50 protein-coding genes and 4 tRNA genes (1 of these 54 running past the window's edge) are annotated in these 57,671 nt (G+C 42.0%); 34 read left to right on the forward strand and 20 right to left on the reverse strand.

Features of this window, described 5'->3' with window-relative positions:
- Positions 1-381: 381 nt before the first annotated feature.
- On the reverse strand, positions 382-2,022 hold the full coding sequence (locus PI95_RS14800) for a mechanosensitive ion channel (protein WP_039742554.1): 1,641 nt from the start codon (positions 2,020-2,022) through the stop codon (positions 382-384).
- A 346-nt stretch (positions 2,023-2,368) separates the two neighbouring features.
- Here PI95_RS14800 and PI95_RS14805 point away from each other — a divergent pair, with 346 nt between their 5' ends.
- Positions 2,369-2,824: an SRPBCC family protein gene (locus PI95_RS14805; RefSeq protein ID WP_039742556.1), complete on the forward strand. Its 456-nt coding sequence runs from the start codon at positions 2,369-2,371 to the stop codon at positions 2,822-2,824.
- Between the two features lie 150 nt (positions 2,825-2,974).
- Here the strand turns inward: PI95_RS14805 and PI95_RS14810 are convergent, their stop codons facing one another.
- Positions 2,975-3,796 (reverse strand): SirB1 family protein, encoded by an 822-nt coding sequence (locus PI95_RS14810; RefSeq protein WP_039742558.1) that lies wholly within the window; start codon positions 3,794-3,796, stop codon positions 2,975-2,977.
- Positions 3,797-4,367: 571 nt separating this feature from the next.
- Here PI95_RS14810 and atpD point away from each other — a divergent pair.
- From atpD to PI95_RS14830, 4 genes are all read left to right on the forward strand, one after another.
- Positions 4,368-5,816: a F0F1 ATP synthase subunit beta gene (gene atpD, locus PI95_RS14815; protein ID WP_039742560.1), complete on the forward strand. Its 1,449-nt coding sequence runs from the start codon at positions 4,368-4,370 to the stop codon at positions 5,814-5,816.
- Positions 5,817-5,916: 100 nt separating this feature from the next.
- Positions 5,917-6,330, forward strand: coding sequence for an ATP synthase F1 subunit epsilon (atpC, locus tag PI95_RS14820; RefSeq protein ID WP_039742562.1), 414 nt, complete (start codon positions 5,917-5,919; stop codon positions 6,328-6,330).
- A gap of 330 nt (positions 6,331-6,660) precedes the next feature.
- Complete coding sequence (locus tag PI95_RS14825) at positions 6,661-8,751, forward strand: SPFH domain-containing protein (RefSeq protein WP_039742564.1); 2,091 nt, start codon at positions 6,661-6,663, stop codon at positions 8,749-8,751.
- A gap of 184 nt (positions 8,752-8,935) precedes the next feature.
- Positions 8,936-10,675 (forward strand): protein kinase domain-containing protein, encoded by a 1,740-nt coding sequence (locus PI95_RS14830; RefSeq protein WP_039742567.1) that lies wholly within the window; start codon positions 8,936-8,938, stop codon positions 10,673-10,675.
- 10 nt (positions 10,676-10,685) lie between these two features.
- Here the strand turns inward: PI95_RS14830 and PI95_RS14835 are convergent, their stop codons facing one another.
- Positions 10,686-10,985 (reverse strand): 30S ribosomal protein PSRP-3, encoded by a 300-nt coding sequence (locus PI95_RS14835; RefSeq protein ID WP_029633245.1) that lies wholly within the window; start codon positions 10,983-10,985, stop codon positions 10,686-10,688.
- Between the two features lie 103 nt (positions 10,986-11,088).
- Between PI95_RS14835 and PI95_RS14840 the strand changes: the two genes are divergently transcribed.
- The 5 genes from PI95_RS14840 (at position 11,089) to PI95_RS14860 (ending at position 16,518) form a co-directional block, all read left to right on the forward strand.
- Entirely contained in the window at positions 11,089-11,322 is a 234-nt protein-coding gene (locus tag PI95_RS14840) for a hypothetical protein (RefSeq protein WP_039742570.1), read from the forward strand.
- On the forward strand, positions 11,315-12,094 hold the full coding sequence (locus tag PI95_RS14845) for a TIGR01548 family HAD-type hydrolase (protein ID WP_039742572.1): 780 nt from the start codon (positions 11,315-11,317) through the stop codon (positions 12,092-12,094). The genes PI95_RS14840 and PI95_RS14845 overlap by 8 nt, the downstream gene beginning before the upstream one ends.
- A gap of 119 nt (positions 12,095-12,213) precedes the next feature.
- Positions 12,214-13,671, forward strand: a complete 1,458-nt coding sequence (locus PI95_RS14850) for an alpha-amylase (protein WP_039742574.1) — start codon at positions 12,214-12,216, stop codon at positions 13,669-13,671.
- An 82-nt stretch (positions 13,672-13,753) separates the two neighbouring features.
- Positions 13,754-15,148: a cytochrome P450 gene (locus PI95_RS14855; protein ID WP_039742575.1), complete on the forward strand. Its 1,395-nt coding sequence runs from the start codon at positions 13,754-13,756 to the stop codon at positions 15,146-15,148.
- Positions 15,149-15,189: 41 nt separating this feature from the next.
- Positions 15,190-16,518, forward strand: a complete 1,329-nt coding sequence (locus tag PI95_RS14860) for a glycosyltransferase (protein WP_052324867.1) — start codon at positions 15,190-15,192, stop codon at positions 16,516-16,518.
- A 347-nt stretch (positions 16,519-16,865) separates the two neighbouring features.
- Here the strand turns inward: PI95_RS14860 and PI95_RS14865 are convergent, their stop codons facing one another.
- Genes PI95_RS14865 through ruvB form a run of 3 tightly spaced genes read right to left on the reverse strand, consistent with a single transcriptional unit; the run spans position 16,866 to position 18,976 of the window.
- Positions 16,866-17,672 carry a tetratricopeptide repeat protein gene (locus tag PI95_RS14865; RefSeq protein ID WP_039742577.1) on the reverse strand — a complete coding sequence of 269 codons (807 nt, stop codon included), beginning with the start codon at positions 17,670-17,672 and terminating at the stop codon, positions 16,866-16,868.
- A gap of 23 nt (positions 17,673-17,695) precedes the next feature.
- Positions 17,696-17,881: a hypothetical protein gene (locus PI95_RS14870; protein WP_163518905.1), complete on the reverse strand. Its 186-nt coding sequence runs from the start codon at positions 17,879-17,881 to the stop codon at positions 17,696-17,698.
- 3 nt (positions 17,882-17,884) lie between these two features.
- Complete coding sequence (gene ruvB, locus PI95_RS14875) at positions 17,885-18,976, reverse strand: Holliday junction branch migration DNA helicase RuvB (RefSeq protein ID WP_039742579.1); 1,092 nt, start codon at positions 18,974-18,976, stop codon at positions 17,885-17,887.
- Positions 18,977-19,130: 154 nt separating this feature from the next.
- Between ruvB and hisF the strand changes: the two genes are divergently transcribed.
- From hisF to PI95_RS14895, 4 genes are all read left to right on the forward strand, one after another.
- Positions 19,131-19,901 (forward strand): imidazole glycerol phosphate synthase subunit HisF, encoded by a 771-nt coding sequence (hisF, locus tag PI95_RS14880; RefSeq protein WP_039742581.1) that lies wholly within the window; start codon positions 19,131-19,133, stop codon positions 19,899-19,901.
- Positions 19,902-20,003: 102 nt separating this feature from the next.
- A complete protein-coding gene (locus tag PI95_RS14885) occupies positions 20,004-20,195 on the forward strand; it encodes a hypothetical protein (protein ID WP_039742583.1) in 192 nt (63 codons plus the stop codon).
- Between the two features lie 100 nt (positions 20,196-20,295).
- A tRNA-Ala gene (locus tag PI95_RS14890) sits at positions 20,296-20,368 on the forward strand.
- Between the two features lie 240 nt (positions 20,369-20,608).
- The gene (locus PI95_RS14895; RefSeq protein ID WP_039742585.1) at positions 20,609-21,172 is read left to right on the forward strand and encodes a Uma2 family endonuclease; all 564 of its coding nucleotides are present in this window, start codon (positions 20,609-20,611) and stop codon (positions 21,170-21,172) included.
- A 129-nt stretch (positions 21,173-21,301) separates the two neighbouring features.
- Here PI95_RS14895 and PI95_RS14900 read toward each other — a convergent pair whose 3' ends face one another.
- Positions 21,302-21,799: a pentapeptide repeat-containing protein gene (locus tag PI95_RS14900; RefSeq protein ID WP_039742587.1), complete on the reverse strand. Its 498-nt coding sequence runs from the start codon at positions 21,797-21,799 to the stop codon at positions 21,302-21,304.
- 222 nt (positions 21,800-22,021) lie between these two features.
- Entirely contained in the window at positions 22,022-24,241 is a 2,220-nt protein-coding gene (locus PI95_RS14905; RefSeq protein ID WP_039742589.1) for a DEAD/DEAH box helicase, read from the reverse strand.
- Positions 24,242-24,603: 362 nt separating this feature from the next.
- Here PI95_RS14905 and PI95_RS14910 point away from each other — a divergent pair, with 362 nt between their 5' ends.
- The gene (locus tag PI95_RS14910) at positions 24,604-26,232 is read left to right on the forward strand and encodes a tetratricopeptide repeat protein (RefSeq protein WP_039742591.1); all 1,629 of its coding nucleotides are present in this window, start codon (positions 24,604-24,606) and stop codon (positions 26,230-26,232) included.
- Positions 26,233-26,362: 130 nt separating this feature from the next.
- Here the strand turns inward: PI95_RS14910 and PI95_RS14915 are convergent, their stop codons facing one another.
- From PI95_RS14915 to PI95_RS14925, 3 genes are all read right to left on the reverse strand, one after another.
- Entirely contained in the window at positions 26,363-27,688 is a 1,326-nt protein-coding gene (locus tag PI95_RS14915; RefSeq protein ID WP_039742594.1) for an ATP-binding protein, read from the reverse strand.
- Positions 27,689-27,839: 151 nt separating this feature from the next.
- Complete coding sequence (locus tag PI95_RS14920) at positions 27,840-29,114, reverse strand: tellurite resistance TerB C-terminal domain-containing protein (protein ID WP_039742598.1); 1,275 nt, start codon at positions 29,112-29,114, stop codon at positions 27,840-27,842.
- A gap of 104 nt (positions 29,115-29,218) precedes the next feature.
- Positions 29,219-30,553 (reverse strand): ATP-binding protein, encoded by a 1,335-nt coding sequence (locus PI95_RS14925; protein ID WP_039742600.1) that lies wholly within the window; start codon positions 30,551-30,553, stop codon positions 29,219-29,221.
- Positions 30,554-30,656: 103 nt separating this feature from the next.
- Between PI95_RS14925 and PI95_RS14930 the strand changes: the two genes are divergently transcribed.
- From PI95_RS14930 to PI95_RS14945, 4 genes are all read left to right on the forward strand, one after another.
- Positions 30,657-30,986, forward strand: a complete 330-nt coding sequence (locus PI95_RS14930; protein WP_039742603.1) for a TMEM14 family protein — start codon at positions 30,657-30,659, stop codon at positions 30,984-30,986.
- Positions 30,987-31,951: 965 nt separating this feature from the next.
- Positions 31,952-33,187 carry a phosphotransferase family protein gene (locus PI95_RS14935; protein WP_039742606.1) on the forward strand — a complete coding sequence of 412 codons (1,236 nt, stop codon included), beginning with the start codon at positions 31,952-31,954 and terminating at the stop codon, positions 33,185-33,187.
- Between the two features lie 178 nt (positions 33,188-33,365).
- The gene (locus PI95_RS14940; RefSeq protein ID WP_039742608.1) at positions 33,366-34,433 is read left to right on the forward strand and encodes a T3SS effector HopA1 family protein; all 1,068 of its coding nucleotides are present in this window, start codon (positions 33,366-33,368) and stop codon (positions 34,431-34,433) included.
- A gap of 190 nt (positions 34,434-34,623) precedes the next feature.
- Positions 34,624-35,070: an acyl-CoA thioesterase gene (locus tag PI95_RS14945; RefSeq protein WP_039742610.1), complete on the forward strand. Its 447-nt coding sequence runs from the start codon at positions 34,624-34,626 to the stop codon at positions 35,068-35,070.
- 86 nt (positions 35,071-35,156) lie between these two features.
- Here the strand turns inward: PI95_RS14945 and PI95_RS14950 are convergent, their stop codons facing one another.
- The 3 genes from PI95_RS14950 to menA all read right to left on the reverse strand — a co-directional run bounded on the left by PI95_RS14950 (position 35,157) and on the right by menA (position 38,797).
- A complete protein-coding gene (locus tag PI95_RS14950; protein ID WP_039742613.1) occupies positions 35,157-36,602 on the reverse strand; it encodes a 2-succinylbenzoate--CoA ligase in 1,446 nt (481 codons plus the stop codon).
- On the reverse strand, positions 36,590-37,672 hold the full coding sequence (locus PI95_RS14955) for an o-succinylbenzoate synthase (RefSeq protein WP_039742615.1): 1,083 nt from the start codon (positions 37,670-37,672) through the stop codon (positions 36,590-36,592). Before PI95_RS14955 ends, PI95_RS14950 begins: the two co-directional genes overlap by 13 nt.
- 222 nt (positions 37,673-37,894) lie before the next feature.
- Entirely contained in the window at positions 37,895-38,797 is a 903-nt protein-coding gene (gene menA, locus PI95_RS14960) for a 2-carboxy-1,4-naphthoquinone phytyltransferase (RefSeq protein ID WP_039742617.1), read from the reverse strand.
- Positions 38,798-39,044: 247 nt separating this feature from the next.
- On the opposite strand from menA, the gene PI95_RS14965 reads away from it, so the two are divergent.
- The gene (locus tag PI95_RS14965; protein WP_039742619.1) at positions 39,045-40,460 is read left to right on the forward strand and encodes an isochorismate synthase; all 1,416 of its coding nucleotides are present in this window, start codon (positions 39,045-39,047) and stop codon (positions 40,458-40,460) included.
- A gap of 47 nt (positions 40,461-40,507) precedes the next feature.
- Here PI95_RS14965 and PI95_RS14970 read toward each other — a convergent pair whose 3' ends face one another.
- Positions 40,508-41,815 (reverse strand): glutamate-5-semialdehyde dehydrogenase, encoded by a 1,308-nt coding sequence (locus tag PI95_RS14970; RefSeq protein WP_039742621.1) that lies wholly within the window; start codon positions 41,813-41,815, stop codon positions 40,508-40,510.
- A gap of 319 nt (positions 41,816-42,134) precedes the next feature.
- Here PI95_RS14970 and PI95_RS14975 point away from each other — a divergent pair, with 319 nt between their 5' ends.
- From PI95_RS14975 to PI95_RS14990, 4 genes are all read left to right on the forward strand, one after another.
- Positions 42,135-42,599: a peptidoglycan-binding domain-containing protein gene (locus tag PI95_RS14975; protein ID WP_039742623.1), complete on the forward strand. Its 465-nt coding sequence runs from the start codon at positions 42,135-42,137 to the stop codon at positions 42,597-42,599.
- 258 nt (positions 42,600-42,857) lie between these two features.
- Positions 42,858-44,879: a M48 family metalloprotease gene (locus PI95_RS14980; protein ID WP_039742625.1), complete on the forward strand. Its 2,022-nt coding sequence runs from the start codon at positions 42,858-42,860 to the stop codon at positions 44,877-44,879.
- 187 nt (positions 44,880-45,066) lie between these two features.
- Positions 45,067-45,873 carry a hypothetical protein gene (locus tag PI95_RS14985; protein WP_052324868.1) on the forward strand — a complete coding sequence of 269 codons (807 nt, stop codon included), beginning with the start codon at positions 45,067-45,069 and terminating at the stop codon, positions 45,871-45,873.
- A 181-nt stretch (positions 45,874-46,054) separates the two neighbouring features.
- On the forward strand, positions 46,055-47,527 hold the full coding sequence (locus tag PI95_RS14990; RefSeq protein WP_039742627.1) for an aldehyde dehydrogenase family protein: 1,473 nt from the start codon (positions 46,055-46,057) through the stop codon (positions 47,525-47,527).
- Here PI95_RS14990 and mazG read toward each other — a convergent pair whose 3' ends face one another.
- Both mazG and PI95_RS15000 read right to left on the reverse strand, forming a co-directional pair.
- On the reverse strand, positions 47,528-48,337 hold the full coding sequence (gene mazG, locus PI95_RS14995) for a nucleoside triphosphate pyrophosphohydrolase (protein WP_039742629.1): 810 nt from the start codon (positions 48,335-48,337) through the stop codon (positions 47,528-47,530).
- The gene (locus PI95_RS15000) at positions 48,334-48,963 is read right to left on the reverse strand and encodes a metal-binding protein (protein ID WP_039742631.1); all 630 of its coding nucleotides are present in this window, start codon (positions 48,961-48,963) and stop codon (positions 48,334-48,336) included. Before PI95_RS15000 ends, mazG begins: the two co-directional genes overlap by 4 nt.
- Positions 48,964-49,078: 115 nt before the next feature.
- On the opposite strand from PI95_RS15000, the gene PI95_RS15005 reads away from it, so the two are divergent.
- The 4 genes from PI95_RS15005 (at position 49,079) to PI95_RS15015 (ending at position 50,423) form a co-directional block, all read left to right on the forward strand.
- Positions 49,079-49,151, forward strand: a tRNA-Val gene (locus PI95_RS15005).
- Between the two features lie 151 nt (positions 49,152-49,302).
- Positions 49,303-49,413: a DUF29 family protein gene (locus PI95_RS37160; protein ID WP_336507221.1), complete on the forward strand. Its 111-nt coding sequence runs from the start codon at positions 49,303-49,305 to the stop codon at positions 49,411-49,413.
- Complete coding sequence (locus PI95_RS15010; protein ID WP_336507222.1) at positions 49,403-49,771, forward strand: DUF29 domain-containing protein; 369 nt, start codon at positions 49,403-49,405, stop codon at positions 49,769-49,771. Before PI95_RS37160 ends, PI95_RS15010 begins: the two co-directional genes overlap by 11 nt.
- Before the next feature lie 31 nt (positions 49,772-49,802).
- Positions 49,803-50,423, forward strand: coding sequence for a DUF938 domain-containing protein (locus PI95_RS15015; RefSeq protein ID WP_039742634.1), 621 nt, complete (start codon positions 49,803-49,805; stop codon positions 50,421-50,423).
- A gap of 80 nt (positions 50,424-50,503) precedes the next feature.
- Here PI95_RS15015 and PI95_RS15020 read toward each other — a convergent pair.
- Positions 50,504-50,576 (reverse strand) — tRNA-Ala (locus PI95_RS15020).
- 114 nt (positions 50,577-50,690) lie between these two features.
- A tRNA-Ala gene (locus tag PI95_RS15025) sits at positions 50,691-50,763 on the reverse strand.
- A gap of 85 nt (positions 50,764-50,848) precedes the next feature.
- Here PI95_RS15025 and trhO point away from each other — a divergent pair.
- Positions 50,849-51,781, forward strand: coding sequence for an oxygen-dependent tRNA uridine(34) hydroxylase TrhO (trhO, locus tag PI95_RS15030; protein WP_039742636.1), 933 nt, complete (start codon positions 50,849-50,851; stop codon positions 51,779-51,781).
- Here the strand turns inward: trhO and PI95_RS15035 are convergent.
- Positions 51,717-52,394, reverse strand: a complete 678-nt coding sequence (locus PI95_RS15035) for a class I SAM-dependent methyltransferase (protein ID WP_039742637.1) — start codon at positions 52,392-52,394, stop codon at positions 51,717-51,719. The two genes, trhO and PI95_RS15035, sit on opposite strands and share 65 nt — an antisense overlap.
- Positions 52,395-52,540: 146 nt before the next feature.
- Here PI95_RS15035 and PI95_RS15040 point away from each other — a divergent pair, with 146 nt between their 5' ends.
- The 5 genes from PI95_RS15040 to PI95_RS15060 form a co-directional block, all read left to right on the forward strand.
- Entirely contained in the window at positions 52,541-54,235 is a 1,695-nt protein-coding gene (locus PI95_RS15040) for an alpha-amylase family glycosyl hydrolase (RefSeq protein WP_039742640.1), read from the forward strand.
- Between the two features lie 349 nt (positions 54,236-54,584).
- The gene (locus tag PI95_RS15045; RefSeq protein WP_039742643.1) at positions 54,585-54,875 is read left to right on the forward strand and encodes a hypothetical protein; all 291 of its coding nucleotides are present in this window, start codon (positions 54,585-54,587) and stop codon (positions 54,873-54,875) included.
- 322 nt (positions 54,876-55,197) lie between these two features.
- Entirely contained in the window at positions 55,198-56,136 is a 939-nt protein-coding gene (locus PI95_RS15050; RefSeq protein ID WP_039742644.1) for a phosphoribulokinase, read from the forward strand.
- Positions 56,137-56,277: 141 nt separating this feature from the next.
- Positions 56,278-57,009: a RadC family protein gene (gene radC, locus PI95_RS15055; protein ID WP_039742647.1), complete on the forward strand. Its 732-nt coding sequence runs from the start codon at positions 56,278-56,280 to the stop codon at positions 57,007-57,009.
- A gap of 525 nt (positions 57,010-57,534) precedes the next feature.
- Positions 57,535-57,671 carry the start of a hypothetical protein gene (locus tag PI95_RS15060; protein WP_039742651.1) on the forward strand. It continues 160 nt past the right edge of the window, so 137 of the gene's 297 nt are visible here — the first part of the coding sequence; the start codon lies at positions 57,535-57,537; the stop codon falls past the right edge of the window.

The raw sequence follows: 57,671 nt of genomic DNA on the forward strand, positions 1-57,671 counted from the left end.
GAACTTCGTGTTCTGAACTCGGAACTTCGTGTTCTGAACTCGGAACTTCGTGTTCCGAACTCGGAACTTCGTGTTCCGAACTCGGAACTTCGTGTTCCGAACTCGGAACTTCGTGCTTTGAACTCGGAATGTCAAGTTCTAAACTCAAACATCTAATACCAATTTGAAAAAAGAATGTGACACATCGATAAAAACCCCTCCCCAACCCTCCCCGCAGGCGGGGAGGGTGCCCGATAGGGCGGGTGGGGTATTTGCCTTTAAACATTTTTTGAATCGGTATAAGTTCAAAGCTCTAAAGTTCAACTTTTGAGACAGAAGTTCCGAGATTTAGGGTTAGAGGTTACGGGTTAGGGAATAACTCTCTTACCTAGTCCCTAGTATTTACCCTTTACTCTTAAAAGAGTTTAACCATTGTTGAACTTGATCGCGGGCAATTTCGCGACCACCCAGACCGAAAGCTAAGGCAGTAGCAACAGCGATCGCACCGAGTAAAAGCCCAAAGGCTAAGTTGACAATATCACTAGCAACACCAATCTGTTGCAGTGCCATCGCCGAAACCAAAGCGATAATCGCAATCCGCGCTACTTGAGCCAAAATCCGTGCTTGGGCATTTCCGGAACTTGCAATGATGCTAAAAGCCAGATTTGCTAAGAACAAACCGATGGCAAATACAATCAATCCCGCCAAAATGCGACCGAATATGACGACTATGCCACTTACCAGGAGTGTGAGCGCGGGAATATTCAAAATATTCACTGCCGCGACTGTGGCAAATAGCATGATGCCAACTAATACAACGATACCAGCAATTTCCGATGGAGTTCGGGCTGGGGGAAGTGCTTCTGTTTCTGCTGGATATGTGGTGCGTCTGACAGGAGTTGGCAGACCTAAGACAGAGAAGATATTGTTAAAGCCGATACTTGTGAGGATGTTGGTAACAAGTTCGCCCACAAATCGCCCGACGAAATAAGCAACAATCAAAATGGCGATCGCGGTGAAGATCGCAGGTAAGGCATTCAGAATTTGTTGCAACATAGCGATCGCCGGCAAGGAAATCGCGTCAATTCGCAAAGCATTCAGGGAAGCGATCGCAACCGGAATCAAAATCAACACATAGACAATCGTAGCGATAATCGACGATAAAGATTGCGCTCCGGCAGTAGACGAAAGTCCAAAGCGTCTCCCCAAATCATCGATTCCAGTTGCCCCTAGTAAGTTGCTGACAATCCGTCGCACTATATTAGCCACAAACCAGCCGACAACAGCAATCAACACCGCCGCTAAAATATTCGGCAGAATTGAGATAATCTGCGTTACCAGACTTTGTACTGGTTGTAAAGCCTGCTGTAACCCCAAAGTATCCAAAACTGGGATGAGAAACAGCAAAAAGATGAACCAATATAAAGCGTTGCCAATCGTCTCACTCAGAGACAATTGATTGAGATTTGGGACGGCATCTCGTGTTTCTGGGGGATTCAAACGCTCATCTAGCCGCAAAGCGCTGAGTCCGCGTATAGTTATCAGCTTAACGAGGCTAGCGACTAACCAAGCTATTAAGAGGATGACTCCCGCAGCTACTAACCTGGGTAAGAAGTCACCAATTTGTTCGAGAAAAGAATTAAGCGGTTGAGAAGCGACTCTCAACTCTAAAGTATCTAATACAGCAACTATCGTTAACAGCAGGATAGACCAAAAGACCAAGCCGGCGATAAATTTTTCCACTTGGACGGTATCGCTACCAGTCAAACCAGCGGCAATACGGTTATCTATCTTAGTCCGATTGAGGATACCGCGTACAACAGCCGCAGCTACTGCCGCAATCAGCCAGCCAACTACTAAAATTACTACTGCCCCCAGCAACCGAGGCAGAAATTGAACTACCTGCTGGATAGTTCCTTGTACGTAATTGACTGCATTTGATTGATCTGGTGATAGGGTTGGCGACTGTGCCAAAAAATCCTGCACCCTCATCAACAAATTAAGTTCCATCACCTGGGTTATTCCTTGCCAAGTTGTATTCATGGTTTTCCCAAATTAAGGTAAACTGTTATTTCCAAAACACGTCAGATTTTTCTGGCGTGTATTGTATAGCACAAATATACATGCCAGTTAAGTTACCAGTGTTTTGCCTATAAATCTACCAGTAAAATCATATATAGAGTTGATGTCAAGAGTATTTTTTTTACCTGCTTGGTTGACAACTCGTTTGAGAAATTACTAGTGCCAAAACAGTAAAATATCACTGATTTTGGCGTCGTTGTATATATTTTTATTTCTAAAGCTGAGTTGGCTTTAGTATTGATTTACTGTATTTGCAGCGCTAAATATGGCGTGATTATAAGTGCAGCAATAGCTTGAAAGATGTAAAATGTCTTCTGTTTTTGAACACTCAATTCAAATTAATGCTACAGCGACGGTGGTTGAGAGATGTATTACCGATTTAACTCTCATGCACCGTTGGCTTAACCCCGTGCTGCGTTGCGAACCTGTGGGGGAAACTTGGAGCAGCGATAATGGTAGTAAAAGCAAGTTTGTGATTCAAATACCGATAATAAAACCGACATTAAATAGCACAGTTGTGGAAAGACAACCGGGTTTGGTAGTGTGGGAGTTTGATGGTTTTTTCATTGGACGCGATCGCTGGGAATGTCAACCAGTCGAAAAAGGAACGCGCTTAGTTAACCGCTTTGAATTTGAGATTCCCAACCCGATAATTAGCTGGGGTTTCAAAACCTTCGCCGAACCCTGGACGAAAAAAGACATGCAAGAACAACTACAACGACTTAAACGAGTAGCGCAGGAAGTACAGCAAGGCTTTCGGTAAGAATGGGGAGTGGGGAGTGGGGAATGGGGAGTGGAGAGTGGGGACAGGGTAGGAGTATGTCACATTCCAATAATAAATAGCGCTGCATCATCACCGTTTATTAAACCCAAACTGATGGCATGTCATAATTTAAGTTTACCATTGTCGTCTCTAGCCTCTCGCCATCTCAGTCAGCAACCGACGAATCACCGGCGCATCTTCGGCATCAGGAACTCTTGTTAAATAACTTTGCAAGTCTTGAGTAGCTTGGGAGTAAAGACCGAGTTGATAGTAGAGCAAACCGCGATCGCGCAATTCTAAAATCATATCAGGCAACAAGAGCAAAATTCTCTCAACTGCTGCTAAAGCCTTTTCTATATCCTGCTGTTTCAGGTAAATATATTTTAGATTCGTGAGCATCCTCACCAAAAATTGCCGATGATTCACCGCTGCTAAAAATTCTGGTTGTAGCGTTACGCTTTGTTGATATATTTGCGAAAGCCGTTCTTGGCAATCTTCGGCGAACATCACTTCACCGTTATTAAACGCATCAACAAAAATCTCCATATCCGGAATATCTGGGCGGATTAAGAAATGTAACGGCATTCCCACCCCCACCATCGGGAAATCAACTCTTCGGGCAACTTCTAGGTAAACCAGCGCCAAACTAATCGGAATTCCCAACCGGCGATCGATCACATCATTAAAAAAGCTGTTGCGGGGGTCGTAATAGTCTTTTTTATTGCCTGCAAATCCTAAATCCTCGTAAAGATACTGGTTAATGCTTTGAATTACCCGCAAAGGATAACGTCCGATTGGCAAGCGTTTTTTAGCTTCCGCTGCCATTGTATCGAGGGCGTTGAGGTAGTGTTCAACATCCAGGTCGGGATATTCTTCTTGGGCAATGTATAACGCTGCCTTTGCCAAATCGATATTCTCGTCAGGTTGTTGAATCTCTTGGTAAAAATGTTGTCGCGCTGACGAGAAATTCATATATCTTATGCTGTGTCGATGTGTTGCTTACCCTTATCTTAAAGACAATTCATTGATTTGAACATCTACCCACACGGCTTTCATTAAAGGTTACTACCCAATGTAGTAAAGTTGACTTGTATATATTTCTAAATAATTTATTACATTTAAATTAATCAGGTTTTGCGAAATGTCATTGACATCGCGTGTATTAGATATTCAGAGTGAAATGGTATAGAACTGCTGCCCAAGTGCGCGATCGCGCTTTGGCGGCAGCTTTTTTATTTTCGGCGTAGGATAGGATAATTTCTCACAGCTATGTTGAGCGCATACGCGCAAGCGTGCTTTTATCAGCCACGAAGAGCGAGCGATCGCTAATCCTCGCTTGCCTAATCAAAACGCTTTTTTTACTATCTAGTCTGACCCAAAGCCTTTTGCATCAAAGCCTGCTGCCTACTTGACGACATCAGTCTTAAGAATCAATTTATGGCGAAGATAGGAGTCGTTCGGTGATAACCTGGAAGATGAAAGGTTAATCTTAAGTCGCCGACGACCCTATCACCAAATATAGCTTCATTTATTAGCACCCAGCATGGTCACCACCGCAGAAAAAACAAACATAGGCTACATTACCCAAATTATTGGTCCGGTTGTAGACGTTAAATTCCCCACCGGGAAAATGCCGCAAATCTACAACGCTTTGATCGTCAAAGGCACGAACGAAGCCGGACAAGAAATTTCGCTGACCTGCGAAGTGCAGCAGCTGCTGGGCGATAACCAGGTGAGAGCCGTTTCCATGAGTACCACCGATGGCTTAGTCCGTGGGATGGAAGCCGTTGATACTGGCGCTCCCATCAGCGTGCCAGTTGGTAAAGTCACCTTAGGACGGATTTTCAACGTTCTTGGCGAACCCGTAGACAACAGGGGACCAGTCAATAGTGAGGACAGATTACCAATCCACCGCGCTGCTCCCCTACTCACAGAACTGGAAACCAAGCCTTCCGTATTCGAGACTGGGATTAAAGTTGTTGACTTGCTAACACCCTATCGACGTGGCGGTAAGATTGGTCTGTTCGGTGGTGCAGGGGTCGGTAAGACCGTGATCATGATGGAATTGATCAACAACATCGCCACCCAACACGGTGGTGTGTCCGTATTCGCTGGTGTAGGTGAACGGACTCGTGAGGGTAATGACCTCTACAACGAAATGATTGAATCTGGGGTGATCAACAAAGACAACCTCAACGAGTCTAAGATTGCTCTAGTTTACGGTCAAATGAACGAGCCACCCGGAGCAAGAATGCGGGTTGGTTTGTCTGGCTTGACAATGGCTGAGTACTTCCGAGATGTGAATAAGCAGGACGTACTGCTGTTTGTTGACAACATCTTCCGGTTCGTACAAGCAGGTTCTGAAGTATCGGCGCTACTAGGTCGGATGCCGTCTGCTGTAGGATACCAGCCTACATTGGGAACCGACGTAGGCGCACTGCAAGAGCGGATTACCTCTACCAACGAGGGATCTATTACTTCGATTCAAGCCGTGTACGTACCTGCGGATGACTTGACTGACCCCGCACCAGCAACCACCTTTGCTCACTTGGATGGTACAACAGTGCTGTCTCGCGGTTTGGCAGCGAAAGGAATTTATCCGGCAGTAGATCCGTTAGGTTCCACTTCCACGATGTTGCAGCCCAACATTGTGGGTGACGAACACTACAACACCGCTCGTGCTGTACAAGCAACTCTGCAACGTTACAAAGAACTGCAAGACATCATCGCCATTCTTGGTTTGGATGAATTGTCAGAAGACGATCGCCTGATCGTATCTCGTGCCCGCAAAGTTGAGCGCTTTCTATCTCAGCCGTTCTTTGTAGCAGAAGTATTCACCGGTTCTCCTGGTAAATACGTGAAATTGGAAGACACCATCAAAGGCTTCCAGATGATTCTCGAAGGCAAATTAGACGAGTTGCCCGAACAAGCCTTCTACTTAGTAGGCGACATTAACGAAGCGATCGCCAAAGCTGAAAAGCTCAAAAGCTAATTAGTTAATAGTTAGTGGTTAGTGGTTAGTAGTTAGTGGTAATAGCAACTAACAACTAACAACTAACAACTAACAACTAACAACTAACAACTAACAATTTATGACCCTAACTGTTCGTGTAATTTCTCCAGATAAAACAGTGTGGGATGCCGCAGCTGAAGAAGTAGTGTTGCCCAGTACTACTGGTCAGCTAGGTATTCTCACAGGACATGCGCCACTCTTGACCGCTTTGGATACAGGTGTGATGCGCGTGCGTGCAAATAAAAATCAGAATTGGACAGCGATCGCCCTCATGGGTGGTTTTGCCGAAGTCGAAGAAAACGAAATCACAATTCTGGTTAACGGTGCGGAAAAAGGCGATTCAATTAACCTTGAAGAAGCCCGTGCTGCTTTTAATCAAGCAGAAACCCGCCTAAATCAAGTCCAAGCAGAAGATCGGCAAGCCCAAATCCAAGCAACACAAGCTTACAAACGCGCTCGCGCACGCTTTCAAGCTGCCGGCGGTATGGTATAAACACCTCCCTCTGCCCAAACTTAAGTTAGGGAATAATATTCTTCCCGATAAATCAAAACTCCTCCTAGCAACTTTCAAAGGAGGAGTTTTTATTATCATAAAGCGAGATTTTTTTATGAAAAAGTAGTAAGCGATTCATCGCTTAATTCAGGCACTTAAGTGCCTACTACGAGATTAAATTTACATTTTTATTATGATAGCATTTCACGAAAATTACGAAAATCTCGGTAGTAATAAATTTTTGTATACAAGTGCAACAAGTTTAAGAAATGTGGGGAACTCTTGGTGAAGTAATAGTTTAGATAATTGTTGCCCAGAGGGGCAAATTTTATGCAAAGCCGTAAAAATTCCTTTGAATGCCGTCAGTCAAATAAAATATTTCGTTTTGCAACATCGCTCTTTGCTTCTTTAGCGATCGCTACTACGATTCAAGCAGCAAGCGCCGCTCCTACAAAAATTTCTCCTACACAAGAAACTACCGACCCATCAGTCCAGGTAAGTCAAATCAAGCCTATTGACCTTCAAATCGATAGCAGCAAATATCAGGCAATGCAGCTTAATCCGTGGGGACTGATTCCCATCGTTCTTGTCGGCGGTTTAGTCGTATTTGTCCCCCTGTTCTTTGGCGGACTGGTGGTAATTGGCGAACGTGAAGTTGGGATTGTCGTGAAAAAATTTGACCTGAAGGGACGCAAACTCCCCGCAGGACGGCTGATAGCCCTCAACAATGAAGCCGGCTTGCAGGCTGATACCCTTGCGCCAGGGTGGCACTGGGGCTATTCGGCTTGGCAATACTCAGTTAAAAAAGAATCGGTAGTTGTTGTTCCCCAAGGTGAAATCGCCCTAATCGTCGCCGCAGATGGCGCATCCATCCCCCCAGAACGCATTTTAGGCAAAATCGTCGATTGCGATAATTTCCAAGATGCGCGGAAATTCCTGACTCAAGGTGGCGAAAAAGGACGGCAAATTGCTTTTATGACAGCGGGTACTTACCGCATCAACACGGCTTTATTTAAGGTTATTACTGCCAATAATGCCACCCAACACGGGATGAATCCGGAACAGTTGCACATCCATCAAGTAGCAGCAGAAAAGGTTGGTATTATTACTACTTTGGATGGTTCAGCGATCGCAGCAGGTGAAATCGCAGGATGCACCATTAAGGGACATGACAATTTCCAAAATGGTCAGAAGTTTATTGATGCTGGCGGACAGCGGGGTTTACAAGAACAGGTGTTATTATCGGGTTCGTGGAACCTTAACCCTTGGCTGGTGAATGTCGAACAAGTACCGATGACTGAAATTCCTATCGGTTATGTGGGTGTGGTGATTTCTTTCGTAGGCAAAGAACACGAAGATGTCAGCGGTACAGCTTTCACCCACGGGAATTTGGTAAACCAAGGACATAAAGGTGTTTGGGTAGAGCCGTTGTATCCTGGGAAACATCCGCTCAATACTAAGGTGATGAAAGTTGAGCTAGTCCCGACGACAAATATCGTCTTAAACTTTACTGATAGAATTAGCGGTCAGCACGGATACGATACAAATTTGAAGGCGCTGAAACTGCTGTCATTTGATGGTTTTAGCTTTGATTTAGAGATATTTCAAATTATCCACATTGGTGCTTCAGATGCACCGAAAGTGATTTCACGCTTAGGTTCGATGCAAAACGTTATCGATCAGGTTTTGCGTCCAATTGTGGGTAACTATTTCCGCAACTCCGCTCAAGAGTATACTATCTTGGATTTCTTGATTGCCCGAAGCGATCGCCAAGTTGAAGCTTCTGAATATGTAAAATCTGCATTGCGTGCTTATGATGTGCAAGCGGTGGATTCGTTGATTGGTTTGATTACTCCACCCGAAGAACTAATGCACACGCTGACAGACCGTAAAATTGCTGAGGAACAACGCAAAACTTACGAAGTTCAGCAAATGGCACAAACTCAGCGTCAGCAACTGGTAAGGGAAACAGCAATCGCTGATATTCAGCAAGAGTTGGTGAAATCGGAACAAGGTGTAACAATTGCCGAGTTGCAAGCTAACGCGCAAATTCAGCAAGCGACGGGTGAAGCGGAAGCTATCAAGCTGAAAGCGATTGGTGAAGCTGAAGGTATCCGCGCTACGGGTAACGCGAAAGCGGAAACTTACAGCGCTGGTGTGGAAGCTTTGGGAACTCAAGGATATACGGCAATGCAATTGATGCAAATTATCGGATCAAGCAATGTTCGTTTAATTCCAGATGTGTTAGTTGGTGGTAGCAATGGTAGTACTAACGGTTTGGTGGATGGGTTATTGTCGATGATTTTATGGAATCAACAAACTGCAAAGCCGGGTGATGTGAAGTCGCCTTTGGAGGTAAAATCACACAACGGTAATTCGCCGTTAGTTGTTGATTTTTCCGCAAATAAATCAAATCAATAGCCCAAAAGATGTAGAGACGTTCCACCGGAACGTCTCTACGATTAATTAGGGATTTTATAACGCAAAATTACCAGAAAACGAACCGCAGAGGACGCAGAGTACACAGAGAGTAAGAGTTGTAGAGGGTTTTTGCGTAATGCTGAAGTTTGAATTTATCATGTTTAAATTTCTTTGAAGGGTATGTGTGAGTTTTTTACAAGGACGTTACCGTTTACTGAAACTGATAAGTCAAGGGAAATTTACCAAGACTTTTCTGGCTGTGGATGAAAGTCAGTTTCCTGTAGTTCGTTGTGTGGTTCAAGAATTCTCGCTGCAAAAGGAAATTCTCATAGATTTTCAGCGAAAGGTGCAAGTGTTAGAAGAAATCGGTAAGCATCCACAAATTCCGGCTATTTTGGCATATTTCCAGGAGGAAGGGCAATTTTATTTGGTACAAGAGTTTATTGAGGGTAGCAATTTAGCTGAGGTGCTTGAGGATGAGGGTGTTTTTAGTGAAACTGAGATTTGGCAACTTTTAGAAAATTTGTTGCCTGTTCTCAAATATATTAGCGATCGCCATATCATTCACTGCAATATTAAACCCGAAAATATCATCCGCACAAAAGCGGGGGATTTGATATTAGTCAATTTTGCTACAGCTAAATTTGTGCCAGAAATGGACTATTTTACAGAGCATGGCAATATCGGCAGTCCAGAGTATGCGGCTTCGGAACAAACTAAGGGAAAATCCGTATTCGCAAGTGACCTTTATAGCTTAGGTGTAACTTGCATTTACTTGCTGACGCATATTCCGCCGTTTGATTTATTTGATGTTGCTAATAAAAGCTTTGCTTGGCGAGATTATCTTACCACTAAAGTAAGCGATCGCTTGGCGAAAATCCTTGACAAGTTGCTGGAAAACGCTGTTAACCGTCGCTTTCAATTGGCTGATGAAGTTTTGCAAGCAATGGGTATTAAATCCATAATCCCAAATCTAAAATCTAAAATCCAAAATCCTCCGTGGCAATGCTTGCATACTTTGACCAGAAATAATGTATTAAGTAATGTAAATTCAATTGCGATTAGCCCTGATGGTAATATTTTGGTTAGTGGCAATGATGATAAAAGCATTATATTTTGGGATTTAAACACATTTGGTGCGATCGCTAATCTTCAGGGACATTCCCAAGCGGTGAAATCAGTTGCTTTCAGTCCCGATGGAAAACTTTTGGCAACTGGTAGCGATGATAAAACTATCAAAATCTGGAATGTTGACAACTTCCAAGAGATTTTTACTTTAGTTGGACATTCCCGCGCTGTCAAATCAGTCGCTTTTAGCCCCGATGGAAAGCTGCTAGCTAGTGGTAGCTGGGATAAAACAGTCAAAATCTGGGATGTTTATTCTTTTGAAGAAATTTCCACTTTGACTGGACATAAATTACAGGTGAGTGCAGTTGCGTTTAGCCCGCAAGAAAAGCTTTTGGCAAGTGCTAGTTTTGACACAACTATTAGCTTGTGGAAGTTGTATGCAAATGAATCGCAAAATCAATTGAAAAACCGCCCTCATCAAACACTTATAGGTCATGCAAGGGCGGTTTTAACAGTCGCTTTCAGTCCGGATGGTCAAATTTTGGCGACGGGTAGCGATGATAACACTATTAAATTGTGGGAGGTGAACACTGGTAAGTTAATTCGCACACTTTCCAGTCATTCCTGGTCGGTGGTGACACTAGCTTTCAGTGCCGATGGAGAAACGTTGATTAGTGGAAGTTGGGACAAGACAATTAAACTTTCTGGGGTCAACACAACAGCAGAAATTGCTACTTTATCTGGTCATGTAGACTCAGTGTTTGCCCTTGCTGTCAGCCCTGTTGCACTGATTGCTAGTGGCAGCAGGGACAAGACAATCAAACTTTGGCAGCTTGTAGAATCACAATCAACTTAATTATGCGATACTAGGCGCTACCTGTGAAGGTAACTTCGGGAAATTTTAGTTGAGCCTCAGCCATTGGACGGTTTCTGCCTTCCTCTTGCCAGTAGTTGATTACTTCTGTTCCTTTGTTGAGCAACTCAACGCGATCGACGTCAGTAATCCAGTGTTTTGACTCAAGCTCTTTTTTTAACTCTTCCCAGGCATCATTTCTGGGCCAGAAAAAGTACTTAGTCAAGGGACTTGTGCCTTTGCCGACAACTTGATCGACCGCCAAGGCGACGTTTTCATCCAACCACAAAATTTTCAAAATAAACTTGGTCAATCATACCTCCGCTAATTTGTGTGCCTTAAGGAATTAACTCATGCGATCGCTTATTTTAACGCAATACTTGACAAATTGACCAAATAACAATCGGGAGTGGGGAATGGGGAATGGGGAATGGGGAATGGAGAATGGAGAATGGAGAATAGGCAATTACCGATTACCAATTACCCAACGGGAGAGCCAGGTGCTTCAAGTCGGGAGACCCGACGGCAGGTGCTACAAACTCCTCCACCCCCGCAACGCACTGCCTCCCCAACGCACTGGCGAACCAATTACCAATTACCTCTTCCCCAATTCCCAATTACCAATTCCCAATTACCAATTTTATGACTGAACAAACAAATCCGCTGGTTATTTTCGATATTGATGGTGTGATCCGCGATGTTGGCGGTTCTTATAGACGAGCGATCGCCGATACTGTAGAGCATTTTACGGCAAATGCGTATCGTCCTACATCATTAGATATCGACCAACTGAAGTCTGAAGGCGTTTGGAATAACGATTGGGAAGCATCCCAAGAGTTAATTTACCGCTATTTTGAAAAAGCTATACCCCGCGAACAATTGCAACTTGACTACAACACGATTGTTGCTTTTTTTCAATCGCGTTACCGAGGACCCGACCCGGACAATTGGACGGGTTATATCTGCGATGAGCCGTTATTGTTACAATCTAGCTATTTTGAGCAACTTACATTAGCTGGGATTGGCTGGGGATTTTTTAGCGGTGCAACTCGCGCTTCCGCTAATTATATTTTGCAAAAACGCCTGGGTTTAAAGTCGCCTATACTAGTGGCGATGGAAGATGCACCAAGTAAACCAGACCCTACCGGACTTTTCGCTACTATTCGCCTGTTGGGTCTTGACAAATTACAACCAGTGATATATACGGGGGATACGGTAGCAGATATGTACACGGTGGAGAAGGCGCGAATTATTGAGCCTAACCGCACTTGGATTGGTGTAGGTATTTTACCGCCGCATGTGCAGGAGACGGTAGCGCGTCGTGAAGCTTATGCGGAAACATTGCGAGAAGCCGGAGCGGCGATAGTTTTGAGCAATGTGCAAGAATTAACATCGGTGCAAATTGAGCAATTATTGCGGTAATGCAAACCTAAATAAATTCTGGAGATGTTTGGAAGCGTGACAAAAATGATTTAGGCTAACACGAAAGATTTCTTGATCGAAATCTGCATCTACCAAAGATTCTGAATTAAGGCGATCGCATGACCAACGGCGTAATAATGCAATATTTCCATTGGTACATCCCCGATGATGGTAGCCTATGGAATCAACTGAACAAAACGGCTCACGAGTTAAAGAGTGCAGGCTTCACAGTTTTATGGCTACCACCAGCTTACAAGGGTACTGGTGGCGGTAGAGATGTCGGCTACGGAGTCTACGATTTATTTGATTTGGGTGAGTTCAATCAAAAAGGCAGTGTCCGCACAAAATACGGAACACGCGATCAATATCTGACAGCGATTAAAACCGCTCAAAATGCCGGCATTCAAATTTACGCCGATGTAGTTTTCAACCACAAAGATGGTGGAGATGAAACAGAACGCATCTGGGCAGAGGAAATGGATTGGAATGACCGCAACCGTCCAGTCAGCGATTGGTATGAAATTGAAGCTTATACCAAGTTCAATTTTTCTGGTCGTGGAGATAAATACTCCAGCATGAAGTGGCATTGGTGGTGCTTTGATACATTATCCTACAATGCAGCCACCCAACGAGGTGATAAACTCTACCGTATCAAGAACAATAACTTTGAGACAGAAGTTAGTCACGAACACGGTAACTATGACTATTTGATGGCGAACGACTTGGATATGGGTAACGAGTTCGTGCGCGGTGAATTGATGTATTGGGGACGTTGGTTTGTTGACACTACAGGTGTAGATGGCTTCCGGATTGATGCGGTTAAACATATTCGTTCCAGCTTTTTCCGCGACTGGCTGAACCATCTGCGAGTGCATTTTGGCGGGCGAGAATTGTTTAGTGTGGGGGAGTACTGGTCACAGGATATCGAGGCGTTACACGGCTATATAGCTGCTAGCGATGGACGATTATCGTTGTTTGATGTGCCTCTGCATTTCAAGTTTCATCAAGCAAGTCGCCAAGGTAATAGTTTCGATATGCGATCGCTTTTTGACAGAACTTTAGTTAAGGAACAACCAAGCAAAGCTGTCACTTTTGTGGAAAACCACGATACTCAACCGTGTCAAGCGTTAGAGTCTCCCGTTGAACCTTGGTTCAAACCTTTGGCTTATGCACTAATTTTGCTACGTCGCGAAGGTTATCCTTGCGTTTTTTATGCAGATTATTACGGAGCGCAATATCATGATAAGGGACGTGATGCAACTCTTTATTCTCACCGTTTCTTGATTGACAAGTTCATAAAAGCGCGTAATGAATACGGTTTCGGCGACCAACACGATTACTTTGACCATGCGAATACTATCGGTTGGACGCGCTTGGGTAATAGCGAACATCCGGGGGCAATGGCTGTAGTGTTGACTAACGGTGAATCTGGCAGCAAGTGGATGAATATGTTTCGACCGAATGCAGCTTTCTACGATTCCACCGGACATATCCAGGATATTGTCTATACTAACAGTGACGGATGGGGAAATTTTTCTTGTCCGGGTGGTTCTGTGTCAGTTTGGTTGCAAAAGTAGTAAAGCTTTTTGTAGTAAGGACTTTAGTCCTTCATAATCTGAGGACTTCAGTCCTCACTACGAACTTATAAAAAAGTGAAAAATGCCTACATTTAAACTGCCCGATGGTCCTCAGACTCACCCTTGGATACAGACGTTTCAGTGGCTGACTCGTCCTTTAGAATATATGGAAGAGTGTACTAAACGCTATGGTGATATCTTCACCCTGAATTTTAGACAAAATTCTGCTCCTCAAGTATTCATTAGCAACCCCCAAGTGATTCAGCAGATTTTTACTACCGATCCAAAATTATTAGACTCTGGTGAGGCAGCAGGTATAAAATCCCCTTTATTGGGACAAAACTCACTGATAGCGTTAGACGGAAAGCCCCATCAAAGGCAAAGAAAGCTGTTGACACCGCCGTTGCACGGAGAACGGATGCTGGCTTATGGTCAGTTAATCCGCAATATCACCGAACAAGTAACTAGTCAATGGCAGGTTGGGGAAACTTTTGCAGTGCGACCGTCGATGCAAGCAATCTCTTTTCAAGTAATTTTAAAAGCTGTATTTGGTTTAGAAGACGGACCACGCTATGAGAAACTCAAAGAACTCCTGATTGAAATCCTCAATCCCAAAGTACCTATTTTTAGGACACTGCTGCTGATTTTCCCAGCACTGCGGCAAGATTTAGGAGCGTGGAGTCCTTGGGCAAAGTACCTGCGTCTACGCTCCTCAATTAACGAACTTATCTACGCTGAAATTCGCGATCGCAAAGCACAACTTGATTCATCTCGGACTGATATTTTATCTTTGATGATGGCTGCTCGTGATGAAGCAGGAGAGCCAATGACAGAGGTAGAATTACGTGATGAGTTGATGACTTTGTTGGTAGCAGGTCACGAAACTACTGCAAATAGTTTATCATGGGCGCTGTACTGGATTCATCATCTGCCGCAGGTGCGTGAGAAACTTTTGCAAGAACTGGATAACTTGGGTGAACAGCCCGATCCTAACGCTATTTTGCGCTTACCCTATTTAAATGCTGTCTGTTCGGAAACACTGCGGATTTACCCAGTCGCGATGTCAGCTTTAAATCGACTGGTAAAATCACCATTACAAATCGGGGGATACACATTTGAGCCTGGCACTCTACTGGTTCCCTCTATTTATTTAACTCATCATCGAGAAGATTTGTATCCTCAGCCAAAGCAGTTTAAGCCAGAGCGTTTTTTAGAACGTCAATTTACCCCCTATGAGTATTTACCCTTTGGTGGTGGTAATCGTCGCTGTATTGGGATGGCATTTGCGTTGTTTGAGATGAAACTGGTTTTAGCGACAATTCTGTCTGATTGGCAAATGGAACTGGCTGATAGCAAACCTGTGCAAGCAGTGCGTCATGGTCTTTTATTTGTACCAGCAGGGGGTGTGCAAATGGTAGTGAAAGGGAAGCGTCCTCAAAATCAGCGAGTCCGTGAGACTAGCTCTAGTTCAGTTTAAGGCGTTTTAGAATGGGATAAAGTGTTAACTATTTATACTATATGTCTCGTATTGGTATTCTGTGTCCTGGCGCAATCGGTCATCTAAATCCGATGTGCAATTTGGGAATTGAACTGCTACGCCGTGGACACAAAGTCATATTGTTTGGTGTGCCAGAAGTAGAAGAAAAAATTTCTCAGTCTAACTTGGAATTTTCTGAAATTGGGGGTAGTGATTTTCCCCTTGGCAGCATAGAAACTATGTATGCTCAATTGGGACAATTAACTGGATTGTCAGGCTTAAAATTTGCCATCCAGTTTTTTAAGAAAGAAGCTATTATGTTGTTTCGTGATGCTCCTAACGCTATTCGTAACGCTCAAATTGACTTTCTTATTGTCGATCAAGTTACAAGCGCTGGGGGAACCATCGCCGACTATCTAAACTTACCTTTTATTACAGTCTGCAATGCATTACCCATTAATAAAGAACCTGGTGTTCCTCCTTATTTCACTCACTGGAGATATAAAAACGTTTGGTGGGCTAAACTGCGAAATCAGTTGGGAAATGTTATAACCAATTATCTGAGCCGATCCATTTGGGATGTATTGGTTCAGCAGAGAAAAGCATGGCATTTGCCACCTCATTACAAGCGGGATGATTCCTATTCAAAACTTGCCCAGATATCTCAATTGCCTCAAGAACTGGATTTTCCCCGTCAAAAAATCGTACCGTGGTTTCATTATGCAGGACCTCTTAGGAATCCCTCAGATATAGAACCTGTATCCTTAAATAAACAGCATTTCTCTTTTGAATTACTAAACGGTAAGCCCTTAATATATGCAAATCTAGGAACATTACAAAACCAAAATTTGAAAATTTTTCGTTGCATTGCAGAAGCCTGCTTGGATATTGATGCTCAGTTAGTAATATCTCTAGGAAATCCTAAAGCAGATGTATCGAAGGCTGATTTCCCTGGAAATCCAATTGTGGTTGCTTTCCCTCCTCATCAACAACTCATTAACCGTTCTCACTTGGTCATTACTCACGCAGGCAGCACAGCGGTGAGTTGTTTAAGTAGTGGGGTTCCAATGGTTGCCATTCCAATTACCACCGATCAACCAGGCATGGCAGCAAGGGTTGCACAAGCTGGTGCGGGTGAAGTCGTGCCCCTCGCCAAACTGAATGTGCCTAAGTTAAAGACGGCTATTAAGAGGGTGTTGGAAGATCGTACTTATCGAGATAATGCAGCGAAACTATGCTCCGCTATTCAGGATTCAGGAGGAGTGTGCTATGCTGCCGATGTCATCGAACAAGTAATACACACCAGATCTCCTGCTTTGAATAAACGTCTACGGGGTTGTGGTGTAAATACCCAAAGATGTGCAAGTTGAATACGGAATTGGGCGCGATCGCTCCCAACCCCCATGAGCAACATCCACAACCTGAACTTTGGTTTACTAGCAAAGCTTCACCTTAAAATCAGCTTATAGCTGTAATCGTTGTTGATGATAGCTGAAAGTCGGCTAATTCTAGGAAAATCAGCATAAGGAGCCTTGACAAGATGCATAAAGTAGTATCTATTCAGGAAATGCCAATTGTGTTTTAGATGATTTATCAAATTCATCGACTGTTTTTAAGTAATTTAATATTGATTGCCAAGGAAGTAATCGAATTATCATTACCTAAGCTGTAATGGGTGTGAGCGATCGCAATTTATGCAGTCTGACTCTGTAGTTTTCTACTGCAATTTCAAAAATTTATCTAAAGCTGATATCATACTGGGGGGCCATCTGCGGATATTTTTCACCCAATCAATATCTTTGTAGCGTCTATCAAGTCCTTCAGCTGCTACCCAGTTACTTTCCGCTTCACCTTGTTGTCCCTTTACCCAGTAAGCTGCGGTCAGCGCTGCACGCATATCGGCAAATTTCGGATATTTGCGGAGGATATTCCGCATTTGGCGAATTGCTTCGTCTATTTGACCGGTTTCGTAAAGTGCCAGAGCGTAATTTGCACGAGCGAAGGCAAAATTTGGAGCGATTTCAGTTGACTTTTGATAATCAGCGATCGCTTCTTCCCATTCTCCCTTACCGGCTTTCGCATTTCCGCGATTATTATACGCCATCGCATCTTTAGGGTCAAGCTCTAACAAATGATTGTAATCAGCTAAAGCATCATCCCATCTTCCCAATCCTTCCAACGCTGTACCGCGATTCAAATAAGGATCGGTGGCATTTGGCGCAAGTTCTATCGCTTTGTTATAATCGGCGATCGCTTCAAGCAACTTATTCTGACTTACTCTCGAATTTCCCCGGTTACTCCATATTGCCGGATTTTGAGGAAATTGCTCGATAATCTCTGTCCAGTACTTTTCAGCAGTAACAAAATCACCTTTATCTGTAGCAGCAAAAGCCTTCTTCGCTAACTCATCCCCTTTTTGTAACTGTTCTTCCGTAAATTGGGGGAGTTGCGATTGTGCCATAACTGGTTCACCCTGTCCAAACACAAGCAACAAACTTAACAAAATAGCAATTAATTTAATCATCTGCGGTTAAAATCCACAATTTATCATGACGATGGGGGAGATGGGAGTGGGGAGTGGGGGAGAGGGGGGGATGGGGAGAAAGAAGAATTATTCTCCTTGTCTCCTTGTCTCCTTGTCTCCTTGTCTCCCTGTCCCCTTGTCTCCTTGTCCTCCTTGTCCCCTTGTCCCCTTGTCCCCCTTGTCCCCTTGTCTCCCTGTCTCCCTTTCAAGTCCTACAAAAGAGACATCTGCTCATTCGGCGGTGTAAAGCCCAAATGCTTGTATGCTGCTTTTGTGGCTGTTCTCCCACGGGGAGTACGGCTTAAATAACCAATTTGCATTAAATAAGGTTCGTACACTTCTTCTATTGTTTGCGTATCTTCACCCGTTGCTGCGGCAATCGTTTCTAAACCTACAGGACCGCCATTAAATTGTTCAATTATTACACTCAACATTTTGCGATCTGTCCAATCCAAACCGCAGGGGTCTACTTGGAATAGTTGCAATGCTTCGGCTGCTACGGTTTCGTTTATCTCACCAGATTTTTTAACTTCCGCATAATCACGCACTCGTCTGAGTAGCCTATTTCCGATTCTCGGTGTTCCTCGCGAACGACGGGCAATTTCTGTTGCACCATCTTTAGTCATCGGGGTTTGGAGTAATTGAGCGGTGCGTTGTATAATCTGGGTCATTTCTTCGACTTCGTAAAATCGCAGTTTTTGAACTAAGCCGAAGCGATCGCGCAATGGTGAAGTTAAAGCACCGACACGGGTTGTTGCTCCCACTAATGTAAATTTGGAAAGTGGTATACTCCGAATTCGCGCACTCGAACCCTTACCAACGGTAATATCTAAGCGATAATCTTCCATCGCTGGATAGAGAATTTCCTCAGTCATGCGCGAAAGGCGATGAATTTCGTCAATAAAGAGAACATCGCCGGGTTTAAGATTCACTAATAGCCCAACAATATCTCTGGGACGTTCTAGCGCAGGCGCACTCGTGATTTTGTAATTTACCCCCATCTCTGATGCTAAAATCATTGCCATTGTGGTTTTACCCAATCCTGGCGGACCGTATAAAAGTAAGTGATCTAACACTTCACTTCTGGATTGCGCTGCTTTGATGGCAATCTCCAACACATCTTTTAAGTCTTTTTGCCCAATGTAATCAGCAAATCGGTGTGGACGAATGCTTTCTTCTTGCTTACCTTCATCAACAGCAGCTTCGGGTTGCAAAATGTCTGGTTTTGCAGTAACTTGCGTCTCGTGAGATTTTGGTTGTTTGTTGGGTTCTTGAGGCTGTTTTTTAGAGGAAATAATCGCCATAATTGCTGCTATCAACTTTTACTGCACGACTTCTGAGCGCCACCCACCTGTAATATGAGTATAAATACGGGTGATAAAATACGGGTTCTGAAATCAACTCATAAGCTTTAAAATTTAATTTCCGAACAATTAAGGAAAAATTGGCAAACTTGCTATGTTATCTAAAAGAATCTTACCGTGCCTTGATGTCAAGGCGGGACGGGTTGTAAAAGGAGTTAACTTTGTCAATCTTAAGGATGCAGGCGATCCCGTAGAACTGGCAAAGGTTTACAACGAAGCTGGTGCTGATGAGTTAGTGTTTCTGGATATTACGGCGACTCATGAAGACAGAGGCATTATTCTTGATGTAGTGTATCGCACGGCTGAACAGGTGTTTATTCCTCTGACTGTGGGTGGAGGAATTCAAACCTTAGAAAATGTTAAAGCTTTGTTACGAGCGGGGGCAGACAAAGTTAGTATTAATTCTGCGGCGGTACGCGACCCAGATTTAATTAATCGGGCAAGCGATCGCTTTGGTAATCAATGCATTGTGGTTGCTATTGATGCTAGAAGCCGAAAAGACCCTAATAATCCTGGCTGGGATGTGTATGTACGCGGAGGAAGGGAGAATACGGGTCTAGATGCTCTACTTTGGGCACAAGAAGTCGAAAAACGAGGGGCAGGTGAACTGCTGGTAACAAGTATGGATGCTGATGGTACTCAAGCCGGGTATGACCTAGATTTAACAAGCGCGATCGCCCAAAGCGTCCAAATTCCAGTAATTGCATCTGGTGGCGCGGGAACATGCGAACATATTTACGATGCTCTCACAAAAGGTAAAGCAGAAGCTGCACTACTGGCATCACTTTTACATTACGGACAATTAAGTGTAGCGGAAATTAAAAATTATTTGCGCGATCGCTCTCTACCAGTAAGAATAGTATAGTGACCATTGGTTTTTCTCATAACCACATCTATCTAAGGTTAGACACAGTACCTGGAAACAGTGTTAAGATTAATAAACAAGTATTAATAAATATTAAAAAAAATGTTGATTCCTATTTTAGTATTTGATGTGGCGCTGGTGGCATGGTCACTGCACCTAATGGAAAAAGCTTTTCAGCATAAAGAGTTTTCTTTAATGTTGGCGGGTACATTGGTTGCCTTAGCTGCTGGGGCTATGTTAGTAGTTTATTTTCTTATGGGACACTGTATGAGCTATCTGTTGCAAGTATCTTAAGATAGTCTTTCATAGCCATGCGTGTTTTGTGAGGTTGACATATTTATAATAATCTTGACAAAACGGCAATTATTAAGATAGAATCGAAAACGCATGACAAGGGGGTATAGCTCAGTTGGTAGAGCGCTGCAATGGCATTGCAGAGGTCAGCGGTTCGAACCCGCTTACCTCCATGAACCTCACACCCTATGCTCTCTCTGTTTTTTATTAACAGAGAGGGTTAGGAAATTATTTAAAAATCACACATATTGTAGAGACGTTCCAACGGAACGTCTCTACAATATGCATATTTGATGTGAGCGATCGCTTTTAGTGATATTGTCTTTTGTTGCTTTAGGGTTGAGGAATTGAATTCGTCATTGATAAATATAAAAGTAGAAAATAATAAAATATAAAAGACAGTAGAGGTAGCAATGTCTATGCAATTACTTAGAAGAAAATTTACAGTTGAACAGTACCATAAAATGGTCGATTCTGGCATTCTCAAAGAAGATGACAGGGTAGAACTGATGCGGGGAGAAATTATTGAAATGTCGCCAATTGGAACAAAACATGCTGCTTGTGTAAATCGACTAGTTAATCTATTGATTCATCTGCTGGGAAATAGCGTTATACTTGCTCCTCAAAATCCTGTAGTATTGAGCGATAACTCGGAACCTCAGCCAGATGTGACATTGCTGCAACCCCGTGAAGATTTTTATGAGAACGCACATCCTCAAGCAAACGATATTTTTCTGATTATAGAAGTAGCAGATACAACAATTAAATATGACCGGGAAGTGAAAATTCCTCTCTATGCAGAAGACAAGATAATTGAGGTTTGGTTAGTGGATATTAATCAGCAATGTGTGGAAGTTTACCGAGAACCTGCAACTAATGGGTATCTGAATATTCAGAAGTTTACGCGAAGTGAAAGTTTCTCGATTCAGGCATTTCCTAATGTGAATATTACAGTAGATGAAATATTAGGGCAGTAATGCCAATTTAAGATTAATAATATTTTTCTAAATATTCCTCCTTTAATGAACAAAAAATGCACTTTCCAAGTGCAAAAATTCCCCCTCTTCGCTTGCAAAGAGAGGGAATTGAGTACAGGGAGTAAGATTTTACCTACATCCTAAAGACTCGCGAGTTTTTACACCAGTCTGAGAATTTACACCACTTGCTTGAGCGCAGAGTTTTTTCACTTGAATACCATCAAGAATAGCATTGGTGAAGTCAGCACCGGTGATGTCAACGTCACTAAAACTAGAACGCAACATCATTGCATCTGTCAAAATCGCATCACTTAAATCAGCCCCTTTGAAGTCTACTAGATAAGCTATTCCTTCACTAAAATCTGCACCATGCAAATTTGCCCCTTGCAATACCGAACCGTTAAAAACACCACCGCGTAAATCAGCGTTACTAAAATTTGCTTTTTCTAGATTGACATTGGTATACTCAACCCCTACTAAACTTTGACCAGAAAAATCCTTGCCCTTGAATTCTGCATCACCAACGGAACGGGTAATACTAGAAGAACTTGCTGCTTGTGCCGATAAGGGAAACACAAACAAAACCATAGCTAAGACAAAGCTAACTAGCAGTCGCGAAAACTTCATAATGCGCTCTTAATAAATCTCAACACTTCCACAATTAACTATTAAACCTTACTGGGGAATGAAAAGTGGTGAGGCGATCGCTTGCAGAAATAATTCAAGTTCAAAATGATGTCCTACAAATCGGCGTTGTCGTTCTGCACTTAGTCGCTCTAACAGAGATGTCATAGCCATCCCCAAATTTTAAGTACGATTACTGATAGCCTATTCTAGCGTATAATGGTTTCATTGCCATTTCTTCACTTGCTGCTTAAGTTCCTCCATGTCTAGATAATCGCTTGCAAAAGCTTTCCGCAAAATTGAGTGAGGAATAAAGCGATCGTACTTTTGAATTTCTGGTGCTTCCGCATCAGCTAATAAATCCTCAGCCGTAATTCTTTGTTCACACAACGATACAATTTCATCGTAAAGATATCTAAATTTATCTTTACCTAATTTAATCGTCAAAAAATAAGGATTAACACCACCAATACTTTTAATTTCTAAAGATTCCCGACACCAAGAATTAAGCAATCTTTCTAAAGTGCGGTAAGCAACCGTACCCATCCAGGGAAAAATGCAACATTTATTATTTTCTAAAAGCAGAATATTTTGTTTATCTAAGCCAGAATTTCGCGCCAATTCCCGAACTTTCTGCAAACGCTTCAGCGCATTTTTTTGCAAATAGCTATACTCAACATCTTCTTGCAAAACCTGCCGCATTCGTTGCAAAATTCTTGTATGGATATTTCCGCTACCACCGCGCCAGAAAATACTAGCTTTACCCTCAACTTGCTTAACCAAAATAATCTTTTTTCGGAAATCAACTTCTAAAACTTCCCAAGCTTTCCCAGCCAAAGCGAATTGATTACCGATTGGGGGAGGCATAACAATACTACCAATTTCCGTAGTTGCGTGTTTAACAACATATTCCTCATTGTCAGGAAAAACAGCATAAAATTGAAATTTACGTACCACCTTTTCCCCAGCCAAACCGAGAATTAACTTATTTTCTTCAGTAAGCTGAACGTGATTAATATCAATTAAATAGCGAAGCAATAGCCGAAAATCTTCGAGTGCTATAGCAGCAAAACTTGGTAAACTTAAAACCTGTTTAGCAAGCGCAGCAGGCGAAACTTCACCCGCAGCTGCTAAAATACTCATTGTCTGATGATATAACAAACTCAAAGGATATTTAATCGGCTTAATCGGTTCAATCCAACGTTCCTCCAAATAAAGTTGAATAATCGCAATACACTGTAAAAGTTGCCAAGGAATTTGTTCCTCTAAAGAAGCTGACGCCGATACTTTTTCCTCAGTACAAACAAACCGCATATCAGCAGCAGCACCTCTTCTACCACTGCGTCCCAAACGCTGTAAAAAACTAGCTACAGAAGGTGGCGATTCTAACTGAATAACCCTCTCCAAATGACCAATATCAACCCCCACCTCCAAAGTCAAAGTTGCAGCAGTCACAGCCGGCTTATCACCCTCACGCATCGCATTTTCAGCCGCTTGCCGCAAACTAGCAGAAATACTACCATGATGCACATGATAAATATCAGCTAATCCCTCATTAACAGCAATTTCTCGCAAAGAAGCAATAATAGATTCAGTTTGCCTTTTATTATTAGCAAAAATCAAACACTTCCGGCACTTACTAAGATTAAAAACATATTCCTCATAAACAGTTCCTTTCCTCTCCCCTCTTCCCTTGGCTTCCTTGGCGCCTTGGCGGTTCGTTTCTCTTAAAACCTCACCACCAACATAAAAATGTTCCAAAGCCAACTTAATTAGCCTTTTCCCCCCCTCAATTTCCGGAGTAATCACCAACTTATCACTTCCAGAACCCAACCATTTTTCAGCCATCGAATAATCACCAAGAGTCGCTGACAAACCAACTCTTCGGGGTTGCGTTTGCGTCAAACTTTGCAAACGTGATAACTGACAAAGAATCTGACAACCGCGTTCAGAACCCATAAAAGCGTGAACTTCATCGATTATCACAAACCGTAAATCACCAAATAAACGCATCAAATCATTATTTCTATTAATTAATAAGCTTTCTAAAGATTCCGGCGTAATTTGCAAAATACCCTTAGGATTCTTTAAAAGCTGTTTTTTTCGACTTTGGGAAACATCCCCATGCCAGTGACAAACTGGAATATCCGCTTCTTTTAGCAAATCATTAAGGCGTGCAAATTGGTCATTAATTAAAGCCTTAATCGGACCAATATATAATGCGCCGATAGTTTGCGGCGGGTTTTCATATAATAAAGTTAAAATCGGTAGAAACGCAGCTTCTGTTTTCCCCGAAGCTGTGCCGGCAGCAACTAGCAAATGAGCATCAGTGTCAAAAATAACTTTGCAAGCAGCAATTTGAACTGGTCGTAATTCACTCCAGTTGTGATGATAAATATATTCTTGGATGAAAGGTGCGAGTCTGGAAAACGTGCGATCGCTCATAGCAATTTTGGATTTTAGATTTTCGCTATCCTTAAGTCTGGTTGTCAGGTGGAGCTATAGAGACTAGCCACTAAGGGGATGAAGGTAATGCTCGGCTTCTTAAGTATAATTGCCGTCGAAAGGACCGCAACTGCATCTTAGTCAGCCAGAAGCTCCTGTTGAATTAGTTCTTCATTCGACTCAAGAGACTTAACGGGAAAAAGTCAGGCGATCGCTCTTTTGCTTTTCAACACCCCCAGCTGCTAAATGAATTTTTGTAACAAATAAGTACAATCTGCTAAACATTTCTGTCCTTGACATAAGAGGTTCAAGGCTAACCACCCGTGGGTAGTCGCGCAACAAAAAGTTGAGGTGGGAAAAACATGGCTCGAAGAATAATCCAGTTCAATATTTTACTCACTGCACTAATTGCTACGTTCTTTCCAGGGGGTCAAGTTCTGGCAGTAGAAACCTACTCCGAAAAAGATCGCATATTGGCTGACATTGCATTTCAGTATGCAGCGGTAGGAAAATCTGAGCAGGCTGTCAAGATTTTAAACCAAGTCCTGCCTTTGGCGGAAGCGAATCCCAATGAGTGCTTCAAAGCCAACCCCTTAGTGAAAGTGGCTGGAGGCTATATCCTAGCTGGACAGGAAACTAAGGGGAAGCAACTTCTAAAAGAAGCCATCCAAATTGCCCACACTCAAACGGCAACCGGCTGTAGCGGCAGCGCAACTTCTCCAGATGAGTCTCTGCTAAACCGAGCTAAGAAATACGCAGAGGCTGGGTACTACAGCTTTGGTATCGAGATCATCACAAAAGTAAACAATCCTGTGTCCACGCCTACGACGCTGGCAGAGCTTGCCGGTCATTATGCAAAAGCCGGAGAGCCTGAGCAGGCAACGAAAGTCCTGAACCAAGCGATCGCGATCGCACAAAGCAATCCTAATACCCTCTATAAAACCATGACCCTGATTGTAATTGCCGAACATCTTAGTCAAGGTGGACAAAAGGAACAAGTGCCGAAAGTGTTAGAGCGTGCGCTTGAGAGCGCGTATGCTATCGACGAAGCAAAATCTCGTGAAAATACCGCAATGAAAGTTAACCAGATGCTAAGGATTGCTAAACAATTTGCAGAAGTCGGACAAGAACGTCGAGCGATCGAGATTTTAGATCAAGCTTTGCCAAAGATACGAACGTTTGCAGACAAACGCTTTCCCATTGAGAAACCCAGCCAACTGGTTGAAACAGCGGTTCAGTATGCAGCATTGAAGCAGAAAAATAAGGCAGTCGAGACGCTAGCCGAAGCTCGAACAGCGGCACAGGCAATTAACGGTGATGGATTAGCTAAGGTAGCTGAAGGTTACGCAGAAATAGGAGACTTTGAGCAGGCACAGCAAATTGCCCGCTCCATCAAAAATGTCAATGAGAGGTCGCGCGCGTTCAGTGGAATTGCGATCGCTTATGCTAAAGCCGGATACCCTGACCAAGCGGTTAAACTGGCAAAATCGATTGGAAACCCAGACTTCACCTTTCGAGGGATTGTGAGGCACTATCTACAGATTGGACAGAACGATCAAGCGTTTGGGATCGTCCAACAGTGGAATCTTAAGAACATGCTGTCGGAGGTGGCATTCGCTTACCTTGAGGCAGGGCAACCTGACAAAGCGCTGCAAATCGCTAAGTCCATCGAACCCCACCCTGATGCTGAACAACATAAGGACTGGAGATTCCCCTCTATCGCCCGTGGGTTTGCAAAACAGGGGCAATTTGACCAAGCGCTTGAGGTTGCTCAATCGATTACAGACAAGGGTTACAAAGCTCAAGCCTTGATAGCGATCGCAGAACAATATGTGCTTAGAGAACGAGAGAACAAAAAACTTATTGAAAAAATCCTTTCTGTGCTTACTAATAGCTTAAATTCTCTATTCGGATCCTCAAATAAAAACAAAGCCTCTGAAATTCTAGATCAAGCGCTTCAAGTTGCTCAGTCAATGACACCAGAACGTTGATCGCGGGATAGGGGAACGCGGATTTTTACACTCAGGGCATGGCTTTTAAGGCTGAAGTCCATACTATAAAATGCGTGTTTATGCCCATCTATTTACAATGCTTCCTCTACCTAAGAGTGCGGTTCGTCGATCACAAACTAAATTCTGCTGCATCGTCATCATCAACATCTGTATTTTTACCCACAGCAGTTAACTTAAAATCCGAACCATGAATCAATTTACTAAAATAAATTTCGGGATTTTGGTACAGGATATTCAACACACTAATAAAATCCCGGACAATTTCGCCCGGAGTCAACAATGCTTCTGCACCCAAACGATTGACAATTTCGTTTATAAAGTCCTTCAATTCGCGATTTGTTAAAGCCTTATCATAACCAAAATTAAGAGCATGAATCTCTATCAAACCTTGCAAAAGCATTAATATTTCATCTTCCGTCAACGGATTTAGCCGCATCACCGGTCCCAAATATTCTTGAACACCAGCTTGAACAAAACGGCTTTCTTTAGTGCGTCTTCGCCAAGCTGGGTCAGCAAAAAGTCCGCGATTTGGGTCTTCTAAAAATTTTGTAGTTCCACCGACAACAATACCAAGATGTTCTGCTTTGCATTGCATGGTGTCGTTAAACATTGCTAAAAGTCTGTTATAGTTCTTTTCGCGAGTAACTGTAGTGGATATTTGGTATATATGCACAACTTCATCAAGCAAAACTAAAAGTCCTTTATAGCCAATCTCCGCCACAAATTTAGCGATTAACTTGATATAGTCATACCAACTATCATCATCAATAATTACGCGCACTCCCAAAGCAGCTTTTGCCTCAGTTTTGGTGTTAAATTCGCCTCGCAACCACCGCAATGCAGCATTTTTCAAATCATCATCATCAAGCCTGTAACCGCGCCAATAAGCAACAATGACGCTACCAAAATCAAAGCCGTGAACTAAGTCTTCAATATACTGAACTACTTCTCTAATTTTCGTTTCAACTTTATCATCAAAACCTTCATCATTAGGACGCATTCCGCTATCTTTAGCTACTTCTTGTTGAATTTTATTAATCCAACCTTCTAAAATTGAGACTAAAGCACCACCATCCGGACGAGTTTTTGTTGCCAGACGGCTCATTAATTCTCGATAAGTTGCCAAACCTTCGTTGTTTGTTCCTGCAAGTCTACGTTCGGAAGATAAATCAGCATCAGCTACTACAAAATTTTGCTCCATAGCACGGTTGCGAATCATTTGTAGGATGAAACTTTTGCCGGAACCGTAGTTACCAATTATGAAGCGAAATGCGGCTACACCTTCTCCAATATCGTCGAGATTTTGTAATAGGCTTTTTAATTCTTTTTCTCGACCTACTGCTATATGTTCCAGTCCAAATCTTGGTACTACTCCGGCACTCAAAGAGTTGATTAAAGCAGTAGATATTTTTTTGGAGATTTTAAGTTTTGCCATGTACTTCACCTCATTTTATTTTCTAGCGGTTCTCAGCCGATTCAAGTACATATATTTGTTTATGTGTAGTTCATTAATTTTTTGATGTATCGCACCCAATTTTAAACCGCTATAAACGTCAAAACTAAAATTGTACGATGGCAAGAATAACTTAATTTGATGGAGCTTGTCTAGTCGTTAATTCATACATTGCAATCAGTTTTTTCACGTTTGTTATATGCTCTTGATAAATTTCTGGAGTTTCCAAGTTTGGGTCAATTATTAATTCTTCAATTGTATCATTAGCACGTTCATTTATAGAATCAATTAACAAATTTGGCATAGTAATATTTGTTTCGGCAATCTGTTTAATAGCAGCTTTGGGATTTTCTTGCTCTAGTATGGCTTTTAATACTTGTATTTCATAAGCTGGTAGCTGTTCTAATAATTTAGCCCATTCTTGGGGTAAATCAGATGTATTTTCAGATATTGTTTCTAAATCTATTAAGTCAGAAAAAGGAAATAAATCTACATCTTCTTCATGCTCCTTTTCTGCGAACGGTTGCTGATTGTATGTTTCGGATTGTTGAAGTAATTCCCAAACTTGACTTTGTAACAAATCGCGTTCTTGCTGCAATAATGAAATTTGCTCTTGTAAGTGATTTAATTCAATTTTTTGTTCTGTTATTTGGGTTTGTAATAAATTGAGGCTAGCTTCTGTATTTTCTCTTTCAGATTTTTTATTTAAAATTAATTCATTGTGCTGAGTTACCTGATTTTCGAGTTCTTGCAGTTCAACTCGCAGTTCGTAAAGTCTTTCTTCTAGTTGAGGTTTGAGTCTGTCTAGCAAAGTTAAATTGCTTTCAGCGTCTTGCTTTTCTTGTTGGAGTTCGCTAATTTGAGTTTGCAGTTTAGTTATTTCCGCTCGCGATACGTTGGAATTTAATTCTAGACGGCGTTTTTCTGCTGTGAGAGCCGAAAATGAATTATTTAGCTCGGCTTTACTTTTGTCCAGCTTAGTAAGCTCTGTTTGTAGTAAGTTTATTTCTACTTCTAACTGTTTTTTCTGTCCGACAAAACTGCCTAATTCTCGATTGAAACTGTCTCTTTGGTTGCGGCGTTCTGATACTTGATTTTGCAGTTGATTTGACTCTGTATATAATAAGGCGCGATGCTCTTCAATTTGGTTGATTTCTCTGACAAGACGAGACTTCAAGCCCTCAAGCTCTTTTATTCGCTTGTAGAGAGAACCCAAAACGAGCATTTCATGATTTCTGCGGATGTTATCGACAAATAATGCTGCTGCATAACTAGCTATTACAGTAATTGCACCTGTGAGAAAGGCTTTACTAAAATCCCAAGTTGGGACGAGGCTTAGACCAAAACTCACACTGAAGGCAACTATACCTAAAAGCAAAAATCGATTATTTCCCATTGCTGATTGCATATTGCTTGTTTTTAGTTTAGTCAATTTTTCAGAAGAGATATTTCTGGGGAAGGGGGAAGGGGAAATTTTAATGCGTCCTACTGTACGCAGTTTGTGTAAGCTACTTATGTTTGGTCGTTTGAAGCCGAAAGTGCCAAATCTGCTTTCAAAAAATCAACAAACTGTCGTGCTGTTCTTCCAGATCGACCGTTGTGACGAGTTGCCCATTGCAAAGCTTGATATTCTAAATCTTCTGAGTCAATGTTAATTGCTGCTTGTGTGGCTAAATGTCGGACAATGTTTAAATAAGTTTTCTGATCGGCAGGCTCGAAGGTTAAAGTTAGACCAAAGCGATCGCTAAACGAAAGCTTCTCCTGCATCGTATCCCAAGCATGGATTTCATCATTATCTTTAGGTGCAGGTCTATCAGCAAAAAACTCGCGAATTAAGTGCCGACGATTAGAAGTAGCATACACGACTACGTTTTGCGATCGCGCAGTTAAATTCCCCTCTAATACTACTTTCAGCGCTTTAAAAGCGTCGTCATCTTCCTCAAACGAAAGGTCATCGACAAAAATAATAAATTTATGTGGCACAGAGCGCAACTGTTCCACAATTTGTGGTAGGTGTTTCAAATCTGATTTTGCTACTTCCAGCAAGCGCAGGTGATGCTTGCTGTACTCATTCAACAAAGCTTTCACCAAAGAGGATTTCCCCGAACCGCGACTACCGTAAAGTAATACGTGCAGCGCTACCTCTCCTGCTAGCAAAAATTCTGTATTTTTTAATAAAGCGTCTCGCTGAGACTCATAACCCACTAATTCGCTTAACTTTACCGGATCGGCATATTTGATGCCAATAAATTGTCCGTCGCAATAGCGCAATGCACTATATTCTGCAAATAAACCCGTACCAAATTGCCGATAATAAGCAGCTACATCTTCTACTGCATCAGCCCAATCTTCCATGTGGTGCAGTTTCTCTATTAGCAGTGATTCGTTCGTTTCTTCCAAAAGAGTAAGTTCCTCGTCATACCACACTACTGGTGAAACAGCTAGATCAGCCACAGCTTGTACCCATTCGCTCAAAAACGCGCTACTACATTCATAAAGACTTTGCAACGCTTGTAAATCATGCTGAGTCGCTGCAATTAAAGCTGAAGGCAAATTCTCAAATTCTCGCTGCCCTGCAAGCTGAGAAAATGGATTCTCATCTCTGAGAATTTGCGTAATTAAATAGTCCTCCCAGTTTTGATTTCTAGCAGCCAAGCACTTAAAGTAATTGCCGTAAGCTTGAAGACAACTGCGTGCATCAGCTTCGGCATATCGTATACTTTGCAACAAATCCATAAAGGCTCTACTGACTTCGCCTTGGAGGACGGATTGGTAGATTAATAGAGATGCTGCTTGACGCTGGAGGAACTGAACCTTTGTCTGGAACGAATTACTTGCCGTGGACATTGCTTAATTATCCATCAGTTAACAGGTTTCGGTAGCTAAACAGCTATGGTAAATTGTCTGCCGAGGTTTGCAGCACACATCAAAATCTACATAGGTTTTAACAATGAATTTAGGTATTATCGCCTCTCTTGGCTACGGCTTTTTAGCGATTGTCGGTGGCATCATTGGTTACATTCTCTCTACTAGCAATGTTTCGCTTCTCAGTGGCTGCATTAGTGGTGTATTATTACTTTTTGCCGCTTACCTCCAATTTCAAGGTATAATCTGGGGTTTGATTTTAGCAGCTTTAGTCACTGCTGTTTTAGTAGTTGTGTTTGCATTGCGACTGGCTAAAACACGCAAGTTTATGCCGGCGGGATTGATGCTGTTTTTCGGTGTGCTGACCTTGGCGGTGATGGTGAATCAACTTATGGCATCAATAATAAGCCAGTAGCTGATGCCTACTATTTTTTTCACCTCCATGATTCTTTTTAGTTAGTATACCTTTATTAGTACATTTATATTACCGTAGAAGGGTAAAGGGTAAAGGTAAAGAAAATGAAGGGTGCATATTTCAATTTTCCCCTTTCCCCTTTCCCCTTTTCCCTTTCCCCTTTTCCCTTTGCCCTGTAGCTAGATACGTAAGTACTTCAAGATTGCCGATTGTAAATTTAAATTGATTAGATTTATATTGGCTCTGCTGTATATAACACAATTAAAACTTATCACTTGATTTATGTAACGGAAATATCTTATTGTAAATGAATATAAATGGCGGCATAATATCAATCTACATTTACCATGACTCAGTTTTGTTTGCTTGTGATTCAGTTCATGAGCAAATGTTTGTTTTTTTGGGAATTAGTTAAAAACCGTAGCTCAATCGTTATTCTGGGATGATGGAAAAAATGTGGCTTAAAAAAATCATTTTCAAAAAAAGAGGAAAACGAAGCGATCGCATATCTTTGACAACCGGCATGAATGACCCGCCCTATCTAAGTTAGAGCGATTTTGTTGCTGAGGGGGTGAACATCTGAAGATAATAATAATATTGCGAAATCATCTCATAAACAGTTGATTTCGCACTTGCTTTTATTGCAAAGTGAAAAATTAATGCGTGAATTTTTATTAAGCGCCCAGAAAGCCGGAAAGTGAACAACAGCAAAAAGCTTAACCACAAAATTAAATATCAATTCGAGTAAAAATGCTTAGTCAGCTAAAGAATTTACTTTAAAGGAATAGTAAAAACAGAATTGCCATTTTGGCAGGTTTTTCTTTTGGGGATCGGATATTAGTAGATTGTAATCATCGTAATTAATATTCCCAGTGTTATTGCTGTCTACCACGAGCTATAAAAGTTAAGCCAATCTGGATTTAAGTGATTTACGCTCTTCAATTTTACGAATTAGGAAATAATACATGGTAGTTTCACTGTCTTCTCATAACGTTATCCAGTATCTGCGTTCCTCAGATCTGTGTAGCTCAGAAGATGGCACATCCTCTAATTCTGAGTTACCTGAAAGTAAGAAAAATTTAAATTTACTGGTTACTCTGGCAGATAATCGCAAACTGCTGGTTAAACAAAAACGTAGCATTGACCTTTGGGATGGAAAAGAGCAATTTTTCAATGAGTGGCTGTTTGACCAATTGCTTGAGAAATTTCCAGTCATTGGTAACATCGGAGCGATCGCATCATCAGTGGTGCATTTCGACGAAGAAAACTCGATCCTGATTCGCAACTACTTAAGTGAGTATCAGGAACTAGGGAATTATTATCAACAAAACGATATTTTCCCCCAAGCAATCGCCACTACCATTGGTGACACCTTAGGAGCGCTGCATCGTGCTACATTCAACCGTCGCGAGTATCGCGATTTTATGGCAACAGCTCCCGCAGGACAGTTTCGCTATCACTTCAACAATCCAGCACAAGGAATCGAGTCAATTGCACCTGAGATTTTTGGCATGGTTCCCACTCCTGCGCTGAAATTTTATGCACTCTATCAGAAATACGACAATTTAGAATCAGCAATTGGAGACTTAGCAAACGATTGGCAACCTTGCTGCTTGACTCATAACGACCTGAAATTAGACAACATTTTGATACATTCCAGGTGGGAACATTTAGATAATGCGATCGTCCGGCTGATTGACTGGGAAGCATGTGCCTGGGGAGATCCAGCCTTTGATTTAGGTACTTTACTAGCAAGCTATTTAAAAATTTGGTTAGACAGCCTGGTGGTAGATCCCACCATCGAATTAGAAGAATCTTTGCAATTAGCGGTGACACCATTAGAGACTCTTCAACCTTCAATGCTTGCCCTGATTCAAGCTTATCTCAAAGCCTTCCCCAACATTTTAGAGTACCGTAATGATTTTCTCTTGCGTGTTATTCAGTTTGCGGGTTTAGCACTGATGCATCAAATTGAGGCAACGATTAAGTACGATAAATACTTTGATAATATCAGCATTTCAATGCTTCAAGTCGCCAAAAATTTACTCACCATGCCACAGCTTGCTATGCTAACCGTTTTCGGTATTTCTGAATCGGAAATACTCAAACCCGTTGCCAAATTAGAAAAGTTGCCTCAACCAGAAAGCAAGCAGAATTTACTTCGTCTTTATTACCCAAAAACTCGTCTGCGTGGATGTTAAATTTGTAGTGAGCGGTTTACCGCTCATCTCTTAAAGCGCTCTTTGCGCTTACTACATTTTAAGCAGAATTTGCTTCGTCTTTATTACCCAAAAACTCGTCTTTTGTGGATGTTAAGTTCGTAGTGAGCGGTTTACCGCTCATCTCTTAAAGCGCTCTTTGCGCTTACTACATTTGAAAATGCTATATACTCCTACCAATCAACTACTAGATTCTCTGTTTGACATTGCCAGCAATATTCAGATTGAGTCTAACTTTTGCATTATTCATCCGAATTATCAACCGTTTGCCTTGCCAAAAAAAGTGGCAGACAGATTTCAACAAAATCTGCCAGCATTGCAGCGTAAATATCTCACTCTGCTTCTGCGAAATTTTATTTACGGAATTTATTACAATGGCTCTTTGCAAAACATTTTGGCACTAAATGCCAAACCAGCTAATTTATTACCACATCAAACTTTAGAAAACAATTATATTTTCGGTACTGATTGGGAATTTTACGAACGATTAGATGCTAGCAATCACGGCGTAGGTTATTTTGATTTCGGTTGGCAAGTTTTGCGGCAAGAGCCTGATGGTACTCTGGTAGTAATTAAAGACGGTTTGACATTGCATGTTGAGTATAACTCGCCTATGCAACCAAGTATGGAATCTGCCAAAGTTGGTAAGTTGGTGGGAATTTGGATGCCAAAAAATCGACTGCAAAATAATTATTATTTAGCGGTTAGCAATAATCCAGACGTTGATTTGGATATGGGGCGAATTTATTTTAATGTAACTCCTGATGGAGCGATCGCTCTCATGGATAGTCTCACCCGACAATTAAACGCGGCTGAGATTTTCTTTAACTTTCAAGTTCTCTACAACCCTTGTGCGTATGGACGCTACGACTCTGGGGTGCTGTATTTTCAACGCAACGACTATCCAGCAGTGCGGAAAGTACTTCAAGCTGTTTATTCAGAGCATAAATCTTATTTTCAGCCAGAAATACCTTTATTTACCAAGTTTTTAGCCCCTGGCTTGAGTTTAGCTGAAGAACCAAGTCAAAAATTTGCCGCACAAGAGAGTTTTGGCATGAATCGTTGTCAAATTGTCGCTTCTTCTTTGTTGTCAGTTTGGCAAAAAGGTGATAATAGTACTGAGGAGAGAATGAAAGCGATCGCTCAACACTTTACACAGCTAAATATAGATTTGCAGCGTCCCTACCTAAATCCTCACTCTGAAGATATTTATTACCCATTAAATTGAAACATGAAATTATAGTAGGGTGCGTTACACTCTGTTAACGCACCTTACAAATTGTTCTACTAAGTCCTAATTAAATTATAGTAGGGTGCGTTACACTCTGTTAACGCACCCTAAAGATTGTTCTAGTTGCAGTAAAATCATTTTTGGTAGCAGGTTATAAGCCTGCTATTTTTTTCGCTAATTATAAAATATGCCGTTTACTTATAACCGCACCGTTCGATTTTCAGATACTGATGCTGCTGGGCTAGTTTACTTTGCCAATGTTTTGTCTATTTGTCATGAAGCTTATGAAGCATCTTTAGAAGCATCAAGTATTAATATGAAAGATTTTTTTAGCAATACATCTGTGGCTTTTCCGATTGTTCACGCTGATGTAGATTTTTTTCGCCCGATGTTTTGTGGGGATAAGTTAGCTATTAGCTTGATTCCGCAAAAAGTCGGTGTTGATAAGTTTGAAATTGCTTACGAAGTTGTAGTTGATAATGTAATGGTTGCTAAGGCAGTTACTCGGCACGTTTGTATTGAGGTAAGTAGTAGAAGTAAAAGGGAGTTATCGGGTGAGCTGATGCGATGGTTGGAAACGAACCGCAGAGACGCTGAGAGCGCAGAGAGAAGAAGGTCTAGAGAGGCTATGTGATTCCTGTTAATAACGAACCGCCTTGGCGCTAGCCTCTCCCTTCGGGAGAAGGGCGCCAAGGACGCCAAGGTAAGAGGATAGAGAGATTATTTGGGGGAGGTTTGGAGTCGGTTTGTTACTATTTGTTGTAGCTGTTGGTGGTTGATTTTGCCTTGAGTGTTACGCGGTAATGTTGGGACGGAAATCCAGTGTTTGGGAATTTTAAATTTGCAAAGTTTATCTTTGAGTATGTTTTGGATTTCTAAGCTAGATATGTTTGCTTTTTTGGGTATATAAATGGCTGTTATCGCTTGTCCCCATTGTTTATCTGGGATGCCAATTACACAAACATCGTTTACCATTTTAGTTGCTCTAATTGCTGATTCAATTTCGATTGGGTAGACGTTTTCACCGCCGGTAATGATTTTATTACTGCTACGTCCAACAATATTTAAATGACCATCGTTATCTAAGAAACCTAAATCATCAACTTGTAAGTAATCCTGATTTTTCCATATTTCTGGATAGTAACCAAGGGCTAAAGATTGAGATGTTATAATAATATTTCCTTTTTGATTTGAATTCAAAACCTCGCCTTGTTCATTACAAATTGTTATTTTGGCATGGGGGAGGATTTGACCGCTGCTAATTTTACCGTTAAGGAAATCGTCAGGTTTGACTGTGGCAATTTGGGAAGCGGTTTCTGTCATCCCGTAAGTTGGTGCTAATCGAATGCGGTAAAATCTCGCTTTTTCTAAAAGTTCATTCCAAGCTGGCGCACCTCCTAAAAGTACAGTTTTAAATTGGGATAGCCACGTTGTGAAATCTGGATTTTGTAGAAGACGTTGTAATTGTGTTGGTACTAAAGATATAAAAAATTCAGATGATTCAATATGATATATTTGATTTGATTCTACTTCTTTAAAGGGGAAAATAGCGAGTTTGCCACCAGTGGTAAAGGAACGCATAAATTGCATTAAACCGCTGACGTGATATAGTGGTAATACACAAAAGGAATTAACTTTATTTAGCTGAAAATATTCGGTAAATCCTTTCACAGATGCCATGAGGGTGTCCCAAGTGTGGATGGCAAATTTAATCTTTCCCGATGAACCACCTGTGGGAATCATAATTGTATTGGGAATGGGGCATAGGTAATGGTGAGTCCAGCCCCCGTCTTGGCGGTTTCCGTCACGATGGGGGACTGGCGAACCCGAAGGGGGCATAGGTAATGGGGCATAAAGAATTCTATTCCATCCTCCCGAATCTTCATCTCCTAAAATGAGGTTTGGTTGTACTAAGTTAAATACTTCTTGCCATTCTTGTTTTCCCCAGTCGGGGTTACAAAGAAAAACTGGACAATTAGCTGCACATGCGGCAAGAAAGCCTGCTAAAAAACGCACGGGTTCGCGTTCAGCTAAAAGGATTTTTTGTGGTGTTTTGTATGCTAATAATTCTAAATAAAAGTTTTCAAATAATTGTTGAAAATGAAAGCGATCGCTACCAATGACCCAATCATCATTTTGACGTTTGATATAATCTAAAATTTCCATAGATTTTCAAGCCAATTATCCTTCTCTTGCTCAAAAAAATGGTTAACACCAAATCCAACTGCGCGATTATATTGAGATAATTCCGCAGCTAACTTAAGTGCAGCTTGTCTGCCAATTTCAGTTTCAAATACCGATGAAAATACAGCATCAATTTTATGTTTTTGGCAAAACTGACGCAGACGAGATGGTGAACCGACTATCCCAGGTTTAATTACAAAAATGTCTCGCCAACCTTGTTGGAAGCTGCATTCAAGTTGTTTGAGTGTGGCGACAGATTCATCTAAAGCTATCTTTGTTTCATAGCAATAAGACAATTCCAACATTCTTTGAAGTTGATCTACTCTTAGCGGTTGTTCGATAAATTCAATTTCTACTCTTATTCGATTATTGATGTGAATATTATCGCAAGTCCACAGCCATAAATTTGCATCTTCATAACTGAGTCCCCCGTTTGCATCTAATCGCAGTTTTGCTGAGGGTGGTAAAGCTTGAGTGAGTAACTCAAAAATTTTCAGTTCATAGGCGATCGCATACACTCCAATTTTCCACTTAAACGTGCGATATCCCTGTTCCCATAACTTCTGCCATTGTTCCAAAGCAGCCTCTCCAGCTGGTAATAAAGCACTGTAGGTGAGGGAGTGGGGAGGGGGAGACAAGGAGAGGGGGGGAGAGGGGTAAGATATTCCTCCTTGTCCCCCTTGTCCCCCTTGTCCCCCTTGTCCCCCTTGTCCCCCCTGTCCCCCCTGTCTCCCACTCCCTACTCCCCACTCCCCATTCCCCCCTCCCCAAAGCGCTGACTCAAAGCCAAATTGACAAGCGGGTAATTCATCTGGGATAGAGAAAATCGTTTCCTCAGTAATTTCCGTGGGTAGCTGGCGACAAAATGATAAAGCTTGTTCTATGGTTTCCGAACCAAACCAGCTAATAGGCGCAATTTCTCCCCAACCAATATTTGTTTCATCGCTGAGGCAAAGAATAATACCGTCGCGGATATCCCAAGTACCGTGACTCGTAGCCAGGGGACGCACAAATCTCCGTCGATAAGGACGAAACTCAAATCGATAGCGCATCAATTGCAAGTTGGTTGTTAATGGGCAATGGGCAATGGGCAATGGGCAAGAAAGAGGGGAAAAGGGAAAAGGGGAAAGGGGAAAGGGGAAAGGGTCAGAAAAATATCCCAGGAGTGATTTAAATAACTCTTTATTTCTACGCCTTTTACCTTTTCCCTTTACCCTTTCCCCCTCTTTAAAATCCCCATGCCCCATGCCCCACTATCCACCATCCACTATCCACTAACCTCCTGACAGCATAAAACCCAAACCGAACAGCAAGCAACTCCAAAAATGCACGGCAACAGCGATGAATTTACAGTTGCTGACTTTTTCTGGCTGGTTATGATTTTGCAAAACGTGGTTGCATAGTTTGAAGGCAAAGGGTAAACTCACCCAACTCAGCAATGTCCATACGGGGAATATCCCCAATAGTACAAACAGCAAGTTGAGGGGATAAATACTTGCCGTGAACCAGGTTAAAACCTTCGCACCTCTAGCGGTACCGAGACGGACGATAGGCGATCGCTTGCCGGCAGCTATGTCATCCTTAACTTGGTGAAAGTGCGAACAAAATAAAATTAAACTCGTGGCAATCCCCACGAACACCGAAGCTGCTAAACTTGTCATGTTCCAGCTTTGGGTTTGACTGTAGTATGCTGCCGTCACTGCTAATGGACCAAAGGCGAAAAAGCAAAGAATTTCCCCTAAGCCCTGGTATCCTAAACGAAAGGGAGGTCCTTGGTACATGTAGCCCAAGGCACAGCACAACAAAATTATCCCAATCACAGTTAGGTCTTGCTGCCACCAAGCTATTGCTAGTATCCCCAGTAAACCTAATCCCAAACAAGAATTTCCCAACCCAAATATTAATGCTTTATTGGCAGTTAAATTTACCAAAGAATGATGTTTATTTTTATCAATCCCCGTCTCGGAATCAAAAACATCATTACTGAGATTTTCCCACGCCAAAATTAAAATTGCAGATGCTAAAAAAGTAGAAAAAACTGCTCCATGAAAAATCCTGGTTTCCGCAAAAGCTACAGCAGTTCCTACCCAGATAGGCATAATAGCAACGCTGTACATTGGCGGTTTAATTGCCGCCATCCATAACTTTTTGTTGGGATATGAAATCAGTGTAGTCATCTTGTGTCAGCAATTATGGTTTCGATCTTATACCAGAACAAAAATCAGATGTGCAACGATCGCCATTTTTTCTGTGGCTGATTCGCCTTAAACTAGTCATGACCTAAAAGGGTATTGCAACACCGTGATTTGCACCTAGTCACTACGCTGGTTAAACAGCGGCTGAATATGTTACCTGTAAAAATACGACCACGAATTATTGCACTTTAGGAAGATAACTTCAAAAAAGTTTACTTAATTTAGATCCATGACAGTTTCACCATGTCGCGCCAACTTCTTTGTATATAATAAAGAGCTATACGAATTTCTGTTAGCGGTTCAGGAGAATTGCCGTCAAAATCATTGTCGGCAGATTGTCAGTATTTCGGTGGAGATTGACTATGTTGATCCTTTGATAGTACTTGAACAACTTAATCAAGCAAATGAAATAAATTTTTACTTTGAGAACAGAGGCAAAAAAGAAGCGATCGCTGCCATTGATGCTGTCGCCAAATTAGAAATTGCTGACAAAGAGCGTTTTATTATAGCTGAAAATTTTATCAAAGATTGTCTCAAAAATATAATTAATTTCGGTAGTACAAATTTACCTTTTTCTCGCGCTCACTTTTTTTGTTGCTTCAGTTTTTTTGAGAAAAATGCCCAACTTGATTATCCATTTCCTGCGGCTACCATTTTTTTACCCCGTTGGCAAGTAGCTGTGAAAAATGAACGCTGTATATTAGTTGCAAATACAATCATTAACAAGAGCGTAAATATTCACAAATTATTACATAACCTTTGTGAACAAGTAGAGAAAATTCAATCTTTAGAAGCAAATACGATAAATATTGATTATTCTCGACGTAAATACAGTAAAAAAACTCTACCCAACCCGGAGAAATTTAAACTTTCAGTTTTATCTGCTTTGTCAAAAATCCGCGCTAATCACTTGAGCAAAGTTGTTTTAGCAGATGTGTTAGATGTAAAATCAAGTCATGAATTTAATTTAGTTCAATCTTTAAACAATCTTCGACAATTACATCCTAATTGTTATGTATTTTCTACAAGTAATGGTAAGGGACAAAACTTTATTGGGGCAAGTCCAGAACGGTTAATTAGCATTCACAAAAAACAGTTAATTACTGATGCTTTGGCAGGTTCTGCACCCAGAGGAAAAACACCAACCGAAGATGCAGCAAACGCCGATCGCCTGCTAAATAGTGAAAAAGAAAGGCACGAACATTCGTTAGTAATTGATTTTATCACTCAACGGCTATCTGAGCTAGGTTTGTTACCGCAAATGTTATCACCGCGTCTGCGACAATTATCTAACATTCAGCATTTATGGACACCAATCAGCGCTATAGTTCCCGCTAACGTACACCCGTTAAAAATAGTCGCTCAATTGCATCCTACACCAGCCGTTGCCGGTGCAGCCAGAGATATTGCCTGTGCAGAAATTCTTCGTCACGAAAGCTTTGAGAGAGGTTTATATGCGGCGCCCTTGGGTTGGGTAGATTCTGACGGAAACTGTGAGTTTATTGTCGGAATTCGTTCGGCATTGATTGATGGCGATCGCGCTAGACTTTACGCAGGTGCAGGTATCGTCGCAGGTTCCGATCCCGACAAAGAACTAGCAGAAATTCAACTTAAACTTCAAGCGTTATTAAAAGCATTAGTATAATTTAGTAGGGTGCGTTAACGAAGTAACGCACCCTACATTTAAACTAATTATTTCAAATCTCTATGAGTAAAAGACTTAGCATTATTCCCAGTGTAAGTACTTACAACCTGACCATCGCCAATCATTTGATACTTGTATGTTACCAAACCTTCTAAACCGACAGGACCGCGTGGCGGCATTTGTTGAGTACTAATTCCTACTTCTGCACCGAAACCGTAGCGGAAACCATCAGCAAAGCGGGTAGAACAGTTGTGGTAGACTCCAGCTGCATTCACCAGCGCTAAGAAAGTTTCAGATGCTTCAACATCTTCAGTGACGATCGCTTCCGTATGACGAGAACCATAATCATTAATATGTGCGATCGCCTCTTCTAAAGAATCCACAATCTTAATTGACAAAATCAAATCGCTGTATTCAGTTTCCCAGTCTTCTTCTGTTGCAGCTACAATATTAGGCAAAATTTCGCGGCTGCGTTTCTCTCCTCTTAATTCCACATTAGCTTTTTGCAAAGCATCAGCTACTTTTGGTAAAAATGTTGCAGCAATTGAAGAGTGAACTAACAAAGTTTCAATCGCATTGCAAGCAGCCGGGTATTGAGTTTTAGAATCAATTGTAATCGTTACAGCTTTGGCAATATCAGCGGCTTTATCTACATAAAGATGACAAATTCCATCAGCGTGACCTAATACAGGAATGCGGGTATTTTCCTGCACAAATCGGACAAAAGAATTAGAACCTCTAGGAATAATTAAATCTACATATTTATCTAACTTCAAAAGTTCTAAAGTTTCTTCTCTTGTTGTCAACAACTGCACCGCATCGGGGTTAACAGCAGTTTGAGATAAACCTTGTTTAATTGCTTTGACTATCGCTTCGCAAGAACGAATCGCTTCTTTTCCACCTTTGAGAATAACACCATTGCCCGACTTAATAGCTAAAGAAGCAATTTGAATTGCCGCTTCCGGACGTGCTTCAAAAATAACGCCCAAAACGCCTAAAGGACAAGTAATTCGCTTGAGAATTAAGTTAGTATCAATTTCGCGGTGAATCTGCACTGCACCGACTGGATCAAGTAGTTTACCGACATCTCGGACTCCAGCGATCGCATCTCTTAACTTATGTTCATCTAACTGCAAGCGCTTGTAAAGCGGTTTGGCAATTTTTTCCGCCGCCGCTTCACAATCTGTAATATTCGCTTGTAAAATTTCATCTTTCGCCGATTCTAAAGCGATAGCGATCGCGTCAATCGCTTGATTTTTCACTTCACTAGAGAGAACTGCCAATTTACTCGCAGCAAGTCGGGTTTTTTGAGCAATGGAAATCAGATCGCAGGAAGCATCTTGAGAAATAATCATGTGCATACAGCAGTTTCACTTTTATTAGACTACACCAATCCGTAGAGACGTTCCGCCGGAACGTCTCTACAATCGTCAGCGAAATTTATGAGGTTTGCCGCTAAAAATAAATCTGACATAACTATGATTTTTCCTTACTATCAAAGCGTTTCGCAATTATTGATTTCTAAATTAATCCTATAATTGCATAATTTGACTTGACTTATCCTATTAAGAATATAGAGCAAGGTTTTGGTATGAGCCGTCGTTCGCTTGTACCTGATACGCTTTTCAAACTTTCGATTTTCCGGAAACATTCACTTTCTTTGGAGAAAATATAATGCAATCTACCGATGATGTCTCTGCTAAACTCGACAAACCTGTACTGAAAGAAGGTTCTACAGGTGATGCAGTCGAAGAACTGCAAGAACTTCTCAAAAAATACAATACTTACACGGGTGCGATTGATGGTGCATTTGGTCCTCTGACCAAAAAAGGTGTCATAGCCTTTCAACATCGCGTATTTCTCAAAGAAGATGGTATTGTAGCCGATAATACTTGGCGGGCATTGTTTAAAGGTGCGCCAGTCGATATGCCAATTTTGAAGAAAGGCAGCAAAGGCGACTTAGTGGAAACCGTTCAGAATATTCTCAAGTCTAGCAAAGATTATAACGGTGCTATTGACGGTGAATTTGGTTCTAAGCTAGAACGTGCAGTGAAAAAGCTGCAAGAACGTACTGAGTTGCCTCATGATGGCATTGTCGAAGACCGCACTTGGTTCGAGTTAAGCAAAATTCCCCACTAATAAGGGCAGGGGGGCAGGGGGGCAGGGGGCAGGGGGACAATTCTTTCTCCCCATCCCCCCCTCCCCCTCTCTCCCCCTCTCCCCTTCTCCCCCTCCCTTGCTTGCGCGATTCACTGAGAAAAATTAAAGAAACTTTATAGAAGTAGTGAAAACACATATTAATATATGTATCGAAAAACTTTTCCGTAATTGCGGTGGCGATCGCTGTATCTATTGAGTATTGATAGATAAATACCACTCCTCCCAAAGGGAGATATTATGTCACTGCAATCTGGATTAGATGCCTTTAAACAAGGACGTTATCAAGAAGCTATCGAGTTACTAGAAGAATTCAGTCGAAATAATTTTGATGAAACTTCTCTCGGCTATTTAAACGCGCAGATGTGGCTGCTGAAAGCGTATCAAGCCACAGGAAAAATTGAAAAAGCTTGCGAACTGTGTCAGCGGTTAATTAACAGCGATAATTCAGAGGTACGCACCTGGGCAGAAAAAGTTTACCCTACTTTACATCAACCTGCAAAAACGCCATCTCGCAAAATTGAAAAAAGCGATGCCGAGTACGGCACGCTTCGCGAACGCGCTGCGACAGCTGGTGTTAAGTTAGCCATGAAGGGTGTTGGTGGTAGTTTAGCACTAGCATCTGGTGTCACCCTCACCTTGCTGTTTGGCATGGTGTTCGTTTTAGGTTTAGCCCTGGTATTTATTGTCAATAGCGATGCACCGATAAATGGATTAGCGATCGCTTTAGCTATCACTCTTATTTTCAACCTCGCTGCCTTCTTTCTGTCTCCCTTTTTGATGGACTTAACCCAAAGTTGGCTCTACCATACTCGTTGGGTAGACATAACAGAAGTTGAAAATCTCAGTCCAGAAACAGCTAGAGTAATTCGTCGCGTTTGTCAGCAGAAAAAATTAAAAATTCCTCGTTTGGGAATCATTGACGACGAAAACCCCACGGCTTTTACTTACGGCTCATTACCCAACAGTGCCCGCTTAGTCGTCAGTCACGGACTTTTCACTTACCTAGATGATGATGAAATTGCTACCGTCTACGCCCACGAATTAGGACACATCGTCCACTGGGACTTTGCGGTAATGACAGTAGCTTCCACCTTAGTGCAAATTTGCTATCTGATTTACATCACAGCCAGAAGCCTTGGACGTGGCGGCGGTGATAGCAAAGTCAAAGATGCGGCACAAGCAGCTGCCCTAGCTGCCTATGTGTTTTATATCGTCGGTACATACTTAGTACTGTACCTCTCCCGCACACGAGAATACTTTGCTGACCACTTTGCCGCAGAAACCACCGGCAACCCCAACGGACTTTCCCGCGCTTTAGTGAAAATAGCCTACGGCATTTTAGAAGAAGGTTCTAGGGCAAAAGAACCCAGCCGTTTAATTGAAGGTACTCGTGCCTTGGGTATTTACGATCCCAAAGCGGCAGCGTCTACCGGAACCGCTTACCGCATTGCTTCCGATCCGCAAAAAATCGGTCGCGTCTTTCTGTGGGATATGTTTAATCCGTGGGGCTGGTGGATGGAGTTAAATTCCACTCACCCCTTGACAGGAAAACGAGTTCGTGCATTAAGCACATATGCAGAACAGCTTGGTTTAGCAACTGAATTCGACATGGGGCGAGTTATTGGTGAAGGCAAAACTCTGAATAAAAGTAAGCTTTACGGCAGCTTCTTCTTAGATGTTATCCTGTACGGTGCTGAAACGATTGGGTTTGTCGTCGGCTTAATTATTGGTGCTATTCTTTTATCAAGTTCACAAAATCCAGGTTTGATGCTGGGTTTACCACTCATCGGTTTAGGTGTAGGAGTGGTAATCAAAGCCTTCATCATGTTCCCCAGCTACAGCCAAGCGCCAGAAACTGACGTTCTCACTTTGATGTCAGACCCTTATGCTAGTCCGTTGCGTGGAAGACCTGCGAAACTGCAAGGTACGCTAATTGGTCGTGGCGATTCCGGTTATAAATTTGGTTCTGACTTGAAAATTCAAGACCGTAGCGGAATGCTTTATTTGCATTATGCTTCGCGTTTTGGTCCGATTGGTAACTTTCTGTTTGGAATGAAACGAGTTGAAAGCTTGATTGGCGAATCAGTTGGCGCTGTAGGCTGGTTCCGTCGAGGTGTCGCACCGTGGATGGATTTGAGTCAACTCAATAGTGAAAGCGGCACTCTTGTTAACAGTTACCATCGCTTTTGGTCGTTCATCCTGGGTAGCGGATCGATTATCCTAGGAGTGGTCATTACATTGTTTATGACCGGCAGATAGCTAAATTTTAGCTTGCTGTCAGAGCATTTCTAATTTATCCAAGCTGTAATTACAAAGGAGGTAGTGAGTAGCGGGTGCGGGTACTGCCTCCTTTTATTGTGTGGGTTAAACCGGATAAAATTCTTGCGTAAATCTTGTTTATAATCCATGCAATACTCTCTTCGCAAAAGCAGGATGAGGTACACCTATGGAGCCGAGAAGGAAAGGCTCTCCTACTGAAGTGTTTTATTACTTAAACTCTATAGTCAAACATCGTCAAAAATCTGTTGAGAATTGGCAATCTTATGTATTGCCGCATAGTAATATTGAAAGTTTAGCCCCGAATCTATGGCATGTAACAGGCACGATGCCTAATCCGATGCTTCCACCACGGGAAATGACGATCTTTAAGCTTGCAGATGGTGACTTGCTGATTCATAGCGCGATCGCTTTAGACTCCGAGACAATGACAACTCTCGAATCTCTCGGAACTCCGAAAATCATGGTTGTGCCTAATCGAATTCATCGCTTGGATGCAACTGTGTATAAACAGCGTTACCCGAAACTCTTGGTTGTTTGTCCATCCGCAGCATTGCCATATGTTGAAGAGGTTGTGTCAGTTGATGGACTTGCCGAAGAAGTTCTACCTAACTATGGAATTGTCTGCCATCAACCTGCCGGAATTCGTCCGCAAGAGCTTGTTTACGAACTACCATTATCACCGGGCAAAGCGTTGGTGTTTACAGACATCTTGTTTAACTTGACAGAATCCTATCTTCAGCAGTACGCACCCAAAGGTAAGCTTGTCCTTCAGTGGATAGGAACCGGTGGGTTCTTCGGAATTACCGAGTTAGGTAAGCGGTTTTTTATGAGCGATCGCCAAGCCTATCGTCAATGGCTTGAAGAATTAGCCGCCAATACGTCTGACTTACACGTAATTTGTGTTGCTCATGGTAGCCCAATTATTACTAACTGTAACCAAAAGCTTTATGAGGCAGCGGCACGATTGTTGTAGCATCATGTAAAGATTAAAAAAGAAGGGCTGAAGCCCTTACTACAGTTAAAGTTTTTTTATATATTTTTATGTAAATCAAATCGAAAAATTACATAAAGAAATTACGATCGGGTGCTGTATATGAACAAACATAATTAATAGATTTAAGCAACTTTTTTTATCAAAGCTTAAGGAGAACCTGATGGTTATAGCTAGCGTACCAGAAAAACAGGTCAAAATTGGTCCCACGCAACTGCTGATTAACAATGAGTGGGTGAATAGTGTTAGCGATCGCCGATTTGAAACGATTAACCCGGCTACCGGCGAGACTATCTGCGAAGTTGCAGAAGCAGATGCACCGGATGTAGATAAGGCAGTGCAAGCAGCTCGTAATGCTTTCACCACTGGGGAATGGTCAAAAATGTCCGCCACCCGTCGCGGAGAGTTACTTTACAAGCTGGCTGATTTAATTGAGCAGAATATCGACGAGTTGGCACGGTTGGAAACTCTCGACAACGGCAAACCGCTGAGTGATTCTTTAAATGCTGACTTACGGCTGGTCATCGCTTGTTACCGCTATTATGCAGGCTGGGCTGACAAGGTGCAAGGTAAGACCATCCCAATTAATGGTCCGTACTTCTGCTACACACGTCATGAGCCGGTGGGTGTGGTTGGTCAGATTATCCCTTGGAATTTCCCGCTACTGATGCAAGCGTGGAAACTCGGACCTGCTTTGGCAACGGGCAATACTGTGGTGATGAAAACAGCCGAACAAACACCGTTGTCTGCGTTGCGAGTAGGTGAGTTAATTATCGAAGCTGGTTTTCCCCCTGGTGTGGTCAATATTTTATCAGGATATGGACCAACAGCAGGAGCGGCAATTTCCCACCATATGGATATTGACAAAGTAGCATTTACTGGTTCTACTGAAGTAGGACACTTGATAATGGAGGCTGCTGCTAAGAGCAACCTCAAACGGGTAACTCTAGAACTTGGTGGTAAGAGTCCGAATATCGTCTTTGCCGATGCTGATATGGATGAAGCGATTCAAGGTGCCCACAACGCTTTATTCTTCAACCAAGGTCAGTGTTGCAATGCGGGTTCGCGGCTGTTTGTGGAAGAAAAATGTTACGACGAGTTTGTCGCTAAGAGTGTAGAAAGAGCCAAGCAACGTGTCGTTGGCAACCCCTTTGATAGTAATACTCAGCAAGGACCGCAGGTAGATAAAGACCAGTTCGACAAGGTGATGAGCTACATTGAGTCGGGTATGCGAGAAGGTGCCCAGATGTTATGTGGTGGTAATCAAGTTGGCGATCGCGGTTACTTCATTCAGCCGACTGTTTTTGCAGATGTTCGCAACGACATGAAGATTGCCCAAGAAGAAATCTTCGGTCCAGTGATGAGCATTATTAAGTTCAAGGACATCGACGAGGTAATTCATTTAGCTAACACCACAATGTACGGTCTGGCTGCCGGGGTGTGGACAAAGGACATTACCAAGGCTTTGGCGATCGCTAATAACGTCCGCGCCGGTACTGTTTGGGTGAATTGCTACCATGTCTTTGACGCTGCCGCACCCTTTGGCGGATTTAAGCAATCCGGAATGGGTCGTGAACTCGGTGAGTATTGTTTAGAGCATTACACCGAAATCAAAACCGTCACGGTGAAATTGTAATTATGACTCTTGTGCAAGTTTAGCTTTAGCTTGTTGCCAAAGTGTTTCTAACTCATCCAAAGTGTAATCGGAAAGGGGGCGGTTAGCAAACGCCTCCATTTTTTGTAACCGTTGAATAAATCGCTGATTTGTACCTTGCAAAGCTTCTGACGGGTCAAGATTATACCATCGCGCAAGTTGAATAATCGAAAATAGTAAATCACCTAATTCCGCTTGTTGTTCTGCTGGTGTTTCCTGTTCTAAAGCTTGTTCAAATTCCGCCAACTCCTCATGAAACTTTGCCCAGACTCCCTCAATATTTTCCCACTCAAACCCAGCCGCAGCCGCTTTTTGGGAAATCTTCATTGCCGCTATCATTGGGGGAAGAGTCTTAGCATAACGACTGAGTTTAGCACTAAGTTTTTTATTATCTGAAGATGTTTCGCCTTTTTCTTCAGCTTTGATTTGTTCCCAATTTTGCCGCACCTCATCAACGCTTTCCACCGACACATTACCAAATACATGTGGATGACGACGAATCAACTTTTGGGAAATGCCTTGAGCGACTTCTTTCAGGGAAAATTGTTGATATTCGCTGGCGATTTGCGCTTGCAGTACTACCTGTAAAAGTAAATCTCCGAGTTCTTCGGCGATCGCATCCTTATCCCCACTTTTAATTGCGTCTACCACCTCATAAGCTTCTTCAATCACATATGGTGTCAGCGTTTGCGGAGTTTGCGCCAAATCCCACGGACAACCACCATCAGGCGATCGCAATTTCGCCACCACATCAATTAACTCTTGTAACGCCGCCAAAGTATCATTAGTCATTTTCCCCTAGTCCCCCTTGTCTTCCTTGTCCCCCTTGTCCCCCTTGTCCCCCCTGTCCCCTTTCTCCCCCCACTCGGTTTACGTTTCTTCATTTTCGCACGCGGCAGCAAACCTTGAACGCCTTGCTTTTGATAACGCTTGTAAGCCGAACCGCCCCAATCGCTGAGAGAATGACTCATAGCACCGAGTTCTAACCCCAAAAATAGTGCTAGGAATTCGGTAGAGTAAGAAGAGAGCGATCGCCCGACATTTTCACTTATATCTTGCCAATTTAAAGTTATATTTCCCAGCTTTGCACCAACTATCAAACCGAAAATTGACAAGATAAACAGCAAAGTCGTTAGATAAAGCACCCGCAGCGTTGTCCCGATTATCGGACCGTGAGAGAAAAAAGAACGATGCCGCAAACGTTTTTGATAAGGTAGCCAAATCCAGCGCAACCAACCCCAGCGCTGAAATTGACGCGAGTAAATATCTAAATCGGGACCAAACATTAACCCACCGAACATAAACCCACCAGCAACCAACAGAGTTAGATTGCCGTTGCGAGTTTGCCAGAAGGCGATCGCCACAACAAAAGGTAAAGCCCATAAAGTAATGCGATCGTGCGTCCGTCCAGAGGGCATAGGGATTTTGGATTTTAGATTTTGGATTTTGGATTAAGCGATCGGCAAAATATTTCTCAAAAATAGTAGCGCGATTTGGAAGACTTTGCTATACTTTATAAATGTGAGTCAAAACGGGCGGTTAGCTCAGTTGGTAGAGCGCCTGCCTTACAAGCAGGATGTCATCAGTTCGAGTCTGGTACTGCCCATTTTTAATTTTGGTTAAATTATAAAAAGCATCAAGTGTGACTCGATGCTTTTTTTGTATGATTATTTGATTTTGGCAACGCATGTGTTGATTTTCGTTCGTCAGCTGTTATCACTCCACTATGCAGACTCCACAAACAGCAAGAAAAAGTAATGCAACTTTATGAAACCGACTTCTACGCTTGGACTCAAAAACAAGCTAACCTGCTTCGTCATCAGCAATGGAATCAGCTTGACTTGTCCAATTTAACCCTTGGAAATTGAATCTTTGGGTAAACAGCAACGTGTTGAACTGCGAAATCGTTGGAGTATCTTAATTGCACATTTACTAAAATGGGAATATCAACCCGAAAAACGAAGTCGTAGTTGGTTAAATACGATTCGCATACAACGTATAGATACGTTGGAATTACTTGCAGAAAATCCTAGTCTCAAACCTTACCTGCAAGAAGTTCTTCAGAAAGCTTATATCAAGGCAATTGTACTCGCTTCTGGAGAAACAAATCTACCTATGAAAACATTTCCCCAAGATTGTCCGTACACGCAAGAGGATATATTAAGCGTTCGCGAAGCGTTGCCGTACTCGGCATCGCTTTTATCCAGGTTCACCCGCCACAGATGAGATAATGGAATAATAGCGATCGCACTCATAGATGAATACACCACAAGATGCACGACAATTCGCACCAGCAACTCAACGCAACCGCGAAGTTATCCTAGAAATACTTTTACAAGTTCTACCCGCAAGTGGCACTATCTTGGAAATAGCCAGCGGTACTGGGGAACATGCTGTATATTTTGCTCCACACCTCAAACCTCGTAAATGGCTGCCAACAGATCCTAATCCGCGATCGCTAGCTAGTATTGCTGCCTGGATTGCACATTCACCATCTGATAATCTTTATCCACCTTTCGATTTTGATGCTAGTGCGTCAGTTTGGACTTTACCAGATACCACGCCAATTACAGCTATAGTCAACATCAATATGATTCACATTTCTGCTTGGGGAGCGTGCTTGGGATTAATGGCTCTTAGCGATCGCATTTTACCACCGGGCGGCATCCTTTATTTATATGGTCCCTTCAAACAAAACGGAGAACATACCTCACCAAGTAATGCAGCTTTTGACAGTTCTTTACGCGCACAAAACCCAAACTGGGGTGTACGTGACTTAGATGACGTTGTAGCAGCAGCAAAAGCGCAAAACCTTAACTTGATAAATACTTACCAAATGCCAGCAAATAACCTATCAGTAGTCTTTCAACATACTTAGGACTTACGCAAAAACTCTATATGAATTACCTCACGCAAAAACGCAAAGGCGCAAAGAATAAGAGTTTAATATACCTTTAATGGAGGTTAGCGGACTCGAACCGCTGACATCCTGCTTGCAAAGCAGGCGCTCTACCAACTGAGCTAAACCCCCAGAAAATTAAAAAAGCAACCAAATCAAACTACTTTCGTCATTTTAACATATATTGTTTTTTTCCGAAAGGGGGACAAACAAAGAATTACTTATAACATTCTATATGTTGAATAATGGAGGTTAGCGGACTCGAACCGCTGACATCCTGCTTGCAAAGCAGGCGCTCTACCAACTGAGCTAAACCCCCAGAAAATTAAAAAAGCAACTAAATCAAACTGCTATCGTGAGTTTAACATATATTGTTTTTTTCCGAAAGGGGGACAAACAAAGAAATGATATTAGTTGTAACATTCTATAAATTTGTCAGCTTGCCAGATTTTGCTGAAAAACAAAGCATTCTGCTGTCTTACTGTCAAGCACAAGAAGTTAAGGGAACGATTTTGCTAGCAAAAGAAGGCATTAACGGTACAATTGCGGGTTTGCGTGACAGGGTTGACTCAGTTTTGTCCTTTCTGCGTTCCGATCCTCGTTTGGCAGACTTAGAACATAAAGAATCTTATACTGACACACCGCCATTTGAGCGAATGAAAGTGCGCTTAAAGTCAGAAATTGTCACTTTGGGTTTGCCAGAAGTTGACCCAAATCAGCAAGTCGGCACTTATATCAGTCCTCAGGATTGGAATGACCTAATTAGCGATCCAGAAGTCACCGTGATTGATACTCGCAACGATTATGAAGTAGATATCGGTACATTCCAAAGAGCGCAAAATCCGCAAACTGAAACATTCCGGCAATTTCCCGATTATGTTCAAAAGCACCTCGACCCCTCGAAACACAAAAAGGTGGCACTATTTTGTACTGGGGGAATTCGTTGCGAAAAAGCTTCTTCTTTCTTGCTTGCTCAAGGCTTTGAGCAAGTATATCATCTCAAGGGTGGCATTCTCAAGTATTTAGAAGAAGTTCCCACCGAAGAAAGCTTGTGGTCAGGGGAATGTTTTGTCTTTGATGAACGAGTTGCCGTCCGTCACAACTTGGAGGAAGGAACTTACGAAAAGTGTGTTAGTTGCGGACATCCAATTTCTGAGTCAGATAAAGCTTCGCCAAAATATGAATTAGGCATTTCTTGCTCATACTGTTTTGATAGCCTTACTGAGGATAAAAGATTACGAATGCAGCAGAAGCAACGCCAGTTAGAATTAGCTAAGAAGAAGGCTGAGGAAGCTTTAACGCCAAAGTCAAACCATCAGCGATCGGCACAAGGCTAAGAGTAATTCGGGAGTCTTGATGTAGCTTTTGATTGAAGGCGCGAATCGTCTTGGTTCTGTTGTCTTGCACTTCGCGATCGGCGACGCGCCCTGACCATAGTACATTATCGATCGCTATCAATCCACCCGGACGCACTAATTGTAATGCTCGTTCATAATAGCCGTCATAGCTGCTTTTGTCGGCATCGATGAAAGCAAAATCAAAGGTTTCCGCTTCACCATTTGCCAGCAATCGATCTAAAGTATCCATTGCCGGAGCGATGTGCAAGTCAATTTTATCAGCCACACCTGCTTGCTGCCAATAACGGCGAGCGATCGCTGTATATTCTTCACTGACATCACAGGCGACAACTTTACCAGATGGTGGTAACGCCAATGCAACTATCAGCGAACTGTACCCCGTAAATACGCCTACTTCTAAAGTTTTCTTTGCACCCATCAACTGCACCAACAACGCCATCAACTGTCCCTGTTCGGGAGAAATTTGCATTTGTGAAAGTGGCTGCTGGTCTGTTTCGTGACGTAGTTGCCGTAAAATTTCTGGTTCTCGCAGAGATATCGACTGCAAGTAGTCATAAATATATTGTTCCAGTCCGAGAGTTTGTTTTCCCATGATGAATGCGATCGCTTTCCTTACACTTTAGAGAATTTCACGGCACGAAACTGCATAACCTAAACTACAACCAGCCTATAAGAACCTAGAACTGCTGCATTAGTTTTGTAGAGCCATTGTACAATCATAAGGGAAGAGAATTTTGCATGACTAGCCCAACTTCAATAGCTGAAATTGACCTGAAGCCGATTCCAGGAAAAAGATATTGGAACTGCGATCGCGAATGGCGAGAAGAGTTTATCTACTTCATGATGGTCGATCGCTTTCACGACGACAAAAACCGCACACCAGTAAACACACCTGCAAGATCCACCGGCGCTGGTACTCAAGAACAACTAAAGAAATTCTGCGGTGGTACCATCAAAGGTATTGAGAACAACTTAGATTACATCAAAAATTTAGGTTGCACAGCTTTGTGGTTAAGCCCAATCTTTGAAAACAACAACGACCCAGATAAATACCACGGCTACTCAATTCAAAACTATCTTGATATTGACCCTCGTTTTGGCACCAAACAAGACCTCATCGACTTAGTAGAAGCAGCCCATTCTCGAAAGATGCGAGTATTTCTCGATGTAGTAGTCAATCATTCAGGCGATAATTGGTCTTATCCAGGTGATTTTCCCTACTATTATTCCAACGATCAACAATTTCCTTTTGGCGAATGGAGACGAGAAGACCGACCAATCCCCAGCGAATTAAGAAACCCTAACTATTATCATCGCCGAGGTCAAATTAAAAATTGGGATGGTTATCCAGAAACTCAGCATGGCGATTTCTTTTCACTAAAAGGCTTTAATAATGAAGACGATGCCGATGGTCTGAAACTTCAGGATGTTCTTATTAAAGCTCATTGTTACTGGATGCGCGAAGCTGATATTGATGGCTTTCGCATGGATGCTGTCAAACACATGGGTGAAGTCGCAGTTTCTCGCTTTTGTTCAGAAATTCGCGAATATGCTTACCGCTTGGGTAAACGCTGGTTTTTCTTGTATGGTGAATTAGTCGGACATGATGATGCGATTAACCGTTACACCGGTCCAAATACCCCAACCCAAGTTGATAGTAAAACCGTTTATTTTGGACTTACATCAGTATTAGATTTTCCCCTTTACTGGACTTTACCAAGTGCAATCAAAGGAATGACTTCTCCCAGCGGTTTAATTAATCGTTATGATGCCTTGAGAGGTCATGCATTAACTCGCGGTGAATTGGGACGTTATTTAGTCACATTTGTTGATAATCACGACCAGATAGGACAAGATTATAAGCGGAGATTTGCCGCAGATTCCCCAGATAAGCAAGTAATTGCAGGTATTGCCTATTTGCTGTGTGCGATGGGGACACCTTGCATTTATTATGGTACTGAGCAAGGATTTTCCGGTAAAGGAAATGGAGATGAGTTTATCCGAGAAGCGATGTTTAACCTTGAGGATTCAAAACAAAGCTATCTCAATCCAAACTGCAATATTTACCAAGAAATCGCCAAAATAGCCCAACTATTTCAAACAAGAGAACCACTGCGCTTTGGTCGCATGTACTTCCGGGAAATTTCTGGTAATGGGCGTGATTTTGGCTTACCTCAAAATCAACCTTGCACTTTAGCTTTTTCTCGCATTCTTGCTGATGAAGAGATTTTAATTGCTTACAATACATCTACCACTGAACGAAGACAAGATTTCGTAATTGTAGACAATAGCATCCACAAAAGTGGCGACACAATGAAGTTTCTTTACGGTCAACAAGAAAGCGTTACTGTACAAAAGCATCCCGATTCAAGTAATCCATCATTATGCGTCAAACTTGATTTAGAACCAATGCAGTTCGTCATTCTGCAATAATATCTTCTTTCATTCGTAGTGAGGACTTTAGTACTCATCTTATTAGAAAGAACTTCAGTCCTTACTACGATATGTTATTTCATTCGTAGTGAGGACTTTAGTACTCATCTTATTAGAAAGGACTTCAGTCCTTACTACGATATGTTATTTCATTCGTAGTGAGGACTTTAGTACTCATCTTATTACGTAGCTTTACAGAAAAACTGTAATAACTTCCGTAACAACTCTTAGTTTTTCTCAAAAGTAGACTTTTACATTCATCATATATTGATGATTTATTTAATTTAACTTACTTTTTTAACTGTTTCTTAAGGATATAAAAGTAATGTAATCTTTAGGAATCAAAAAAATGTTATTTAAAAAGAGTATTTTTTTACTTTTAACTACAGCCACAATGCTAACTACATCAAGTATAGCAATGGCTGATTCATTAATTAGTAATGGTGGTGGTGGCGATTATAAATATCAACTTTGGCGTAGCACTGATAACACCGAATATTTCTTAAAAATCTGGAATCGCGATTCATCTACAAATAGCGCACCTTCATATATTACCCATAGTTTTGAATCTAGTCGTGATGCTCTAGATTATTTCGATTGTAATTACGCTAACAAGTCTTTACCTTCTTGTCCGCGCTAAATTTAGAAACCCGGTTTCTCCAAGATTAGAAACCCGGTTTCTTAGAGAAACCGGGTTTCTGAGTATCAGGCAAATCATTATAAAGGTAGATGTAAGAATCTTGCATCTACCTTTATTATTACAAAATTAAATTTAGTAACAAACCGTTTATAAATCGATACAAAGTAATTGCGTATGGCAAAAAAGCATTGATTGTATGTAATTTCGTCAGAAGTACGTGAGTATTTTGATTGTTAAGAGACATTTTTATCTGAAATTAGATATGATTACTTTCTAAAATAAGTAAAATAACATACAAAACATTTATGACTTTGGGGGTATGATGAGCCGTCCAATAATTCTTGGCATCGTTGGTGATAGTGCAGCAGGTAAGACAACACTGACTAAAGGAATTGCTCAGGTACTAGGAACCGAGAATGTGACGATCATCTGCACAGATGATTACCACCGTTACGATCGCACGCAACGAGCTGAAATCGGTATTACAGCTTTACACCCTGACTGCAACTATCTTGATATAATGCAGCATCACCTGTCTCAACTGCGGATAGGACAGCCAATCCTCAAGCCAATTTACAGCCACACAACCGGCACCTTTGAAGCACCAATATATATCAAGCCTGCAAAATTCGTAATTATTGAGGGATTGCTAGGTTATTCAACTCGCGGCGCCAGAGATTGCTATGATGTAAAAGTTTACTTAGCACCTCCAGAATCGCTACGCGCTGAGTGGAAAGTCAAGCGGGATACGCAAAAGCGCGGCTACACTGAAGAACAAGTGCTGGCAGAATTAGATAAGCGCGAACCAGATTCAGAACAGTTTATCCGTCCCCAGCGGCAATGGTCTGATATAGTAGTTAGTTTTTATCCGTCGAGTGAAGATGAAGACCAAGCAAACGGACACTTGAATGTGCGGTTGGTACTGCGTCCGACAATTCCCCATCCGGATTTTACTGAGATTATTAAATTTGGCAATGGTAATTCTAACTCAGCGATTCGTTTGGGATTAGATCGAGATATGGGGAAACCTGTTGATGTTTTAGAAGTTGACGGTCATGCAACTTTGGAACAAGTTAATAAATTAGAGCAGCTGATTTGTTCTGATATGCCTCATCTAAAAAGTATATGCGATCGCGAAAGCAATCCAGAGTTAGGTAAAATAGCCGGTACAACCGACGAAACACTCCAAAGTTACCCGCTTGCTCTCACGCAGCTGCTGATTACTTACCATATGCTCAAAGCAACCCAAATCCACCACTAATCTTAGCTTCTTTATGAAGCTAATATTTCGATAACCAGAGAAAATTGACTAAAATTAAAGATTTTGTCAAATCACAATGGTTTGGAGAGCAAACAAGAGATAACTAGAGATAGGTTCATCTATCTCCAGTATATTCTCTATATGACCTACTGCCTCAGAGTTGCCGATATACCAACCAGTGAACGTCCGCGAGAACGGTTAATGACACATGGAGCGAAAATTTTAGCCACAGCGGAGTTAATCGCAATTTTACTAGGTACTGGTCAAGGACAGGGAAAATTATCAGCGATCGGTTTGGGGCAATATATTCTACATGAATTGGCAAAATGCGATCGCGACCCTTTAGCAGTATTGCGAGAAGTTACCCCCGCTGAGTTAATGCAAATACCTGGTATTGGTCCTGCGAAGGCGACTACCATTTTAGCAGCAGTTGAACTAGGTAAACGAGCTTTTCAATCTCGCCCTTTAGACCGTACACCAATTGATAGTCCAGTTGCGGCAGCGGCAGCTTTGAGTCAAGATTTAATGTGGCAAACTCAAGAACGCTTTGCAGTACTGCTATTAGATGTTAAGAATTGTTTGCTGGGGACGCAAGTTATTACCATCGGTACAGCCACTGAAACTTTAGCACCTCCCCGCGAGATTTTTCGCGAAGTTATTCGTCATGGAGCAACGCGGGTGATAGTCGCGCACAATCATCCTTCTGGTAACGTTGAACCCAGTCAGGCTGATATCGACTTGACACGCCAATTATTAGCCGGAGCGCAGTTTTTAGGCATTCCCTTGTTAGATCATCTCATATTAGGCGATGGCAATCACCAAAGTCTGCGAGAAATTACAGCTTTGTGGGAGGACTATCCGCAGGGCGATTAAAAATTCGTAATTCATAATTTATAATTCATAATTATGTACTTGAGGGATTTAAACCCCCGATGTAACAGGAAAGCCCGACGAGGCACCGGGTACAAACCCTTTTTAATTATGAATTATAAATTAATAATTATTAATCGCCTAAGATATAGTCGATAGGTTCAGATTCCCGATTTGAAGAAGTCGGGAAGCTTGTGCTATACAAATTGTTATATATGCATAAAGGATGATGTTTTTATCGTTTGTTTTTGCATATGTCATAAATCTTTACTATTTTTATCCTTAAAGTGCATAACCTGATTTGATTTATTTCTATATCTGTATCAGAATGCATTTTAGTTAGCTTTGGGGAATCTCCCCAAAGACAAACGGAGTGGAAAACAATTATGCGTTGCCCTGACGGTACAAGTGTAGGGACAATTCATGAATTGTCCCTACGACGCAGGACACTCCTATGTCTGAAGAATACAGTTTCTCACAAAATGCAAAAAACTGCACGCAAACTCAACATCTCAAAGGAGAAAAAACATGTCTAAGAATACGAATGATTTGCTGGTTCATGATTTAGAAAAAGCAAGATTATCTGGCAATGAAAAGAAATCCTTGCCTCCAAATTCTTTCCAAAATCCCTTTTCCGTCGCATGGTCGAAGTTGGTTGATTTGAT

It is taken from the genome of Hassallia byssoidea VB512170, from assembly GCF_000817785.2.
In the GTDB taxonomy this organism is placed as follows: Bacteria; Cyanobacteriota; Cyanobacteriia; order Cyanobacteriales; family Nostocaceae; genus Hassallia; species Hassallia carrinoi.

Coding starts and splice junctions, on each gene's coding strand:
- PI95_RS14800 (WP_039742554.1), bottom strand. CDS start 2,022: ATGAATACAACTTGGCAAGGAATAACCCAGGTGATGGAACTTAATTTG.
- PI95_RS14805 (WP_039742556.1), top strand. CDS start 2,369: ATGTCTTCTGTTTTTGAACACTCAATTCAAATTAATGCTACAGCGACG.
- PI95_RS14810 (WP_039742558.1), bottom strand. CDS start 3,796: ATGAATTTCTCGTCAGCGCGACAACATTTTTACCAAGAGATTCAACAA.
- atpD (WP_039742560.1), top strand. CDS start 4,368: ATGGTCACCACCGCAGAAAAAACAAACATAGGCTACATTACCCAAATT.
- atpC (WP_039742562.1), top strand. CDS start 5,917: ATGACCCTAACTGTTCGTGTAATTTCTCCAGATAAAACAGTGTGGGAT.
- PI95_RS14825 (WP_039742564.1), top strand. CDS start 6,661: ATGCAAAGCCGTAAAAATTCCTTTGAATGCCGTCAGTCAAATAAAATA.
- PI95_RS14840 (WP_039742570.1), top strand. CDS start 11,089: ATGGGGAATGGGGAATGGGGAATGGAGAATGGAGAATGGAGAATAGGC.
- PI95_RS14845 (WP_039742572.1), top strand. CDS start 11,315: ATGACTGAACAAACAAATCCGCTGGTTATTTTCGATATTGATGGTGTG.
- PI95_RS14850 (WP_039742574.1), top strand. CDS start 12,214: ATGACCAACGGCGTAATAATGCAATATTTCCATTGGTACATCCCCGAT.
- PI95_RS14855 (WP_039742575.1), top strand. CDS start 13,754: ATGCCTACATTTAAACTGCCCGATGGTCCTCAGACTCACCCTTGGATA.
- PI95_RS14860 (WP_052324867.1), top strand. CDS start 15,190: ATGTCTCGTATTGGTATTCTGTGTCCTGGCGCAATCGGTCATCTAAAT.
- PI95_RS14865 (WP_039742577.1), bottom strand. CDS start 17,672: ATGATTAAATTAATTGCTATTTTGTTAAGTTTGTTGCTTGTGTTTGGA.
- ruvB (WP_039742579.1), bottom strand. CDS start 18,976: ATGGCGATTATTTCCTCTAAAAAACAGCCTCAAGAACCCAACAAACAA.
- hisF (WP_039742581.1), top strand. CDS start 19,131: ATGTTATCTAAAAGAATCTTACCGTGCCTTGATGTCAAGGCGGGACGG.
- PI95_RS14885 (WP_039742583.1), top strand. CDS start 20,004: ATGTTGATTCCTATTTTAGTATTTGATGTGGCGCTGGTGGCATGGTCA.
- PI95_RS14895 (WP_039742585.1), top strand. CDS start 20,609: ATGTCTATGCAATTACTTAGAAGAAAATTTACAGTTGAACAGTACCAT.
- PI95_RS14900 (WP_039742587.1), bottom strand. CDS start 21,799: ATGAAGTTTTCGCGACTGCTAGTTAGCTTTGTCTTAGCTATGGTTTTG.
- PI95_RS14905 (WP_039742589.1), bottom strand. CDS start 24,241: ATGAGCGATCGCACGTTTTCCAGACTCGCACCTTTCATCCAAGAATAT.
- PI95_RS14910 (WP_039742591.1), top strand. CDS start 24,604: ATGGCTCGAAGAATAATCCAGTTCAATATTTTACTCACTGCACTAATT.
- PI95_RS14915 (WP_039742594.1), bottom strand. CDS start 27,688: ATGGCAAAACTTAAAATCTCCAAAAAAATATCTACTGCTTTAATCAAC.
- PI95_RS14920 (WP_039742598.1), bottom strand. CDS start 29,114: ATGCAATCAGCAATGGGAAATAATCGATTTTTGCTTTTAGGTATAGTT.
- PI95_RS14925 (WP_039742600.1), bottom strand. CDS start 30,553: ATGTCCACGGCAAGTAATTCGTTCCAGACAAAGGTTCAGTTCCTCCAG.
- PI95_RS14930 (WP_039742603.1), top strand. CDS start 30,657: ATGAATTTAGGTATTATCGCCTCTCTTGGCTACGGCTTTTTAGCGATT.
- PI95_RS14935 (WP_039742606.1), top strand. CDS start 31,952: ATGGTAGTTTCACTGTCTTCTCATAACGTTATCCAGTATCTGCGTTCC.
- PI95_RS14940 (WP_039742608.1), top strand. CDS start 33,366: ATGCTATATACTCCTACCAATCAACTACTAGATTCTCTGTTTGACATT.
- PI95_RS14945 (WP_039742610.1), top strand. CDS start 34,624: ATGCCGTTTACTTATAACCGCACCGTTCGATTTTCAGATACTGATGCT.
- PI95_RS14950 (WP_039742613.1), bottom strand. CDS start 36,602: ATGGAAATTTTAGATTATATCAAACGTCAAAATGATGATTGGGTCATT.
- PI95_RS14955 (WP_039742615.1), bottom strand. CDS start 37,672: ATGCGCTATCGATTTGAGTTTCGTCCTTATCGACGGAGATTTGTGCGT.
- menA (WP_039742617.1), bottom strand. CDS start 38,797: ATGACTACACTGATTTCATATCCCAACAAAAAGTTATGGATGGCGGCA.
- PI95_RS14965 (WP_039742619.1), top strand. CDS start 39,045: ATGACAGTTTCACCATGTCGCGCCAACTTCTTTGTATATAATAAAGAG.
- PI95_RS14970 (WP_039742621.1), bottom strand. CDS start 41,815: ATGATTATTTCTCAAGATGCTTCCTGCGATCTGATTTCCATTGCTCAA.
- PI95_RS14975 (WP_039742623.1), top strand. CDS start 42,135: ATGCAATCTACCGATGATGTCTCTGCTAAACTCGACAAACCTGTACTG.
- PI95_RS14980 (WP_039742625.1), top strand. CDS start 42,858: ATGTCACTGCAATCTGGATTAGATGCCTTTAAACAAGGACGTTATCAA.
- PI95_RS14985 (WP_052324868.1), top strand. CDS start 45,067: ATGGAGCCGAGAAGGAAAGGCTCTCCTACTGAAGTGTTTTATTACTTA.
- PI95_RS14990 (WP_039742627.1), top strand. CDS start 46,055: ATGGTTATAGCTAGCGTACCAGAAAAACAGGTCAAAATTGGTCCCACG.
- mazG (WP_039742629.1), bottom strand. CDS start 48,337: ATGACTAATGATACTTTGGCGGCGTTACAAGAGTTAATTGATGTGGTG.
- PI95_RS15000 (WP_039742631.1), bottom strand. CDS start 48,963: ATGCCCTCTGGACGGACGCACGATCGCATTACTTTATGGGCTTTACCT.
- PI95_RS37160 (WP_336507221.1), top strand. CDS start 49,303: ATGCAACTTTATGAAACCGACTTCTACGCTTGGACTCAAAAACAAGCT.
- PI95_RS15015 (WP_039742634.1), top strand. CDS start 49,803: ATGAATACACCACAAGATGCACGACAATTCGCACCAGCAACTCAACGC.
- trhO (WP_039742636.1), top strand. CDS start 50,849: ATGATATTAGTTGTAACATTCTATAAATTTGTCAGCTTGCCAGATTTT.
- PI95_RS15035 (WP_039742637.1), bottom strand. CDS start 52,394: ATGGGAAAACAAACTCTCGGACTGGAACAATATATTTATGACTACTTG.
- PI95_RS15040 (WP_039742640.1), top strand. CDS start 52,541: ATGACTAGCCCAACTTCAATAGCTGAAATTGACCTGAAGCCGATTCCA.
- PI95_RS15045 (WP_039742643.1), top strand. CDS start 54,585: ATGTTATTTAAAAAGAGTATTTTTTTACTTTTAACTACAGCCACAATG.
- PI95_RS15050 (WP_039742644.1), top strand. CDS start 55,198: ATGAGCCGTCCAATAATTCTTGGCATCGTTGGTGATAGTGCAGCAGGT.
- radC (WP_039742647.1), top strand. CDS start 56,278: ATGACCTACTGCCTCAGAGTTGCCGATATACCAACCAGTGAACGTCCG.